The sequence below is a fragment of the Dactylosporangium sucinum genome (assembly GCF_014647515.1).
In the GTDB taxonomy this organism is placed as follows: domain Bacteria; phylum Actinomycetota; class Actinomycetes; order Mycobacteriales; family Micromonosporaceae; genus Dactylosporangium; species Dactylosporangium sucinum.
This window is the reverse complement of sequence record NZ_BMPI01000003.1, coordinates 1-55,171: the sequence shown is the minus strand read 5'-3', so window position 1 is coordinate 55,171 and position 55,171 is coordinate 1. Positions and strand designations below refer to the sequence as shown.

At 74.1% G+C, this 55,171-nt stretch carries 57 protein-coding genes and 1 pseudogene; 32 read left to right on the top strand and 26 right to left on the bottom strand.

The genetic code is table 11. The features are described from left to right. Nucleotide 1: 1 nt before the first annotated feature. From pucD to alc, 4 genes are read left to right on the top strand one after another with little or no spacing between them, the layout of a single operon-like run. Nucleotides 2-2,260, top strand: coding sequence for a xanthine dehydrogenase subunit D (gene pucD, locus IEZ31_RS02870; RefSeq protein ID WP_190248121.1), 2,259 nt, complete (start codon nt 2-4; stop codon nt 2,258-2,260). Then, the gene (locus tag IEZ31_RS02865; RefSeq protein WP_190248120.1) at nt 2,260-3,420 is read left to right on the top strand and encodes a DUF6986 family protein; all 1,161 of its coding nucleotides are present in this window, start codon (nt 2,260-2,262) and stop codon (nt 3,418-3,420) included. Before pucD ends, IEZ31_RS02865 begins: the two co-directional genes overlap by 1 nt. Next, nucleotides 3,417-4,712: an allantoinase AllB gene (gene allB / locus IEZ31_RS02860; RefSeq protein ID WP_190248119.1), complete on the top strand. Its 1,296-nt coding sequence runs from the start codon at nt 3,417-3,419 to the stop codon at nt 4,710-4,712. The genes IEZ31_RS02865 and allB overlap by 4 nt, the downstream gene beginning before the upstream one ends. After that, a complete protein-coding gene (gene alc, locus IEZ31_RS02855) occupies nt 4,699-5,643 on the top strand; it encodes an allantoicase (RefSeq protein ID WP_229834028.1) in 945 nt (314 codons plus the stop codon). Before allB ends, alc begins: the two co-directional genes overlap by 14 nt. A gap of 131 nt (nt 5,644-5,774) precedes the next feature. Here the strand turns inward: alc and IEZ31_RS02850 are convergent, their stop codons facing one another. Next, on the bottom strand, nt 5,775-6,152 hold the full coding sequence (locus IEZ31_RS02850; RefSeq protein ID WP_190248117.1) for a MarR family winged helix-turn-helix transcriptional regulator: 378 nt from the start codon (nt 6,150-6,152) through the stop codon (nt 5,775-5,777). Between the two features lie 102 nt (nt 6,153-6,254). Between IEZ31_RS02850 and IEZ31_RS02845 the strand changes: the two genes are divergently transcribed. The 3 genes from IEZ31_RS02845 to IEZ31_RS02835 all read left to right on the top strand — a co-directional run bounded on the left by IEZ31_RS02845 (nt 6,255) and on the right by IEZ31_RS02835 (nt 9,251). Continuing rightward, nucleotides 6,255-7,670, top strand: a complete 1,416-nt coding sequence (locus tag IEZ31_RS02845) for an MFS transporter (protein ID WP_229834026.1) — start codon at nt 6,255-6,257, stop codon at nt 7,668-7,670. Between the two features lie 121 nt (nt 7,671-7,791). Then, the gene (locus IEZ31_RS02840) at nt 7,792-8,211 is read left to right on the top strand and encodes a DUF6326 family protein (protein ID WP_190248115.1); all 420 of its coding nucleotides are present in this window, start codon (nt 7,792-7,794) and stop codon (nt 8,209-8,211) included. A 38-nt stretch (nt 8,212-8,249) separates the two neighbouring features. Next, nucleotides 8,250-9,251 (top strand): LLM class flavin-dependent oxidoreductase, encoded by a 1,002-nt coding sequence (locus IEZ31_RS02835; protein WP_190248114.1) that lies wholly within the window; start codon nt 8,250-8,252, stop codon nt 9,249-9,251. On the opposite strand, the gene IEZ31_RS02830 is transcribed toward IEZ31_RS02835, so the two are convergent. Beyond that, a complete protein-coding gene (locus IEZ31_RS02830) occupies nt 9,246-9,665 on the bottom strand; it encodes an SRPBCC family protein (RefSeq protein ID WP_190248113.1) in 420 nt (139 codons plus the stop codon). The genes IEZ31_RS02835 and IEZ31_RS02830 overlap by 6 nt on opposite strands. A 154-nt stretch (nt 9,666-9,819) precedes the next feature. Between IEZ31_RS02830 and IEZ31_RS02825 the strand changes: the two genes are divergently transcribed. Next, nucleotides 9,820-10,329 (top strand): GNAT family N-acetyltransferase, encoded by a 510-nt coding sequence (locus IEZ31_RS02825; protein ID WP_229834024.1) that lies wholly within the window; start codon nt 9,820-9,822, stop codon nt 10,327-10,329. 156 nt (nt 10,330-10,485) lie between these two features. On the opposite strand, the gene IEZ31_RS02820 is transcribed toward IEZ31_RS02825, so the two are convergent. From IEZ31_RS02820 to IEZ31_RS02805, 4 genes are read right to left on the bottom strand one after another with little or no spacing between them, the layout of a single operon-like run. Beyond that, nucleotides 10,486-12,084 carry a methyl-accepting chemotaxis protein gene (locus IEZ31_RS02820; RefSeq protein ID WP_190248111.1) on the bottom strand — a complete coding sequence of 533 codons (1,599 nt, stop codon included), beginning with the start codon at nt 12,082-12,084 and terminating at the stop codon, nt 10,486-10,488. Between the two features lie 46 nt (nt 12,085-12,130). Then, nucleotides 12,131-12,646 carry a gluconokinase gene (locus IEZ31_RS02815; protein WP_190248110.1) on the bottom strand — a complete coding sequence of 172 codons (516 nt, stop codon included), beginning with the start codon at nt 12,644-12,646 and terminating at the stop codon, nt 12,131-12,133. A 60-nt stretch (nt 12,647-12,706) separates the two neighbouring features. Beyond that, a complete protein-coding gene (locus IEZ31_RS02810; protein ID WP_190248109.1) occupies nt 12,707-13,501 on the bottom strand; it encodes an SDR family NAD(P)-dependent oxidoreductase in 795 nt (264 codons plus the stop codon). Nucleotides 13,502-13,560: 59 nt separating this feature from the next. Beyond that, on the bottom strand, nt 13,561-13,923 hold the full coding sequence (locus IEZ31_RS02805) for a hypothetical protein (RefSeq protein WP_190248108.1): 363 nt from the start codon (nt 13,921-13,923) through the stop codon (nt 13,561-13,563). A 145-nt stretch (nt 13,924-14,068) separates the two neighbouring features. Between IEZ31_RS02805 and IEZ31_RS02800 the strand changes: the two genes are divergently transcribed. From IEZ31_RS02800 to IEZ31_RS02790, 3 genes are all read left to right on the top strand, one after another. Then, nucleotides 14,069-15,064 carry a GNAT family N-acetyltransferase gene (locus IEZ31_RS02800; protein ID WP_308429341.1) on the top strand — a complete coding sequence of 332 codons (996 nt, stop codon included), beginning with the start codon at nt 14,069-14,071 and terminating at the stop codon, nt 15,062-15,064. A gap of 103 nt (nt 15,065-15,167) precedes the next feature. After that, entirely contained in the window at nt 15,168-15,983 is an 816-nt protein-coding gene (locus IEZ31_RS02795) for a GDSL-type esterase/lipase family protein (RefSeq protein ID WP_190248106.1), read from the top strand. 24 nt (nt 15,984-16,007) lie between these two features. Further along, nucleotides 16,008-17,129, top strand: coding sequence for an amidase family protein (locus tag IEZ31_RS02790; RefSeq protein WP_190248105.1), 1,122 nt, complete (start codon nt 16,008-16,010; stop codon nt 17,127-17,129). Between the two features lie 31 nt (nt 17,130-17,160). Here IEZ31_RS02790 and IEZ31_RS02785 read toward each other — a convergent pair whose 3' ends face one another. Continuing rightward, the gene (locus IEZ31_RS02785; RefSeq protein ID WP_190248104.1) at nt 17,161-18,024 is read right to left on the bottom strand and encodes a LysR family transcriptional regulator; all 864 of its coding nucleotides are present in this window, start codon (nt 18,022-18,024) and stop codon (nt 17,161-17,163) included. 74 nt (nt 18,025-18,098) lie between these two features. On the opposite strand from IEZ31_RS02785, the gene IEZ31_RS02780 reads away from it, so the two are divergent. Next, nucleotides 18,099-18,824, top strand: coding sequence for a CTP synthase C-terminal region-related (seleno)protein (locus IEZ31_RS02780; RefSeq protein ID WP_190248103.1), 726 nt, complete (start codon nt 18,099-18,101; stop codon nt 18,822-18,824). A gap of 108 nt (nt 18,825-18,932) precedes the next feature. Here the strand turns inward: IEZ31_RS02780 and IEZ31_RS02775 are convergent, their stop codons facing one another. After that, the gene (locus IEZ31_RS02775) at nt 18,933-19,466 is read right to left on the bottom strand and encodes a hypothetical protein (RefSeq protein ID WP_190248102.1); all 534 of its coding nucleotides are present in this window, start codon (nt 19,464-19,466) and stop codon (nt 18,933-18,935) included. Between the two features lie 49 nt (nt 19,467-19,515). Here IEZ31_RS02775 and IEZ31_RS02770 point away from each other — a divergent pair, with 49 nt between their 5' ends. The 4 genes from IEZ31_RS02770 (at nt 19,516) to IEZ31_RS02755 (ending at nt 22,651) form a co-directional block, all read left to right on the top strand. Continuing rightward, complete coding sequence (locus IEZ31_RS02770; protein WP_190248101.1) at nt 19,516-20,202, top strand: response regulator transcription factor; 687 nt, start codon at nt 19,516-19,518, stop codon at nt 20,200-20,202. Beyond that, nucleotides 20,199-21,443: a sensor histidine kinase gene (locus IEZ31_RS02765; RefSeq protein WP_190248100.1), complete on the top strand. Its 1,245-nt coding sequence runs from the start codon at nt 20,199-20,201 to the stop codon at nt 21,441-21,443. The genes IEZ31_RS02770 and IEZ31_RS02765 overlap by 4 nt, the downstream gene beginning before the upstream one ends. A 102-nt stretch (nt 21,444-21,545) precedes the next feature. Beyond that, a complete protein-coding gene (locus tag IEZ31_RS02760; protein ID WP_190248099.1) occupies nt 21,546-21,896 on the top strand; it encodes a hypothetical protein in 351 nt (116 codons plus the stop codon). A gap of 44 nt (nt 21,897-21,940) precedes the next feature. Further along, nucleotides 21,941-22,651, top strand: a complete 711-nt coding sequence (locus IEZ31_RS02755) for a class I SAM-dependent methyltransferase (protein ID WP_229834023.1) — start codon at nt 21,941-21,943, stop codon at nt 22,649-22,651. Between the two features lie 10 nt (nt 22,652-22,661). Here the strand turns inward: IEZ31_RS02755 and IEZ31_RS02750 are convergent, their stop codons facing one another. The 5 genes from IEZ31_RS02750 to IEZ31_RS02730 are packed head-to-tail and all read right to left on the bottom strand — an operon-like array spanning nt 22,662 to nt 26,307. Then, complete coding sequence (locus IEZ31_RS02750; RefSeq protein ID WP_190248098.1) at nt 22,662-23,411, bottom strand: GNAT family N-acetyltransferase; 750 nt, start codon at nt 23,409-23,411, stop codon at nt 22,662-22,664. Between the two features lie 48 nt (nt 23,412-23,459). Then, a complete protein-coding gene (locus IEZ31_RS02745) occupies nt 23,460-24,113 on the bottom strand; it encodes a response regulator transcription factor (RefSeq protein WP_190248097.1) in 654 nt (217 codons plus the stop codon). Continuing rightward, a complete protein-coding gene (locus IEZ31_RS02740) occupies nt 24,110-25,195 on the bottom strand; it encodes a sensor histidine kinase (RefSeq protein WP_190248096.1) in 1,086 nt (361 codons plus the stop codon). Before IEZ31_RS02740 ends, IEZ31_RS02745 begins: the two co-directional genes overlap by 4 nt. 12 nt (nt 25,196-25,207) lie before the next feature. Beyond that, nucleotides 25,208-25,915, bottom strand: coding sequence for a methyltransferase domain-containing protein (locus tag IEZ31_RS02735; protein WP_190248348.1), 708 nt, complete (start codon nt 25,913-25,915; stop codon nt 25,208-25,210). 56 nt (nt 25,916-25,971) lie between these two features. After that, a complete protein-coding gene (locus IEZ31_RS02730; RefSeq protein ID WP_229834021.1) occupies nt 25,972-26,307 on the bottom strand; it encodes a DUF952 domain-containing protein in 336 nt (111 codons plus the stop codon). 160 nt (nt 26,308-26,467) lie between these two features. On the opposite strand from IEZ31_RS02730, the gene IEZ31_RS02725 reads away from it, so the two are divergent. Next, nucleotides 26,468-26,833 (top strand): hypothetical protein, encoded by a 366-nt coding sequence (locus IEZ31_RS02725; RefSeq protein ID WP_190248095.1) that lies wholly within the window; start codon nt 26,468-26,470, stop codon nt 26,831-26,833. A 113-nt stretch (nt 26,834-26,946) separates the two neighbouring features. Here the strand turns inward: IEZ31_RS02725 and IEZ31_RS02720 are convergent, their stop codons facing one another. Beyond that, on the bottom strand, nt 26,947-27,204 hold the full coding sequence (locus IEZ31_RS02720) for a hypothetical protein (protein ID WP_190248094.1): 258 nt from the start codon (nt 27,202-27,204) through the stop codon (nt 26,947-26,949). Nucleotides 27,205-27,214: 10 nt separating this feature from the next. Further along, complete coding sequence (locus tag IEZ31_RS02715; RefSeq protein WP_190248093.1) at nt 27,215-28,984, bottom strand: thiamine pyrophosphate-dependent enzyme; 1,770 nt, start codon at nt 28,982-28,984, stop codon at nt 27,215-27,217. Nucleotides 28,985-29,049: 65 nt separating this feature from the next. Between IEZ31_RS02715 and IEZ31_RS02710 the strand changes: the two genes are divergently transcribed. Further along, entirely contained in the window at nt 29,050-30,234 is a 1,185-nt protein-coding gene (locus IEZ31_RS02710) for a DUF1444 domain-containing protein (protein ID WP_190248092.1), read from the top strand. On the opposite strand, the gene IEZ31_RS02705 is transcribed toward IEZ31_RS02710, so the two are convergent. Further along, on the bottom strand, nt 30,220-31,008 hold the full coding sequence (locus IEZ31_RS02705; RefSeq protein WP_190248091.1) for an SDR family NAD(P)-dependent oxidoreductase: 789 nt from the start codon (nt 31,006-31,008) through the stop codon (nt 30,220-30,222). The two genes, IEZ31_RS02710 and IEZ31_RS02705, sit on opposite strands and share 15 nt — an antisense overlap. 21 nt (nt 31,009-31,029) lie before the next feature. Further along, nucleotides 31,030-32,043 (bottom strand): FKBP-type peptidyl-prolyl cis-trans isomerase, encoded by a 1,014-nt coding sequence (locus IEZ31_RS56020; protein WP_229834018.1) that lies wholly within the window; start codon nt 32,041-32,043, stop codon nt 31,030-31,032. A 139-nt stretch (nt 32,044-32,182) separates the two neighbouring features. Here IEZ31_RS56020 and aceB point away from each other — a divergent pair, with 139 nt between their 5' ends. Genes aceB through IEZ31_RS02680 form a run of 4 tightly spaced genes read left to right on the top strand, consistent with a single transcriptional unit; the run spans nt 32,183 to nt 37,630 of the window. After that, entirely contained in the window at nt 32,183-33,742 is a 1,560-nt protein-coding gene (aceB, locus tag IEZ31_RS02695) for a malate synthase A (RefSeq protein ID WP_190248090.1), read from the top strand. Beyond that, on the top strand, nt 33,739-35,196 hold the full coding sequence (locus IEZ31_RS02690) for an FAD-linked oxidase C-terminal domain-containing protein (RefSeq protein ID WP_190248089.1): 1,458 nt from the start codon (nt 33,739-33,741) through the stop codon (nt 35,194-35,196). The genes aceB and IEZ31_RS02690 overlap by 4 nt, the downstream gene beginning before the upstream one ends. Nucleotides 35,197-35,198: 2 nt before the next feature. Beyond that, nucleotides 35,199-36,392, top strand: coding sequence for an FAD-binding oxidoreductase (locus tag IEZ31_RS02685; protein WP_190248088.1), 1,194 nt, complete (start codon nt 35,199-35,201; stop codon nt 36,390-36,392). Further along, a complete protein-coding gene (locus tag IEZ31_RS02680) occupies nt 36,392-37,630 on the top strand; it encodes a (Fe-S)-binding protein (protein ID WP_190248087.1) in 1,239 nt (412 codons plus the stop codon). The genes IEZ31_RS02685 and IEZ31_RS02680 overlap by 1 nt, the downstream gene beginning before the upstream one ends. Nucleotides 37,631-37,953: 323 nt before the next feature. Here IEZ31_RS02680 and IEZ31_RS02675 read toward each other — a convergent pair whose 3' ends face one another. Next, nucleotides 37,954-38,592: a TM2 domain-containing protein gene (locus IEZ31_RS02675; protein WP_190248086.1), complete on the bottom strand. Its 639-nt coding sequence runs from the start codon at nt 38,590-38,592 to the stop codon at nt 37,954-37,956. Between the two features lie 113 nt (nt 38,593-38,705). Here IEZ31_RS02675 and IEZ31_RS02670 point away from each other — a divergent pair, with 113 nt between their 5' ends. Beyond that, on the top strand, nt 38,706-39,347 hold the full coding sequence (locus IEZ31_RS02670) for a GntR family transcriptional regulator (protein ID WP_190248085.1): 642 nt from the start codon (nt 38,706-38,708) through the stop codon (nt 39,345-39,347). A 7-nt stretch (nt 39,348-39,354) separates the two neighbouring features. Here the strand turns inward: IEZ31_RS02670 and IEZ31_RS02665 are convergent, their stop codons facing one another. Further along, nucleotides 39,355-39,750 (bottom strand): DUF2267 domain-containing protein, encoded by a 396-nt coding sequence (locus IEZ31_RS02665; RefSeq protein ID WP_190248084.1) that lies wholly within the window; start codon nt 39,748-39,750, stop codon nt 39,355-39,357. 161 nt (nt 39,751-39,911) lie between these two features. On the opposite strand from IEZ31_RS02665, the gene IEZ31_RS02660 reads away from it, so the two are divergent. From IEZ31_RS02660 to IEZ31_RS02640, 5 genes are read left to right on the top strand one after another with little or no spacing between them, the layout of a single operon-like run. Continuing rightward, a complete protein-coding gene (locus tag IEZ31_RS02660) occupies nt 39,912-40,478 on the top strand; it encodes an Hsp20/alpha crystallin family protein (RefSeq protein ID WP_190248083.1) in 567 nt (188 codons plus the stop codon). Nucleotides 40,479-40,515: 37 nt separating this feature from the next. Beyond that, nucleotides 40,516-42,363: a molecular chaperone DnaK gene (dnaK, locus tag IEZ31_RS02655; RefSeq protein ID WP_190248082.1), complete on the top strand. Its 1,848-nt coding sequence runs from the start codon at nt 40,516-40,518 to the stop codon at nt 42,361-42,363. Nucleotides 42,364-42,416: 53 nt separating this feature from the next. Next, nucleotides 42,417-43,268 (top strand): DnaJ C-terminal domain-containing protein, encoded by an 852-nt coding sequence (locus tag IEZ31_RS02650; RefSeq protein WP_190248081.1) that lies wholly within the window; start codon nt 42,417-42,419, stop codon nt 43,266-43,268. After that, nucleotides 43,265-43,549: a chaperone modulator CbpM gene (locus IEZ31_RS02645; protein WP_190248080.1), complete on the top strand. Its 285-nt coding sequence runs from the start codon at nt 43,265-43,267 to the stop codon at nt 43,547-43,549. Before IEZ31_RS02650 ends, IEZ31_RS02645 begins: the two co-directional genes overlap by 4 nt. Nucleotides 43,550-43,592: 43 nt before the next feature. After that, a complete protein-coding gene (locus IEZ31_RS02640; protein WP_190248079.1) occupies nt 43,593-44,168 on the top strand; it encodes an HdeD family acid-resistance protein in 576 nt (191 codons plus the stop codon). A 42-nt stretch (nt 44,169-44,210) separates the two neighbouring features. Here the strand turns inward: IEZ31_RS02640 and IEZ31_RS02635 are convergent, their stop codons facing one another. The 5 genes from IEZ31_RS02635 to atzF are packed head-to-tail and all read right to left on the bottom strand — an operon-like array spanning nt 44,211 to nt 49,303. Beyond that, nucleotides 44,211-44,588, bottom strand: a complete 378-nt coding sequence (locus IEZ31_RS02635) for an AtzH-like domain-containing protein (protein WP_190248078.1) — start codon at nt 44,586-44,588, stop codon at nt 44,211-44,213. 6 nt (nt 44,589-44,594) lie between these two features. Then, nucleotides 44,595-46,199 carry a SulP family inorganic anion transporter gene (locus IEZ31_RS02630; RefSeq protein ID WP_190248077.1) on the bottom strand — a complete coding sequence of 535 codons (1,605 nt, stop codon included), beginning with the start codon at nt 46,197-46,199 and terminating at the stop codon, nt 44,595-44,597. Nucleotides 46,200-46,203: 4 nt separating this feature from the next. Beyond that, on the bottom strand, nt 46,204-46,884 hold the full coding sequence (locus IEZ31_RS02625) for a cysteine hydrolase family protein (protein ID WP_190248076.1): 681 nt from the start codon (nt 46,882-46,884) through the stop codon (nt 46,204-46,206). Nucleotides 46,885-46,895: 11 nt separating this feature from the next. Beyond that, nucleotides 46,896-47,591, bottom strand: coding sequence for a biuret amidohydrolase (gene biuH / locus IEZ31_RS02620; RefSeq protein ID WP_190248075.1), 696 nt, complete (start codon nt 47,589-47,591; stop codon nt 46,896-46,898). After that, nucleotides 47,588-49,303 (bottom strand): allophanate hydrolase, encoded by a 1,716-nt coding sequence (atzF, locus tag IEZ31_RS02615; RefSeq protein ID WP_190248074.1) that lies wholly within the window; start codon nt 49,301-49,303, stop codon nt 47,588-47,590. Before atzF ends, biuH begins: the two co-directional genes overlap by 4 nt. 89 nt (nt 49,304-49,392) lie before the next feature. On the opposite strand from atzF, the gene IEZ31_RS02610 reads away from it, so the two are divergent. After that, entirely contained in the window at nt 49,393-50,817 is a 1,425-nt protein-coding gene (locus IEZ31_RS02610) for an LLM class flavin-dependent oxidoreductase (RefSeq protein ID WP_229834016.1), read from the top strand. 20 nt (nt 50,818-50,837) lie between these two features. Further along, nucleotides 50,838-52,148: a MurL-like N-terminal domain-containing gene (locus IEZ31_RS02605; protein ID WP_229834156.1), complete on the top strand. Its 1,311-nt coding sequence runs from the start codon at nt 50,838-50,840 to the stop codon at nt 52,146-52,148. A gap of 33 nt (nt 52,149-52,181) precedes the next feature. On the opposite strand, the gene IEZ31_RS02600 is transcribed toward IEZ31_RS02605, so the two are convergent. Further along, a complete protein-coding gene (locus IEZ31_RS02600) occupies nt 52,182-52,790 on the bottom strand; it encodes a hypothetical protein (protein ID WP_190248073.1) in 609 nt (202 codons plus the stop codon). Nucleotides 52,791-52,873: 83 nt separating this feature from the next. Between IEZ31_RS02600 and IEZ31_RS02595 the strand changes: the two genes are divergently transcribed. Continuing rightward, complete coding sequence (locus IEZ31_RS02595; RefSeq protein ID WP_190248072.1) at nt 52,874-53,533, top strand: thioredoxin-like domain-containing protein; 660 nt, start codon at nt 52,874-52,876, stop codon at nt 53,531-53,533. Next, on the top strand, nt 53,497-54,447 hold the full coding sequence (locus IEZ31_RS02590; RefSeq protein ID WP_190248071.1) for a septum formation family protein: 951 nt from the start codon (nt 53,497-53,499) through the stop codon (nt 54,445-54,447). Before IEZ31_RS02595 ends, IEZ31_RS02590 begins: the two co-directional genes overlap by 37 nt. A 394-nt stretch (nt 54,448-54,841) precedes the next feature. Here the strand turns inward: IEZ31_RS02590 and IEZ31_RS02585 are convergent. Then, a pseudogene (locus IEZ31_RS02585) lies at nt 54,842-55,171 on the bottom strand (SWIM zinc finger family protein); the annotation flags it as partial.

Sequence of the window (55,171 nt, the reverse complement as noted above, 5' to 3'; positions counted from 1 at the left end):
GATGGGCACTACGGCGACCGAGCAAGGGAGCAGGGCCGGGATCGGGGCCTCGCCGGTGCGGCCGGACGGCACGCTCAAGGTCACCGGGGAGTTCGCGTTCTCGTCGGACCTGTGGGCCGACCGGATGCTGTGGGGTGCGACCCTGCGCAGCCCGCACCCGCGGGCCCGGATCGTGCGCGTCGACCTCACCGGGGCGGTTGCGACCACCGGGGTCCACGCCGTGCTCACCGCCGACGACGTTCCGGGGCACAAGCGGTACGGCCTGGAACACCGCGACCAGCCCGTGCTCGCGATGGGCCAGGTGCGCTACGCCGGGGAGCCGGTGGCGATCGTCGCCGCCGACCACCCGGAGACGGCGCGGCGGGCCGCGGCCCGGATCGTGGTCGAGTACGAGGTGCTGCCGCCCGTCGTCGACGGCGAGATAGCGCTCGACCCCGCCACCGACCGGGTGCACGAGGCGGGCAACCTGCTGCGGCACGTGCCGATCCGCAAGGGCGACCCGGATGCGACCGCACCCGTCGTGGTCACCGGCGAGTACGAGGTCGGCATGCAGGACCAGGCCTTCCTCGGGCCGGAGTCCGGCCTCGCGATCCCGGCCGAGGACGGCGGCGTCGACCTGTTCGTCGCCACCCAGTGGCTGCACGGCGACCTCGGGCAGGTCGCCGACTGTCTCGGGCTGCCGCCGGACAAGGTGCGGCTCAGCCTGGCCGGCGTCGGCGGCGCGTTCGGCGGGCGCGAGGACGTGTCGATGCAGGTCCACGCCTGCATGCTCGCCCTGCACACCGGGCGGCCGGTGAAGATGGTGTACTCCCGGGAGGAGTCCTTCTTCGGGCACGTGCACCGGCACCCGGCGAAGCTGGCCTACGAGCACGGCGCCGACGAGGACGGCAAGCTGGTCTACGTGAAGGCCCGCATCGTGCTCGACGGCGGCGCCTACGCGTCCACGTCGATGGCGGTCGTCGCCAACGCGACCACGCTCGGCGTCGGGCCGTACCGGGTGCCCAACGTGACGATGGACGGCTACGCCGTCTACACGAACAACCCGCCCTGCGGTGCGATGCGCGGCTTCGGCGCGGTGCAGGCCTGCTTCGCCTACGAGTCGCAGATGGACAAGCTGGCCGAGCGGCTCGGCCTCGACCCGGTCGAGCTGCGGGTGCGCAACGCCCTCGAACCCGGCGACACCATGCCGACCGGGCAGGTCGTCGAGGGCCCGGCGCCGGTCGCCGAGCTGCTGCGCCGGGTCCGGGCCGAGCCGCTGCCGGCCGGGGCGAGCGGCGACCCGCGCGAGCTGCCGGGCGGCGTGGCCAACACGACCCACGGCGAGGGCGTGCGGCGGGGCGTCGGCTACGGCATCGGCATCAAGAACGTCGGCTTCTCCGAGGGCTTCGACGACTACTCGACGGCGCGCGTGCGGCTGGAGGTGGTCGGCGGCGAGCCGGCCGTCGTCGTGCACACCGCCGCCGCCGAGGTCGGGCAGGGGCTGGTCACCGTGCAGGCCCAGATCGCCCGCACCGAGCTGGGCGTCGAGCAGGTCACGGTGGCGACGGCCGACACCTCGGTCGGCAGCGCCGGGTCGTCGTCGGCGTCGCGGCAGACGTACGTGACCGGCGGCGCCGTCCGGGCGGCGTGCGCGGCCGTGCGCGACGAGGTGCTGCGGCGCGTCGGCCGCACCGACGCATCCCTCGAGGGCGGAAAGGTCGTCGCCGCCGAGGGGGTGGTCGCCGACCTCGCCGACGTGCTCGCGGACGAGCCGATCGAGCGGACCGTCGAGTGGCGGCACCGGCCGACGTTCCCGATCGACCCGGCGACCGGGCAGGGCGACGCCCACGTGCAGTACGCGTTCGCGGCCCACCGGGCGGTCGTCGACGTCGACGTGGAGCTGGGCCTGGTGCGCGTCGTCGAGATCGCCACCGCGCAGGACGTCGGCCGGGCGCTGCACCCGCAGTCGGTGCGCGGCCAGATCGCCGGCGGCACCGCGCAGGGCCTCGGCCTGGCCGTCATGGAGGAGATCCAGGTCGTCGGCGGGAAGATCCGCAACCCGTCGTTCACCGACTACCTCATCCCGACCATCCTCGACGTGCCGCCGATGCGCATCGACGTGCTGGAGCTGGGCGATCCTTCGGCCCCGTACGGGCTGCGCGGGGTCGGCGAGCCGCCGACGATCTCGTCGACGCCGGCGGTCGTCGCCGCGATCCGCGCCGCGACCGGCCTGCCGCTCAAGCGCGTGCCGGTGCGGCCCGAGCACCTCACGGGGACCTGATGGCGCTGTCGGAGCGGGACCTCGACGAGCTGCGAGCCGCCGCCGAGCACCTCGACCGGTTGCTGCTGCCCGGCCAGGTCGACGAGGTGGTGGCGCGCCGGCCGGTGCACACCGCCTACGTGCCCGCCGACCGGTTCGACGCGGGGACGGTCGCGGCGTGGGGCGCGGCCGCCCGCGACGCCGTGCGCGACCACGGCCCGCCGGCCGGTTTCCCGGCGTCCACTGTGGACATGGTGCTGGCCAAGCTGGCGGCCGAGCCGATCGAGGACCTGCGGGTCGACTTCGAGGACGGCTACGGCTACCGGGACACCGAGGACCAGGACGCGCTGGCGGCCGGGGCCGCCCTGCGCGCGGGCGCGCCGCCGTTCTCCGGGCTGCGCTGCAAGAGCCTCGAACCGTCCACCGTGGACCGGGCCGCCCGCACCGTCGACGCGTTCCTGACCGGCCTCGGCCCGCCGCCGCCCGGGTTCGTCGTCACGTTCCCGAAGGCGACCTCGGCGGCGCACGCCGACGTCGCGGTGCTGCTGTGCCGGCAGCTGGAGCACGCGCACGGGCTGGCCGACGGCACGCTGCGATTCGAGCTGCAGGTCGAGACCCCGCAGGCGGTGCTCGGCGCCGACGGCCGCTCGCCGCTGCCCGAGATGATCGTGCGCTCGCACGGCCGGCTCGCCGGCTTCCACTACGGCACCTACGACTACAGCACCGCGCTCGGGATCGCCCCCGGCCAGCAGTCGCTGGAGCACCCGGTCGCCGACCACGCCAAGGCGGTCATGCAGGTCGCGGTCGCCGGCACCGGCGTGCACGTCAGCGACGGCTCCAGCAACGTGCTGCCGGTCGGCTCGCCGCAGGAGGTGCACGCGGCCTGGGACCTGCACGCCCGGCTGGTGCGCCGCAGCCTGGAGCGCGGTCTCCACCAGGGCTGGGACCTGCACCCCGCGCAGCTCGTCACCCGGTTCGCCGCGACCTTCCAGTTCTACCTCGACGGCCTGCCGCCGGCCCGCCGCCGCCTCGACGACTACCTGGCCCGCCGCGCGTCGGGCGTCCTCGACGAGCCGGCCACCGCCCGGGCGATCGCCCGCTTCCTGCTCCGCGGGCTGCACTGCGGCGCGCTGCGGCGCGACGACCTGGGCCATCCGATCGAGGACCTGGAGGCCTTGTGAGCTTCACGCTGCGGTCGAAGCAGGTGCACCTCCCGCAAGGCCCGCGCCCGGCCACCCTCACCGTCGACGGCGAGCGCATCGCGGCGATCGGGCCGTACGACGCGCCCTGCGACACCGACCTCGCCGACCTGGCGCTGCTGCCCGGGCTCGTCGACACCCACGTGCACGTCAACGAGCCCGGCCGCACCGAGTGGGAGGGCTTCGCCACCGCCACCCGCGCGGCCGCGGCCGGCGGCGTGACGACGATCGTCGACATGCCGCTGAACTCGCTGCCGCCCACCACGTCGGTCGCCGCGCTGCGCGAGAAGCAGGCCGCGGCCGCCGGCCAGTGCTTCGTCGACGTCGGGTTCTGGGGCGGCGCCGTCCCCGGCAACGCGGGCGACCTGCCGGCGCTGCACGAGGCCGGGGTGTTCGGGTTCAAGAGCTTCCTCGTCGACTCCGGCGTGCCCGAGTTCCCGCCGCTCGACGCGGCCGGTCTCGGACTGGCTTTCGCGGCCGTCGACGCGCTGTTCGTCGTCCACGCCGAGGACCCCGCGGCGCTGCGGCCGGCGCCGCCGTCGCGCGCCTACGCCGACTTCCTGGCCTCCCGGCCGCCGGCGGCCGAGGTGTCGGCCGTCGGCACCGCGCTGTCGGCCGCGGCGACCGCCGGCGCCCGGGTGCACATCCTGCACCTGTCGGCCGCCGACGCGCTGCGGCTGCTGCGGCAGGCGCGGGAGGACGGTGTGCGGGCCAGCGCCGAGACGTGCCCGCACTACCTGACGCTCGACGGGCTCGCCGTCCCCGACGGGGCGACCGAGTTCAAGTGCTGCCCGCCGATCCGCGACCCCGGCAACCAGGACGGGCTGTGGGCGGGGCTGGCCGACGGGACGATCTCGATCGTGGTGTCCGACCACTCGCCGAGCACGCCCGCGCTGAAGCGGCGGGACTCCGGCGACTTCGCCGCGGCGTGGGGCGGGATCGCGTCGCTGCAGCTGGGGCTGCCGGTGATGTGGACCGCGGCCCGCGAGCGCGGCTTCACCCTCGCCGACGTCGTGCGCTGGATGTCGACCGGCCCGGCGGACCTGGTGGGGCTGCGCACCAAGGGGCGGCTGGTCGTCGGCGCCGACGCGGATCTCGTGGCCTTCGATCCCACGGGCTCGTTCGTCGTCGATCCGTCCCGGCTGTACCACCGGCATCCCGTCACGCCCTATGCCGCCACGCCGCTCTCGGGCGTGGTGCACCGCACCTGGCTGCGGGGCGCTCCGGTGGGGGATGATCCACGAGGGAGGTTCCTGCGCCGTGACGTTCACTGAGCTGCCCGACCTGGCCTCGCGACTGCTCGGCGGTGGCGTGGTCGACGCCAACGACGAGTTCTTCGCCGCCCGCGACAACCTGGTGAACCCCGACCCGTCGACGTTCGAGACCTGGACGTACGGCCCCAAGGGGAAGGTCTACGACGGCTGGGAGACCCGCCGCCGGCGCGAGCCCGGCCACGACTGGGCGGTCGTCCGGCTGGGCGCGCCGGGCGTGGTCCACGGCGTGGTCGTCGACACCGCGCACTTCACGGGCAACTTCCCGCCGTACGTCTCGGTCGACGGCTGCGCGGTGGCGGGCTACCCGTCGCCCGCGGAGCTGGCGCTCGCGGAATGGGTGCCGCTCGTCCCCCGCTCGCCGGTGCGCGGCGACACGCAGAACCCGTTCGAGGTCACGCCCGGCCCGCGCGTCACCCACGTGCGGCTCAACATCTACCCCGACGGCGGCGTGGCCCGCCTGCGCGTGCACGGCACGGTCGTGCCCGACCCGGCGCTGCTGCACGGCATGACGGTCGACCTGGCCGCGCTGGAGCTCGGCGGGCTGGTCGTGGACTGCAGCAACCGGTTCTACGGCTCCCCCAACAACCTCATCCTGCCCGGCCAGGCCCGGATCATGGGCGAGGGCTGGGAGACGGCCCGCCGCCGCGACGACGGCAACGACTGGGTGCTGGTCCGCCTCGCCGCCGCCGGGCGGGTCCGGCTGGCCGAGCTGGACACCACCCACTTCAAGGGCAACGCGCCCGGCTGGGCCCGGCTGCGCGGCACGACGGACCAGGCCGACTGGTTCGACCTGCTGCCGCGCACCCGCCTGCAGCCCGACACCCGGCACCGGTTCCGGGTCGACGCCACCCGCGCGGCCACCCACGTGCGCCTCGACGTGTACCCCGACGGCGGTATGGCCCGCCTCCGGCTGTGGGGCGAGACCGGGTGACCCGCGCGGCTCCCAGGTCGAGTTGACCTTGGTGGGTTTCGGTCGCCCCGGCGACGGTGATCCACCAAGGTCAACTCGCCGAACCGGGCCGAACCGGGCTGAACCGGGCCGAACCGGGCGGGCCCGAGTCGCTATGCCGGCTGCAGGTGCTCGGCCAGGATCGCCAGGTGGGTGGCGCGGGCCGCGGTGTGGCGGGCCAGGCCCGGCTCGGTGATCTTCACGAAGACGCCGCGGCGGTCGGCCTCGCACAGGGCGCGCTCGACCAGGCCGGCCTTCTCCAGGCGGGCGACGGCGCGGGACAGGGCGCTCTGGCTGAGGTACATGTCGGCGGCCAGGTCCTGCATGCGGCGCTTCTCACACTCCTGCGCGATGAGACGATCGAGGATCTCGAACTCGCTCAGGGTCAGGCCGTGCCGGTCCTGCAGGGCGCGCTCCAGGTGGCCGGCCACCTCGTTGTAGCTGGTCAGCAGGGAACGCCAGCGTTCGACCAGCACCCCCTCCGACGTCATGCGCCGCATCCTACTCCTCGCCGGGTGAAAATGCGCGAGCATTAAATGCTTGAGCATCTTGTGCGTGGACATTGGATGCGCGTGCATCTAGTGTCGCCAACCGTGACTACGACACTCACGGGGGTTCGTGCGGAAGCCGCGGCCCCACCGGTCAACCCCACCCGGCTGTGGGGCGTGCTCGCCGTGCTGTGCGCGGTGCTCTTCCTCGACGCGCTCGACGTCTCGATGGTCGGCGTGGCACTGCCCTCCATCGGCGCCGAGCTCGGGCTGTCGACGACCTCCCTGCAGTGGATCGTCAACGGGTACGTGCTCGGGTACGGCGGCCTGCTGCTCCTCGGCGGGCGCACCGCGGACCTGCTCGGGCGGCGGCGGGTCTTCCTCGTCGCGCTCGGGGTGTTCGCGGTGGCGTCGCTCGTCGGCGGGCTGGTCGACGACGGGACGCTGCTCATCGCCACGCGGTTCGTGAAGGGGCTCGCCGCGGCCTTCACGGCGCCGACCGCCCTGTCCATCCTCACCACGACGTTTCCGGAGGGGCCGGCGCGCAACCGGGCGCTGTCGGTGTTCTCGGTGTTCGGCGCGAGCGGGTACTCCTCCGGGCTCATCCTCGGCGGCCTGCTCACCAGCGTCGGCTGGCGCTGGACGTTCCTCATCCCGGTGCCGATCGCGATCGGCGCGCTCGTGGCCGGCGCGCTGCTCATCCCGCGGGACCGCCCGGCCGCGGAGGGCGGGCACGACCTGGCCGGCGCGGTGACCCTCGTCGGCGGCATGCTCCTGGCCGTCTACACCGTGGTGTCCGCGCCCGCGCGCGGCTGGCTGGACCCGGTGACGATCGGCTCGGCCGTGGTCGCGGCGCTGCTCCTGGCCGGCTTCGTGCTCGTGGAGCTGACGGTGCCGCACCCGCTGATCCGCCTCGGCATCCTGCGGGTGGGCGCGATCGTGCGGGCCAACGTGAGCATGGTGGCGCTCTTCGGGTCCTACCTGAGCTTCCAGTTCATGATGACGCTGTACCTCCAGGACGTGCTGCACTGGTCCCCGCTGCGGATGGCACTGGCGCTGCTGCCGGCGGGCCTGCTGGTGGCGTTCGCGTCGCCGTTCGTCGGACGGCTGGTCACGCGGTACGGGACGGGGCCGCTGATCGTCTCGTCGATGCTGTCGATGAGCCTCGGCTACGGCTGGTTCCTGCTCACGGCGGGCGACCGCCCTGCCTACCTGCTGTCGACCCTGCCGACGATGCTGCTGCTGGGTGGCGGCTTCGCGTTCGGCTTCAGCGCGATCATGGCCCAGGCCACGGACGGGATCGCGGACAGCGAGCAGGGCCTGGCCAGCGGGCTGGTGCAGACGTCGGGGCAGGTCGGGGCGGCGCTCGTCCTGGCCCTCGTGACGGCGCTGGTGTCGGGGGTGGCGGCCTCGTTCGCGCACTACCGGCCGGGGATCGACCTGGTGGCCGTGGTGGCGGTGGTCGGGCTGGTGCTGAGCCTGGCGCCGGTGTTCGCCCGGTCACGCGGGCGGCACGCGTAGGTCATCGCGAAGGCGGCGGTCGTCCCCGGGCGGCCGCCGCCGGCGTTTCCCTCTCGCGACCAGGCCGGTTCCCTCCGCGGAGGGTGGGCCCGCGGACGCGCGATCCCTACCGTCGGAAGCCGTGACCAGACTCTCCGCGCTGTGGACCTTCGCCGTCCTCAACTACCTCTACTGCGACGTGCTCGGGCACATGGATGCCGACGTGCTCAACGGCCTGCTCGACCGCGAGGTCGACGGGATGCGGATCACGCCCGGGTTCCTGTTCGGCGCCGGCGTGCTCATGGAGATCCCGATCGCCATGGTGCTGCTGTCGCTGCTGCTGCCGTTCCGCGCGAACCGGATCGCCAACCTCGTCGCCGGCGCCGTCATGACGCTCGTGCAGGCCGCGACGCTCTTCGTCGGGACGCCGACGGCGTACTACGTCTTCTACAGCGTGTTCGAGATCGCCGCCACGGCGTCGATCGTGTGGCTCGCCTGGCGCTGGGCTGCTCCACCGGCTCCGGCGCGTTCGCCCGCACATCACCCGTCCGCCGCAGCGTAGGGGAATAGCCGCCGGGTCCGCGGTGTTGACCATGGTTTGTGACCGAGCTTCCGCTTTCCGTCCTCGACGTCGCGCCCGTGGCCGCGAACGGCTCCGCCGGCGAGGCGCTGCGATTCACCACCGAGCTGGCGCGGCGCACGGAGGCGCTGGGATACCGGCGCTTCTGGGTCGCCGAGCACCACAACATGCCGGCCATCGCCAGCTCCTCACCCGCGGTGCTGCTCGCGCACCTCGCCGCCGCCACCACGACGATCCGGGTCGGCTCCGGCGGCGTGATGCTGCCCAACCACGCGCCGTTGGTGGTCGCCGAGCAGTTCGGCACCCTGGAGGCGCTCCACCCGGGCCGCATCGACCTGGGCATCGGCCGCGCGCCCGGCACCGACCAGTACACGGCGCTCGCCCTGCGCCGCACGATGGAGGGCCTGTCGGCGGAGAACTTCCCCGAGGAGCTGCAGTCGCTCATCGGGTACTTCACGGGCGGCGAACGCATCCTGGCGTCCCCGGGCCACGGGGAACGGCCGGAGGTGTGGCTGCTCGGGTCCAGCGGGTTCAGCGCGCAGCTCGCCGGGCTGATGGGCCTGCCGTTCGCGTTCGCGCACCACTTCAGCTCGCAGAACACGCTGCCCGCCCTGGAGCTGTACCGGCGCACGTTCCGCCCGTCGGAGGTGCTCGACCGGCCGTACGCGATGGTGGCCGTCAGCGCGACCGTCGCCGAGACCGACGAGGAGGCCGAGTTCCTGGCCGGGCCGGCCTCGCTGTCGTTCCTGCGGCTGCGCTCGGGCCGCCCGGAGGCGCTCGCCACGCCGGAGGAGGCGGCCGCCTACCCGTACACGCCGCGGGAGCGCGAGTTCGTCCTGGAGCGGCGGGCCGGGCAGGCCCTGGGCTCGCCCGCGACGGCCCGCCGCCAGCTCACGGAGCTGCTGGAACAGACGCAGGCGGACGAGTTCATGCTGACCTGCATGGTGTACGACCTGAAGGCGCGCATCCGCTCGTTCGAGCTCGTCCGGCAGGAGATCGCGCCGCACCTGCGGACCTCATGAGGAGAACCGGCGGGCCAGTTCGGCGGCCCGCCGCAGCTGCACCGAGCGGGCCTGGCCGCTGACGAACCGGCGCAGCAGCGCCGGCGACGTGACGGTGACCGTCTCGGTGACCTCGGTGCCGTCGCCGTCCGGCGCCAGGTCGACGACCGCCCGCAGCCGGACCCGGCCGGGGCTGACGACCTCGCTGGTCACCTGCCGCTCGGCGAGCGTCATGGTGACCCGGATGCGGTTGCGGTAGAGCCCGAAGCGCTCGACCGCCGTGTACCGCACCGTGTCGCCGTCCCGTTCGATGTCGCGGACCTCGACGACCAGCGGGGACAGGCCGACGTACGACTCGGGGTCGGCGAGGTGGGCGTGGACCGCGTCCGGGTCGGCGGCGACGGCGAACATGTGCGTGAAGACATCGACGGCCATGGCGACACACGGTAGCGTGGCGCGATCGCGGGCGGTCGTCCCGACCGGCGCCCGACGGCCGTCCATGCGATCGCGGGCGGTCGCCGGATGGCTTTCCCCGCGTTCATCGGCGAGGATGGCGGGCGATCTTGTCCGGCGAGCGAGGTGGGGCGTGGTGACGAAGACCTGGGTGCGGCTGCGGCCGGTGGTCGAGGGCGATCTGGCGATGTTCCGCCGGTTCGTCACCGAGCCGGGGCTGGCGGGGGCGGCGTGGACCGGCTATCACGACCCGTCGGGGCCGGCGCGGCGGTTCGCCGACGACGGGTACCTCGGCGCCGACGACGGCCGGCTGATGGTCGAGGCCGACGAGACCGCGGCCGGCTTCGTGAGCTGGGAGGCGGTCGGGGCGGGGCTGTCGCGGTACTGGAGCATCGGCATCGTCCTGCTGCCGGAGTGGCGCGGCCGCGGGGTCGGCTGGCGGGCCCAGACGCTGCTGTGCGACCACCTGTTCGCGACGAGCCCGGCGCCGCGCATCGAGGCGCGGACCCAGCCGGAGAACATCGCCGAGCAGAAGGCCCTGGAGAAGGTCGGCTTCCTCAGCGAGGGCATCCTGCGCTCGGCGGACTTCCGCGACGGGACGTGGCGCGACGTGCTCGTATACGGAAAGCTGCGCGGCGACCGCTGAATGCATTTCCGGACCCGGTCGAAGCAATTCGGTCCGGCCGGAAAAGCGGCGCAATACTTCCGGAATTCACCCCCCGAGCGTTCCGGGAGCGGCGCAATTCGGGTGCGTCCCGGTCCACCGTTCGGAGAATTGTCCCGCGGCGATTCCGGAAATAGGTCAGACGAGCTGGAACCGGGACACCACGCCGCGCAGTTCGGCCGACATCCGGGCGAGATCCTCGGCCGCGGCCCGGGCCTGCGTGACGCCGGCCGAGGTCAGCCGGGCCGCCTCGGCGAGCGACCCGACGGTGCCGGCGATCCGGTCGGCGCCGCCCGCCGCCTCGGCGACGTTGCGGGTCATCTCGGCCGTCGTCGCGCTCTGCTCCTCGACGGCCGCGGCGATCGTGGTCGAGTGCTGGCTGGTCTCGGTGATGACGTCGGCGATCCGGGTGACGGCGGTCGCGGCCGCGGCGGCGGCGCCCTGGATCGCGTCGATGCGGGCCGAGATGTCGCCGGTCGCCCGGGCCGTCTCCTGGGCCAGGTCCTTGACCTCGCCGGCCACGACCGCGAAGCCCTTGCCGGCCGCGCCGGCCCGGGCCGCCTCGATCGTCGCGTTCAGGGCGAGCAGGTTGGTCTGCTCGGCGATCGCGGTGATCGTCCGCAGGACGGTGCCGATCTCCGCGCTCGACCGGCCGAGCTCGGCGATCGTCTCGCCGGCCGTCCGGGCGCCGCTCACCCCGGCCCCGGCGACCCGGGCGGCCTCGGCGGCGCTGCGCGCGATCTCGGCGATCGCCGAGCCCATCTCCACCGTGCCGGCCGAGACCGTCCGGACGTTGCCGGAGACCTCGCCGGCGGCCGCCGACACGGTTGCCGCCTGGGCGCTGCCGCGCTCGGCGGTCGCCGCGATGTCGTTGCTCACCGCCGACAGCTCCTGGGCCGCCCCGGCGAGGGCGTGGCTGTTCTCCTCCACGGCCGCCATCGACGCCCGCAGCCGGCCGGTCGCTGTGTTCAGCTCGCCGGCCATCCGGCCCAGCTCGTCGCGGCTGGTGACGTCGGCGGTGCGGGTCAGGTCGCCGACGGCCAGGCCGGCCACGACGTGCGACACGCGGCGCACGGCCCGGACCAGCTGGCCGGCGACGAGCAGTGCGACGACCACGGCCAGCAGCAGGCCGGTGCCGAGCAGCGACCAGGTCCAGACCTGCGCCGAGCGGTACGCGTCGTGGGTCGCGCCCAGCCGGTGCTGCGCCACGGCCCGCTCGGCGGCGCCGATGCGCACCACGACGTCGACCGCCTCGGTGACGAGCGGGCCGGTGACCTCGTCGTGGATCCGGGCGAGCTCGGCGTCGTCGCCCCGGCGGCTGGCGGGCAGGAACTCGCCGTCGATCACCGTGCGGTACCGGTCGAAGAGTTGGCGCAGCTCGCCGGACATCTCCTCGGACGCACCGGCGTTCGCCTCGTAGATCGCCAGGCGGTCGTCGAACGAGTCGTAGCCGGCCTCGATGAGCTGCTCGTAGCGGGCCGTCGCGGCACTGCCGTCCGAGATGCCGTGGTTGAGGACGTTGACCCGGACGTCGAAGAGGGCGTACAGCACCTCGTTGATCCGCTGGAGGGGGACGAGGCCCTCGTGGTACAGCAGCTGGGCCTCCTGGTTCATCTCGCGCATGCGCACCGCCGACTGCGCGCCGGTGCCGAGCGCGACCGCGCCGAGCACGGCGACGACGAAGAGCACCTTGGTGCGGACCGCGCGGTTGCCGATCCAGCGGGACAGCCACCCCATGATTCCCATTGCACCGCGAATCCGGGCAATCCGGGGCAGGTTTGCGCTAGCCCGCGTCGGGGTGCGCCTTCAGGACCGCCTCGACGATCTCGTTGGGCGACGGCTCGACCGACACCGCGGTCACGGCCTCGTCCGGCTCGGGCCGCTCCAGGTCGGCAAACTGGCTGTCGAGCATGTCCACGCGCATGAAGTGGCCGTGGCGGGCGATGAGCCGGCGCGCGATCAGCTCGCGGGAGCCGTCCAGGAACACCACGCGCACCTGCGGGCGGCCGGCGCGCAACTGGTCGCGGTAGGAGCGCTTCAGCGCGGAACAGGTGACGACGCCCGGCTCGCCGGCCGCGGCGCGCTCGTCGATCCACCGGCCGATGGCGTCCAGCCAGGGGCGGCGGTCGGCGTCGGTGAGGGGCTGACCGGCCGACATCTTCGCGACGTTCGCGGGTGGATGGAAGTCGTCGGCCTCCGCGTAGACCCAGCCCAGCCGGCCCGCGAGCAGGGCGCCGACCGTGGTCTTCCCGGTCCCGGCGACCCCCATGACGACGAACACGGGCGGCGCTTCAGGCATGCGGTGACGGTACCCGCCGGGCCGGACGGCCACACATGGTGTCCCGCCGGCCCGGTGGGGCTACGCCACCGCGACGAGTGGCGGGAAGTGGCGGTCGATGATGCCCTTCGCCACCGTGAGCGGGTCGCCGATGTCGCCGACCCGGTGCCGCTCGACCAGGCGGGCGTGTCCGGGCAGCCCGTTGCCCCGGTCGCGCAGCGCCTGCTGCATCTGCGTCTCCATCGCACCGGGGTCGACCAGCTCGACCTCGCACGGACGGATCGCCGCCTCGCTGACGCAGCGCATGAACGCCTCGGCCCCGGCCTTGGTGGCGCAGTACGTCGCCCAGCCGGGGTACGCCCGGTGTGCCGCCGACGAGGCGACGTAGACGATGCGCAGCCGCGCCTCGCTGTTCCGGAAAGCCGCCAGGAACAGGTTGGTGAGCAGGATGGGGGCAACGAGGTTGAGGTTGACCGCGGCGAGCACCGCCTCCGGCGGCAGGCTGCCGGCGAGGGCGATCGGCTCGATCGTCGCGGCGTTGAGCAGGAGCACGATCTCGTCGGCCGGCCCGGGCTCGCCCGGCTCGTTGACGAAGGCGGTGAGGTCGGCCGCCGCCGGGAGGCCGCCGCCGGCCAGCCCGAGTCCGTCGGGGCTGACGTCGCCGGTCCCGGTGTCACCGAGATCGGTCGCCAGTAGCCGGATCGAGGCCGGTCGCTGCGCTGCGAGGGCCTGCTGATCGGCGGGGAACGTACGAGCGAGGCCGAGGACGCGAGCGCCGTCGGCCTGCAAAGTCTGGAACAGGGCTGCACCCAGCCCTCGGGAAGCGCCGGTCAGGATGACCGAGCGCACGCATGGGAAGTCCGCGGATGCGGACATGGACATCACTCCAACCGTCTCGATCTGCCCAACAACAACGACGGGGTGGGGGGAGCGATCTACGTGCGCCAGACCTGCAGTTCGGCCCGTTGTGGCGCCGGTGCCGCGCGGCCACCGGCGGGCCGGTCGTCGAGGAGGACGACCAGAAGGGTCGGCAACGTGAGGGACGTGCTGTGGGCGACGGCGGTGCCGTCGGCGTCGGGCGTCTCGACCTGCTCGCCCTCGGTGTGCAGCACCAGCGGGTGCTGCTCGTCGGGCCCGCCGGACCACGCCTCGTGGTTGGCGGCCTGGCCGAGCAGGTGATGGCCCGCGCCGGAATGACCGAACGAGGCGCCGATGGTGGCCCCGAACAGCAGGACCAGGATCAGGGCGAGGACGCCGACGACCCGGCCGCGCCGGTGCGCCTGCTCGAGTGCGTCCAACTCGTGCCCTCTCCCCCTGGAAGTGCCCACGGTCATCATGACAAAGCCGAACGCGAAGTGGAGTGTCGCGAATTTGCCAGAATCCGTAAAAGTCGATCGCCGTGATGCCCCATTCGACCGTCTTTTGTGAAGTAAGGTCGCGCGGGTGTTCGTGCGATCGGGAACCGGGACGGATCTGCCCTGGATCAGCAGCATCCTGACGGCATCCTACGGTGCCACCACGGTCGTGACGGGAGATCGGATCCGAAATGCCGCCGAACTCCCCGCGCTCGTCGCCGAAAACGACACCGGCCCGGTCGGTTTGCTCACATATGCGGCCGGTCCGGGGGGCCTGGAGGTCGTGACCATTGACACCCTCGTCCGCCGAATCGGTGCCGGAACGGCGTTGCTGGCCGCCGCTCGCGACCTGGCGGCGGCCGCGGGCCTGCGCCGCGTCTGGCTGATCACGACGAACGACAACCTGGACGCCCTGCGCTTCTACCAGCGCCGCGGCATGCGCATCGCGCACGTCCGCCCGGGCGCCGTGGACCGGGCCCGCCACCACAAACCGGCGATTCCGGTCACCGGCTCCTACGGCATCGCCCTGCACGACGAACTGGAGCTGGAGCTCCCGACGTCGCCGCCGGGGCCGTCCGTGCGGCCGGCCGGCCTGCCGGACGTCCCGGCGGTCCTGGCGATGCTGGACGGCGCGACGCGGTGGCTGGTGTCGCTGGGCCGGACCGGCCAGTGGGGCACGTCGCCGCACTCGGCCAACCCGCGCCGCCGCGCGCAGCTCACGTCCTGGGCCTGCACGGGCGGCCTGTGGCTGGCCGAGCTGGCCGGCCGTCCGGTGGGCGCGCTGGCGGTGGGCGCGGCCCCCGACTACGTCCCGGCGGCCGCGGACCCGGAACTCTACGTCAACCTCCTGGTCACCGACCGGGCCCACCGGGGCGCGGGCCTGGGGACGGCGCTGCTGGACCACGCGCTGCGGCTGGCGGTGGCCCGCGGGGTGGCGGCGCTGCGGGTGGACTGTTACGCCGGGGACGATCGCGCTCTGGTCGCCTGGTACGAACGCCAGGGATTCACGGCCACCGACCCGTTCACGGTGGCGCTGCCGGACGGGTCGTCCTGGCCCGGGCAGGTCCTCGCCCGGCGTTTTTAGGGGTGGCGGGCCCCGAATGAGGGGGGTCCCAGATTCACGGATGGCGATATCATGACCCATCGTGACGGGTTGGGTTCGGAGGGTGCGGCGAGAGCGGCTTTGGATGGGCGTGCTCGGGCTGCTCGCCGGGCTCGCGATCGCCTGTGACGGGGCCGCCGGGTCCGGACCGGATCCGGACCCCTCCCGCAGCGGCAGCGGGATCGCGGTCATGGCGGCCCTCGGCGACTCGATCACCGCCGGGTTCGCGTCGTGTCTCGCGCCCGTGCCGTGCCCCCGCAACTCCTGGTCGACCGGCGACGGCACCCGCGTGGACAGCCACTACCGGCGGCTGCGCAAGACCGACCCCGGGCTGCGGGGCCGCAACCACGCGGCCGGGAACGCGCGGGCCGACGCGCTCGCCGGGCAGGCGCGGGAGGCCGTGCGGGACGGGGCGCGGTACGTCACCGTGCTCATCGGGGCCAACGACGCCTGCCGCGGGCGGATCGAGGACATGACCCCCACCGAGACCTTCCGGCGGCAGATCGACGAGGGGCTCGCCGTCCTCAAGCCGACGGCGGCCCGCGTGCTCGTCGTCAGCCTGCCCGACATCTACCGGGTCTGGGAGATCGCCCACACCAGCCAGGTGGCCGTCAAGGCCTGGTCGCTCGGGGCCTGCCCGGCCCTGCTGGCCAACCCGACCTCGACGGCCCGGGCGGACGAGGACCGGCGGCGGGCGTTCGCGGACCGCGTCGACGAGTACAACGCGCAGCTCGCCGCGGCCTGCAAGGCCTACGGGCCGCGGTGCCGCAGCGACGGCGGGGCCGCGCACCGGGTCGCGTTCGGGGTCGACATGCTCGCCGCGCAGGACTTCTTCCACCCCAACGGCAGCGGCCAGAACGCGCTCGCAAAAGCCACGTTCGCCGGTGAGCCCACCTGGTGACCGCGGAGGACTACCCTCTTGCGCATGAGTGCGGACCCCACGGTGTGGCGCGTCAAGGGTATGCCGCTGGCCCCCGCGACCGGCCACGGCCCGCTCGACGGGCTGCGCATCGCGGTCAAGGATCTGTTCGCCGTCACCGGGTTCGCCGTCGGCGGCGGCAACCCGGCCTGGCTGGCCGAGGCGCTGCCGGCCCACGAGGACGCGCCGGCCGTCGCCCGCCTGCGCGCCGCCGGCGCCGTCGTGCAGGGCATCGCCCACACCGACGAGCTGGCGTATTCGCTCTCGGGCACCAACGTCCACTACGGCACCCCACCCAACCCGGCCGCGCCCGACCGGGTCACCGGCGGCTCGTCCAGCGGGCCCGCGTCGGCCGTCGCGACCGGGCACGCCGACGTCGGGCTGGGCACCGACACCGGCGGGTCGATCCGGGTGCCCGCCTCCTGCTGCGGGCTGTTCGGGCTGCGCCCGACCCACGGCGCCGTCCCCACCGAGGGTGTCCTGCCGCTCGCCCCGTCGTTCGACACCGTCGGCTGGATCACCGCCGACGCCGGCACGCTCGCCCGCGTCGGGGACGTGCTCCTGCCGGACGGTCCGGATCGCCTTCCTCGGCGGTTGGTCTGCCTTGGCGGCACCGAGGGGGAAGCCGGTCGCTATGGCCTCCCCGTCTCGGCGGTCACGCTGTCCACCTGGGACGATCCCGATCCGCTGCTGCTCGCCTTCCGCCAGGTGCAGGCGGCCGAGGCGTGGCGGGCGCACGGCAAGTGGATCGAGGCGCATCCCCGGGCGCTGGCCGCCGACGTCGAGGGCCGGTTCCGGTTCGGGGCGGGCGTCGACGCGGCGACCGAGGACGGGGCCCGGGCCCGGCTCGCGGCCTGGCGCGGCGAGCTGCTCGACCTGCTCGGCGACGACGCGTGGCTGGTGCTGCCGGCCGGCGGGCCGGGCCACCCGCGCGAGCTGAGCCTCGCCGACAAGGACGCCTGGCGCCGGGAGACGCTGCGCTGCGCGGTGCCGGCCAGCGCGTACGGACTGCCGAGCGTCTCGGTGCCCTCGGTCACCCGGGCGGCGGCGAGCCCGCCGGCCGGGATCGCCGTCGTCGCCCCGCCCGGCCAGGATCGCGCCCTGCTCCGGCTGGCCGGCGGTCGCTGAGCGCCCGCGCGCGGCGGGCGGCACCCCGCGGTCAGTGGCCCCAGGCCGCGACGAACGCGCGGGCGGCGGCCGTCAGCGAGCCGTGGACCAGCTCGGTGCGGTGCACCAGCCGCGGCTCGGCGACGCCGACCGCGGGCACTTCGGCAACCACCGACGCGGGGAGCAAAGCCAGGCCGGCGCCGGCCGCGACCAGGGCGAGCAGCGTCGCCCGGTCGCTGCCGCTGTACGTCAGGCCCGGGCGGAACCCCTCGGCGCGGGCCAGCGCGCGCAGCTGCGGCAGCGGGGTGGCGACCGCCGGCGCGTCCAGCCAGCGGGCGTCCGCCAGGTCGGCCAGCCGCACCGAGCGGCGCCCGGCGAGCGGGTGGCCGGCGGCGAGAGCGACCACGACCGGCTCCTCGGCCACGGTGCGGGTGGTGAGCGGGCCGGCGTCCGGCAGCGGCAGCGGGTCGCTCGGCGCGGTCACGCCGTCGAGCAGCCCCAGGTCGGCGGCGCCGGTCGCGACCGCCGCCGCCACCTCGTCGCGGGCAGCCACGCCGACGGTCAGCGCCACCCGCGGCATCGACCGGCCGGCCGCGGCGAGGGCGGGGGCGTCGAGGGCGGCGAGCGGGGTCACCTGCAGTGCCACCGATGCGGACGGCGGACCGGAGAGGCGCGCCACGTCGGCCCGAGCGGCGCCGAGCCGCAGCAGGATCGGGCCGGCGTGCTCGAGCAGCCGGGCCCCCGCGTCGGTCGGGCGGACCGGGCGGCGCAGCAGCAGGGTCGCGCCGAGGTCGTGCTCCAGGGCCGCGATCTGCTGCGACACGGCCGACTGCGTGTAGCCGAGCTCGCTCGCCGCGGCCGAGAACGACCCGAGGCGGGCCACCGCGACGAACGTCCGCAGCAGGTGAGGGTCCACGACATCAGTATTGCTGATCGGATCACCACGAATGTTCGTTGGACTGATGTACGCAGGCCGGGCAGGCTGCTGACATGACTCGAACCGCCCGCGTGGCGCTCGTCGGTGACCGCTCCCCGCACGTGCGCTCCCACACCCGCATCCCCGGCCTGATCGACGTGCTCCGCGAGCAGCACGGCCTGGCGCTCGACGCGTACTGGGTCGGCACCGACGAGGCCGAGGCCACCGACCTGGCCCGGTTCGACGGCATCTGGCTGCTGCCCGGCAGCCCGTACCGCAGCGAGGCCGGCGCCCTGCACGCCGTGCGCGTGGCCCGGGAGGAGGGCGTCGCGTTCCTCGGCACGTGCGGCGGCTTCCAGCACCTGCTGCTGGAGTTCGCCCGCGACGTCTGCGGCCTGCCCGACGCCGGCCACGCCGAGTCGGACCCGGACGGCGCCCGCCCGGTCATCGTCGCGCTGTCCTGCTCGCTCGTCGGCCACGAGGGCGCGGTGACCCTGGCGCCCGGCTCGCTCGCCGAGCGGACCTTCGGCGTGGAGCGCTCGGTCGAGCGGTACCACTGCGCGTACGGCCTCGACCACGCCTACCTGCCGCAGCTGTCCGCGCACGGGCTGCGCTTCACCGGCCACGACGACGCGGGCGAGGTGCGCGTCGCCGAGCTCGACGGCCACCCGTTCCTGGTCGGCACGCTGTTCCAGCCCGAGCTGGCGGGCGACGGCACCCGCTGCCACCCGGTGATCCGGGCGTTCGCCACGGCCGCGGTGACCCGCGCGTCGTCGGTCCAGCGGCTCGGCGTCGCGTAGCACGAGCCGCGCGCCGTGCCGCGGGTTGACGGCCACGAACCGCCCACCAGGCGCTCTGGTCCACTGTGGACCGCCAGCGGCGGCTCCGGCCGAGCCGGCCGGGCCGGGTCAGTCGTCGCCGGTCAGGGCCAGCGTGGGCTGGTCGCCGGCGCAGGTGATCAGCGCGCGGACGTCGCCGCCGCCGGAGCGGGCCTTGAAGCGCAGGGACGCGGCCGGGGCCGGGCCGGCGACCACGTGGTCGGCCTCCCAGCCCGGGCGCGGCGTCCAGGACACCAGGCGGGCCAGGCCGTTGCCGTCGCACACGGCGACGATCGTCCCGCCGTCGGTGGGCAACGCCTTCGGGGCGCCGCCCGACGGCGGAGCGGCCGGGGACGACGGGACGCCGCCCGACGGGACGCCGCCCGACGGGACGCCGCCCGACGAGGACGGCGCGGGCGTGGGGCCTTGCGTCGCGGCCGGCGAGCCGCCGTCCGGCGCCGACGGGGACAGCCGCGCCTGCACCTCGGCCTCGCTCATCGGCGGCGCGTCCGCCGGGCCGAAGATGCCGCGGCGCAGCGAGTTCACCGCGCCGATCGCCACCGCGGTCGTCAGTGCCGCCGTCACCAGCCAGGCCAGCCCCGCGAGGAGCCACCGTCGTCCCATGGCGCCTACTATCCACCGCGGTTCGCTAAGGGATGGTTAACCTCTCGATATGGCGAAGGTGCTGATCGTGGAGGACGACGGGACGATCCGCACCGGGATCGTCCGTGCGCTCACCGAGCGTGGCCACGTGGTGGCCGCCGCCGGCACGGCCATGGACGGGCTGAAGCTCGCGGTGGCGGAGGCGCCGGACGTGGTACTGCTGGATCTCGGCCTGCCGGACCTGGACGGCCGCGAGGTCCTCCGGATGCTCCGGGCCGTCAGCGCGGTGCCCATCATCGTCGTCACCGCGCGGCGCACCGAGGGCGAGATGGTCCGGGCCCTCGACGCCGGCGCCGACGACTACGTGGTGAAGCCGTACGGGGCCGACCAGATCGACGCCCGCATCCGCGCCGTGCTCCGCCGCGGCGGCGCGAGCGCCGAGCAGCCGGACCCGGCGATCGAGGTCGACGGCGTGCGCATCGACCCGCGCGGGCGCACCGCGACCCTGGACGGCGCGCCGCTCGACCTGACCCCGCGCGAGTTCGACCTGCTGCACTACCTCGCCGCCCGCCCCGGCGCGGTGGTCAGCAAGCGCGAGCTGCTCACCGAGGTCTGGCAGGTGCCGTACACGGCCGCCGACAAGACCGTCGACGTCCACCTCTCCTGGCTGCGCCGCAAGCTCGGCGAGACCGCGCAGGAGCCCCGCCGGCTGCACACCGTGCGCCGCGTCGGCGTGAAGTTCGGGCTCGCGCCGTGAGGTGGCGGCTGGCCCTGCTCGTCGCGGCGGCGATGACCGTCGTGCTGGTGGCCTTCCTGGTACCGCTGGCGCTCCTCCTGCGGGACGTCGCCGAGGACCGCGCCGTGACGACCGCCATCAACCAGGCGCAGTCCGTGGCCGCGATCGTCGCCACGGCCGACCCGCAGTCGCTGCGGCTCGCGGCCGAGCAGGCCGGCGTCACCGTGTACCTGCCCGACGGCAGCACGGTCGGTGCCGACGCGCCGGCCACCCCGGCCGTGCGGCTCGCGCCGCAGCACGGCAGCTTCACCGTCACGCACGACGGCGGGCGCGAGATCGTCGTCGCCGTGCAGGGCCTGCCCGGCGGCACCGCGGTCGTCCGCTCGTTCGTCCCCGAGCGGGACCTGCGCCGCGGCGTCACCCGGTCCTGGCTGATCCTCGCGCTGGTCGGCGTGGGCCTCCTGGTGCTCGGGCTGGCCGTGGCCGACCGGCTCGCGGTGATGGTGGTGCGCCCGATCCGCACCCTGGCCGCGGTCTCCGACGGGCTCGCCGCCGGCGACCTCGACCGGCGGGCGGCCGCCGCCGGGCCGCCCGAGGTGCGCGCCGTGGCCGCCGCGCTCAACCAGCTCGCCGGGCGGATCCGCGACCTGCTCCGGCAGGAGCGCGAGCGGGTCGCCGACCTGTCCCACCGGATGCGGACCCCGATGACCGCGCTGCGCCTCGACGCCGAGGGGCTGCGCGACCCGGCCGACGCCGAACGCATGCTCGGCCACGTCGCCGCGCTCGACCGGGCCGTCACCGCGGTCATCGAGGACGCCCGCCGCGAGCGGTCCGCACCGGCCTGCGACGCGGCGGCCGTGGTCGCCGAGCGGGTCGCGTTCTGGACGGTGCTCGCCGAGGACCAGGGCCGGCCGGTCGCGTTCAGCGCCGAACCGGGGCCGCTGCCGGTCGCGGTGCCCGCCGGGGACCTCGCGGCGACGGTGGACGCGTTGCTGGGCAACGTCTTCGCGCACACCGACGAGGGCGTCGGGTTCGCCGTGACGCTGCGGAGGTCGGGCCTCGGGGCGGTGCTCGTCGTCGACGACGAGGGCCCGGGGTTCCCGCCGGAGGCCGGTGGCCGCGGGGTGAGCGGCGCCGGATCCACCGGGCTCGGCCTGGACATCGCCCGCAGTACCGCCGAATCCGCCGGCGGATCCCTCACCGTCGGTCGATCGCCCGGCGGCGGCGCGCGGGTCACGGTGGCGTTGAGGCCTGTTGCATAGCTGGCCTTAACCGATTCTTAGGCTTGCGACAGGATCGCCCTAGCCGGCGCCCCGGCATCGTTCAGGTCGGAAGGTTGCTTTCGACCAGGAGGTGTACTGGCAATGCGCAAGATTGTCATCATGGGTGCGACGGTCGTGGCAGGGCTGGCGATCGGCGGGACGGCGCTGGCGGCGAGCGGCCCGGACCGGCGCGACGACAACCCGTCCCCGGCGGTGTCGGTGTCCACTTCGGACGGTCCTTCTCCGTCCGGGTCGCCGTCGCCGTCCGACTCGCCCTCCCCGTCCGGCTCGCCCTCGACGTCGGCGACGTTCGACGACCACGGCGGCGACCGCGGCGGGCACGGCGCCGACGACGGCCCGTCCCACGACGTGGGCGACGACCACGGCGGTCACGGCGGTCACGGCGGCGACGACAAGGGCGGCGACGACCACGGCGGCCGCGGCCGTCACTGAAAGTCGTCGTTGGCAGGGCAGAGGTGACCTGCGATCATGGTGCGGTGCCTCTGCTCGACGACGACACGCTCGCCGGTTCGGCGGTGGTGGCAAACTCGGCGATGAACCGCGAACGGCGCCTGGCCGGCGTCAACAGCTACGCCCGTGAGCTGGGCTTCGACCCCGCGGACGTGCTCACCGGCCTGCTGCGGGTCACCGGCGCCCCGGAGACGGTGGCGTGGCTGGACCTCTGCTGCGGCACCGGCCGCGCCGTCATCGAGGCGGCGGCGCGGCTGTCCGACGCCGGCCTGGCCGAGCGGGTGCTCATCGAGGGCCTGGACCTGGTCGACGCGTACGACCCCGCCCCGGCGGTCCCGTGGCTGCGGCTGACGACGGCGTCGGCCACGTCGTGGCAGCCGGCCCGGCGGTACGACCTGATCACCAGCGTCCACGGCCTGCACTACGTGGGCGACAAGCTGGCCGTCCTGCAGCGGGCCTCGTCCTGGCTCACTCCGGGCGGCCGCTTCGTCGCCGACCTGGACCTGGCGAGCATCCGCCTGACGGGTGGCGCGCCGGCCGGCCGCCGCCTGGCCTCGGACCTGCGCGAGGCGGGCTTCAGCTACGACGGCCGCCGCCGCCGGATCGGCCGCGACGACCGCGCCGAGGTGGAGCTCCCGTACGAGTACCTGGGCGCGGACCCGGACGCCGGCCCGAACTACACCGGCCAGCCGGCGGTGAACTCCCACTACACCCGCCGCCCGGCCCGCGCCGCGTAGCCTGCGTGCCTCAGCCGGTGAGGACGTACGGCGTGGTGGTGGCGAGCTGCGCGAAACCGAGCCGCTTGAGGATCGGGCGGCTGTCCGCGGAGGCGTCGAGCTGGAGGTACCGGTACCCGGCGGCGTGCGCCAGCGCGGCCCGGTAGGCGACGAGCGCCCGGAACACGCCACGCCCCCGCCACTCGGCGACGGTTCCCCCGCCCCAGATGGAGGCGAACTCCGTCCCGGGATGCAGCTCGACCCGCCCCGCGCAGATCGGCCGGTCCCCGTCCATCGCCACCACGGCGGACACGGTCTCCGGGCGCCGGAGGATCTCCGTCCCGATCCGGGCGTGGTCGCCGCCGAACACCTCGTCGTGCACCCGCACGAGCAGCTCGGCCGACGCCGCGTCGGTCACGGGCAGCAGCCGCACGCCGGCCGGCAGCACGACGTCCAGGGGCAGCCGCGCGATCTCGGCCACCAGCAGGCCCTCGACGGGGCCCGCCTCGAAGCCGGCCGCCGCCAGTCGCTCCGGCAGGTCGGCGGGGCGGTCGTGCGAGTAGTGCTTCCACTCCCAGGCCTGCTCGGCGAAGCGCGCGACCTGCGCCGCGATCACCGCGCCGGCATCCAGGCCGTCCAGGTCGGCCCACGCGATCCCGGTCCAGCCGTCGGGCGCCGACACGACCCGCACGATGCCGGGCTCGCGCTCCACGACCCCGTCCCCCTGCGGCTGCTGCCGCACCTGCCGATCGAACTCCGCGAGCACTGCCCTCTCATCCACGCTGACGCAACCTACTCCCCGGATGCACGCAAGGCCGCCGAATATTGCTCAGCTGCTCCCGGGCCGGACGAAACCGGACTCGTAGGCGGCGATCACGGCCTGGGTGCGGTCGCGGACGCCCAGCTTGGCCAGCAGCGTGGCCACGTGGGACTTCACCGTCTGGATGCCCAGGTACAGCTCCTGCGCGATCTCCGCGTTCGAGCGGCCGCGGGCCAGCAGGCGCAGCACCTCGCGCTCGCGGTCGGAGAGGTCGGGCAGTGCCGGGCCCGACGGGACCGCGAAGCGCTCGATCACCCCGCGGGTCGAGGACGGCAGCAGCAGCGACTCCCCCGTGCCGGCCACCCGGACCGCCTCGATGAGCTGGGCCGGTGGGGTCCGCTTCAGGACGAAGCCGGCCGCGCCCGCCCGCAGGGCGCGGTACACGTCCTCGTCGACCTCGAACGTCGTCAGGACGAGCACCCGCACCGCCGGGGCGGACGCCGTGATCCGGCGGGTGGCCTCGATGCCGTCCATGCCGCCCGGCATGCGGATGTCCATGAGGATCAGGTCCGGACGCTCGGCGCCGGCAGCGCCCCCGAACGCCGCCACCGCCGCCGCGCCGTCGGCCGCCTCCCCCACGACCGCCCAGCCGGGCTCGGCGGCCAGGACGGCCCGCAGGCCGAGCCGCACGAGCGGGTCGTCGTCGACGATCGCGATCCTCACCCGAGCACCGTACGGCGGGTGCCGCAGCCCAGGCACGCACAGGCCGCCGTCAGGCGGCACGCGGACGGGCCGTCGGGCAGGGCCGCGCCCAACGGGAGCACCGCGCGGACCGCGAAGGCGCCGTCCGGCGTGGACCCGGCGGTGGCCCGGCCGCCCAGCGACGCGACCCGGTCGCGGATCGACGCCAGGCCGGCCCCGCTGCCCGCGACCGGCGCGGGCGACGGCAGCGGGTTCGTCACCGAGAGCGCCACGACCCGGCCGTCCGCTGCGAGGTCCACGTCGACGTCCCGCCCCGGCGCGTGCTTGGCGGCGTTCGTCAGGGCCTCCTGCAGTACACGATGGATCCCGTGACCCACGACGGCCGGCAGCGGGCCGAGCCGGACCCGGCGGCGGACCCGCAGGCCGGCGGCCGCGGCCCCGTCGAGCAGCGTCTCGACGTCGGGGACGTCCTGCGGGCGCAGGCCGGCGATGATCCGGTCGAGCTCGCCGAGCGCGGAGCGGCCCTGCTCCTGGATGGTGTCGAGGGCGCGGCGGGCGAACGCCGGGTCGCGGTCGAACAGGTGCGCGCCGGCCCCGGCCTGGACCACGATCATCGACAGCAGGTGCCCGATGCTGTCGTGCAGCTCCTGGTCGAGGCGGACCTGCGCCTCGGCGCGCTCGGCCCGCTCCCGGAGCACCTCGGCGGGGCTCGGGCCGAGCAGGCGCACGGCGAGGCGCCGGTACCAGCCGACGAGCGGTGGATACAGCAGGACGGCCGGGCCGGTCACGCACCGGACCACGATCCAGGCGAGCACCCGCCAGCCGTGCGGGTCGCGGAACACCGCGCCGACCCACCGCCACCACGCGGTGCCGGGCGGCGCGAGCGGCGGCGGCGCGGGCACGTCGACCCCGAGCAGGGCGCGGGCCAGTCCGCGCTCGACCCGGCCGATGGGGCGCAGGAGGAACTGCCCGGCGAGGACGAAGAGCGCACCGACCGGGGCGAACTGGACCACGATGCCGACGGCGTAGAGCCCGCCGACGACCGCCAGCCACACGGCGGCGACGATCGGCCCGGCCAGGAGGTACGCTGCGGCCCGCTGCACGCCGCCATGGTGTCAGTCGAAGAAGCGGCTGAGCCAGACGTCGTCCGCGGCCGAGTCCGGCGACGGCAGCGGAACCAGGTCGGCGAAGACCGACTCGCCGTCGCAGGCCGCGTGCAGCGGGAACCACTGCGGGGCACCCGGCCGGGTGCAGATGCCCTTCACCGTCTGCACGTCGAGCAGGCGGCGCAGGGTGGGGTCGGCCACCGCGTCGGGGTGCTGCCAGTACGGGGCCATGAGGTGCAGGACGCCGTCGGCGCGCAGCACCCGGTGACAGTCGTCGATGAGCGGCAGGTAGTCGGGCAGGAACTCCAGGACGTGCACCGCGTAGAGGCGGTCGACGCTGGCGTCGGCCAGCGGCAGGCGGCGCAGGGCGTCGGCGACCAGCGGGGCGGCCTCGTCCGGCCGGCGCTCGGTGCCGGTCGTCGCCGTGCAGCGCGGGTCGGTCGAGCAGCGCACGTCGACCACGACCGGAGGCCGGCCGTCGACCCACAGCCGGTCCCAGACGGCGAGCACGCCGTCGAGGCGGCCCAGCAGCTCGCGCAGCAGGCGGGCCTGGGCCGGGTACCGGACCGCGCCGGAGACCAGGGCGACACCCCGGTCGAAGCGCACCTCGACCGAGAAGTCACGCACCCGCTCGTCGTGGGCGAGCACGTCGGCGGCGATCTCGCTGAGCGCGTGGTCGCGCAGCAACGCGCGGGACTGAGACGTCACCGTCCACAGCTACCCCGATTCAGGGGCCGGAAAGCTCTCCGGTCAGGCGGGGGTGCACCGATGCGTCATCCGCGCGGCACCACCTCGTCGACGGAGGCCGCGCCGGCGATGCGATGGACGGCGGCGACGGCCGCCCGGGGCAGCGGCGCGTAGAGGTGCGGGTAGGGCCCGCCGTGCGCCGAGACCTCCCAGCGCAGCCAGGCGCCGAGCAGCTGCGCGTCGACGGCGAGCACCACGAGCTCGGGCACGTCGGCGAAGTACCGCAGCGCGGTGCCGGCCACCTGGTCCCGCGACGACAGGTGCACGAACCCGTCGCGCAGGTCGATCGGCGAGCCGTCGAACCGTCCGGCCGCCTCGAAGGCGGCCCACTCGGCCGGCAGCAGGATCTTGTAGATCAGCACGCCGATCACTGTCCCACGGGTGAGGTCGTCGTTCACCCGGCCCGGGTGACCGATCGGCCTCGCCAAATCCCACGAATGCGACCTACCGTGCACGACCGGCCCGAGAAGTGCACGTCCGGTGACGGAATCCGGACGAACGGACGAGGAAGACGGTCGATTGATGAGGACGAAGGCATGGCAGTGCGTCGCCGGGGTGGCCCTGGCGATCGGCACGCTCAGCGCCGCCCAGGCGACCGGGGATCCGGGCCCGGCGCTGGCGGCGAGCGCGCTGTCGTCCCCAGTCGCCGCCGAGCAGCCGTCGTCGACGGCCCGCGACCTGCCGCCGCGCGACGACGAACAGACCGTGCGCCTGCTGACCGCCACGGGCCTGCTGGCGTTCGGCGGCATCGTGCTCGTCGGCGGCGTGGTGGGCCTGGGCGGCATGCGCATCCCGGGCGGCGTGGCGATGACCGTCGGCCGCACCCGCCACTGGGCCCGCTCGGTCCGCTCGGGCCGCCCGGTCGGCGCCCACCGCGCCCGCCGCTGACCGCCCCGCCTCCCTCCGCGTCGATCTTGCAGTTGTGGTGCCTGACAAACCGGGGCATTCACGGAGTGTCCTGGCACCACAGGTGCAAGATCGACGCGGAGGGAGGGGCGGGGCTACTCGAACAGCGAGCCGCGGCCGCCGCCCTCGCGGCGGCGGGCCCGGCGGCGCAGCTCGACCACGACCATGTCGACCAGCGCCGTCGCGGCCAGCGCGAACAGCACGATCGCCAGCCAGGCGATCCCGGCCGACCAGGCCAGGATCGCCAGGACCGCGCTGGTCACGAACCCGAACGCGGCCAGCACGAGCCGGAGGTTCAGGGCACTGTAGGGGTGCCCGACCGTGCCGCGCGCGCTGCGCCGTTGGGACCGCATGCGATGCCTCTCAGCTCTTCAGCCGGGTGATCCGGTCCTTGAGGATCGTGGTGGCGATGCTGGCCTTGTGCGGCTGGCCGCGCAGGAACGCCTCGGCGAAGTGGACCGCCTGCTGGTACGTCACCTTGGCCGGCATCGGTGGCTCGTCGGCGTCGATCGCCACGTCGAGGAGGGCCGGGCCGTCGAAGGCGAGGGCCTCCTGCAGCGCGCCCGGCAGCTGCGACGAGTGGGAGATCCGCGCGCCGAAGCCGCCGCAGCCGCGGGCCCAGGCCGAGTAGTCCGGGGACGGGTCGCCGAAGCGCACGCCGTACTCCGGGAAGCCGAGCACCATCTGCTCCCACACGATCATGCCGAGCGCGTTGTTGTTGTTCACGACGACCTTGATCGGCAGCCGGTAGCGGACGGCGGTGTGGAACTCCGCCATCAGCATCGCGAAGCCGCCGTCGCCGACGAAGGCGATGCACTGGCGCCCGGGGTACTCGTGCTGCAACGCGATCGCGTAGGGCAGCCCCGGCGCCATCGAGGCCAGCGTGCCGGACAGGTAGAACTCGCGGCGCCCGGTCGCGTGCCAGTGCCGCGCGGCCCAGGTCGCGACGGTCCCCGAGTCGCAGCACATGATCGCGTCGGGGGCGGCCGCCCGGTCCAGCGCCCGGGCCAGGTACTGCGGCGCGATCGGGTCGCGCTCCGGGTCCTCCAGCGCCGTCATGCGCTGCCGCCAGTCGCGCATCTTCTCCTGGTACCGCTGGAGAAAACGCCGATCCTCGCGCCGCTTGAGCCGGGGCAGCAGCGACTCCAGGGTGGCCCCGGCGTCGCCCACCAGCGGCACGTCGGTCGGTATGCGCGTGCCGACCCGGCTGGCCTCGACGTCGATCTGGATGACGTGCGCCTGTCCGGGTTTGGGAAGGAACTTCGTGTACGGGAAGTTCGTCCCGACCATGAGCAGGGTGTCGCACTCGTCCATCAGGTCCTCGCTCGGCGCCGTCCCCAGCAGCCCGAGCCCGCCCGTGGTGAACGGCGAGTCGTCGGGGATCGCGGCCTTGCCCATGAGCGACTTCACGATCGGCGCGCCGAGCACATCGGCGGTCAGCTCCACGATGGCGCCGGCGCGCGCCGCGCCGGCCCCGGCCAGGATGGCCACCCGCTCGCCCGCGTTGAGCAGGTCGGCGGCGGCCTGCAGGTCGTCGTCGGCCGGGCGGACCGGCGGGTGCACCCACACGGGCGCGGTCGCCGGCTCGCGGGCCGGCCCCACCTCCTCGTAGGGGTTGTCGCCGACCGTCGCGACCTGCACGTCGTTGGGGACGGTGAGGTGGGCGACGCCGCGGCGGGCCAGCGCGGTGCGCACCGCGATGTCGACGAGCGCGGGGACCTGGGCCGGGTTGACGATCGGCTCGTTGTACTCGGCCACGTCCTCGTACAGCCGGTCCAGGTGGACCTCCTGCTGATAGCCGGTGCCGAAGACGCTCGACTCCTGCATGCCGGTGATCGCCAGGACCGGCGCGTGGTCCAGCTTGGCGTCGTAGAGGCCGTTGGCCAGGTGGATGCCGCCGGGGCCGGAGGTCGCCAGGCACACGCCGAGCCGGCCGGTCGCCTTGGCGTGGGCGCACGCCATGAACGCGGCGGACTCCTCGTGGTGCACCAGCACGAACCGGACCCGGTCGGCGTTGCGCCGCAGCCCCTCCATCAAGCCGTTCACGCCGTCGCCGGGGAGCCCGAACACGGTGTCGACCCCCCAGTCGGCCAGCCTCGCGATGATCGCCTCGCCGACGGTCTGCTTCGTCATACCTCACCGCTTTGCCGAGGACGACGGGTCCAAACCTCGGCGGCCGATCCGGTACCGTGCGGCAGATGGGGCTGCTGGACAAGTTGCTGGGGTCGCCGCGCGAGCGGTTCGCCCGCCAGGTGCTCACGGCGGTGCGGGACGCCGGCGTGGCCGAGGCCCGCTACCTGCCCGAGCAGTTCGCCATCCAGCTGCGGCGGGACTCGAAGACGGCGGCGCCCTCGCTGGCCTACCTCGGGAACCTGTTCCGCGAGTGCGCCGGCGCCGGCCGCGAGGAGCGGCGGCAGCGGATCGCGGCGTTCCTGGCGGCGGTGGTGTTCAACCCGGGCGCCCCGGACACCTGGGCGGACGTCGCCCACCTGCTGCGGCCACTGCTGCGCTCGGAGTCCTTCGGCCTGGGCGCTCCCGGCGGGGCGCCGCGGCCGCTGCGCCGCCCGGCGCTGCCGTTCATCGCCGAGTTCGTGGTCGTCGACCAGCCGACCTCGATCATGTACGTCACCGGGGCGCAGCTGTCCGCGTGGGGCGTCACCGAGCGGGCCGTCTACGACCGGGCCCGGGCGAACCTGGCCGAGCTGGCCGAGCGCACCACCCGCCCGGAGACCGACGACCAGCCGTCGATCGTGCGGATGGTGGAGTCCGGCGACGCCTACTGGGCGTCGCACCTGCTCGTCGACGGCTGGCTGGCCGGGCAGGAGCGCCTGCTCGGCGGGCGCCCGGTCGCGTTCGTGCCGGACACCACCGGCGTGGTGCTGGCCGCCGACTCCGACGGGATCGGCAAGCTCTTCGAGATCATCGAGGAGGAGTACCGCGAGGCCGCCCGCCCGATCTCGACGATGGCCTACACCGTGGACGCGACCGGTGCGGTGGTGCCCTACTCCGTGCCGGCGGACGACCCGCGGCACCCGGCGGTGCACCGCTCCGAGGTGGTCCTGGCCGCGAACGAGTACGCGGCGCAGGCGGCCCACCTGGAGTCGGAGGCGTTCGTCGCGAAGCTCATGGTGGCCGAGCGCCAGGGCCGCATGTTCTCGGTGGCGAGCTGGGCCGAGGGCGTCGACACGCTGCTCCCCCGGGCCGACTACGTGGCCTTCCCCGCGCAGGACGCCGACACCTTCCTGGTCGCGTGGGACGACGTGACCCGCGAGGTCGACCTGGAGCCGGAGCCGGGCGTGCGCCCGGAGCGGTTCCGGCTGCGCTCGTGGCCGCATCCGGGGGTCGTGGAGCGGCTGCGCCGCCTCGCCTCAGAACCCGGCTAGGGCCGCCCTGAGGCGGTCGCGCACCCGGGGGTCGTAGGCGTCGGGGTGGGCCTGCGCCGGCTCGGTGCCGTTGAAGAAGCCGCCGGTGCCGTGCTCCTCCATGATGAGCCGCAGCGTCGCCGCGCCGCCCTGCTCGACGGTCGAGTGCGGCGGCTGCCCGGCCTCGCGGACCATCGCGGTGTCCATGAACGTGGCCGGGTGCAGGCAGTTGACCGAGACGCCGGTGCGCTGCCGCTCCTCGTGCTCGGCCAGCTCGAAGGTCCACACGGCGAGCGCGAGCTTGGACCGCCGGTAGGCGGTGATCCCGTCGTAGCGCTGCGCCATCTGCAGGTCGTCGAAGTCGATCGGCGCCTGGCCGAGCGAGCCGAGGTTGACCACCTTGGAGTGCGCGTTGACCCGCAGGGTCGGCAGCAGCGCGCGGGTCAGGTGGACCGGGGCGAGCAGGTTGACCGCCCAGCGCAGCTCATACCCGTCGGCGGAGAGCTCCCGCGGCGCGCCCGGCTCGCCGAACCCGACGCCGGCGTTGTTGACCAGCACGGTGAGGTCCTCGCGCCCGGCGACCGCCCGGGCCAGCCGGTCGACCTCGGCCAGGTCGGCCAGGTCGGCCACGAAGCCCTCGGCCCGGCCGCCGGCCGCGTGGACCTCGGCGACCCCGCGGTCGACCCCGGCCTTGTCGCGGCCGTGCAGCAGGACGGTCAGGCCGGCGGCGCCGAGCCTCGGCGCCAGCCAGCGGCCGAGGCCGCCGGTGGCGCCGGTGAGCAGGACAGCGTGCACCCGTCAGACGCTACCCGCGGGTCAGCCGCCCAGGCCGCCGAGGCCGGTCTGGTCGGCGTCCTTGGCGTCGAGCACGTCGATCACGAAGCGGAGCGTGCCGGCGGGGGCGCCCTCGGGCGGGTTGGCGCCGTAGGCGTCCTTGGCCGGGATGTCGAGCTGGACCCGGCTGCCGACCTTCACGCCGACCAGGCCCTCGTCCCAGCCGGTGAGGACCTCCTGCTGCTTGCCGGACTGCTTCATGCCGACAGCGGTGTCGAAGGTCTTCTTCTTCGACCAGGACGAGTCGAACATCTTGCCGTCGACGTACGTCACGCCGACGTAGTTGACGGTCACCGTCTGGCCCGCCTTGACGGCCTTGCACGGGCCCTCGATGAGGACCGTCTTCTCGGTGTTCTTGACGTCGCCGGTGCCCTTCTCGACCGTCGGCTCGGTGGCGAGCCGCTTGTCGAAGCCGCCGAGCAGCGGCGGGTAGCTGACCTGGGCCGCCGGCTTGCACTTGGTCTTGCGCTCCTCGGCCCGGTCGCCGAAGTACCAGACGCCGGCGAACGCGCCGCCGACGGCCAGCACGACGATGACGGTGCCGGCGATGCCCTGGAAGACCCGGCGGCGCCGGGCGACCTTCTGGGCGGCCTTGCGGGCGGCGGCGCGCTTGTCGGCCTTGGTCAGCGGCGGTGGCGCGCCCTTGCCCTTCTTGACCTCGGCCTTCTTGTCCTTGGACGCCTCGGCGGCCGGCTCGTCGGCAGGCTCGTCGTCGGCGTCGTCGCCGTTGTCGGCCACCGCGTCCGGATCGGCCGCTTTGTCACCCTTGTCGGTCTTGTCCGGATCGCCCGATGCGTCCGACGTCTCGTCAGCGGTCTCGTCCGGCGTCTCGGCCGGCTCCGTGGACGAAACTTCCTTCGCCGTCCCGCCGAGGTCCGCGGTTTCCGTCTCCTCGACGGGGGACTCCTCCGGCGTCGCCTGCTCCGGCGCCGCGGCCTTCGCCGGGGTGACCTTGGTCGACCTCGCAGTGCGGCGGCTCCTGCCCCGATCGCTCACAGTTCGACGACTCCCCTGCTGGACGGCCCGACGTTTCGATGGACCTGAGTATGGACCCGATGACGGTTCGGCAGAGCTTCCCATACCACACGCCATGTGGCACGCCCCGGGGGCCCGGAGATTGGCCTAAGGTCAGGGTATGGGCAACGCTACGGGCGTCGAGATTACCGGACCGCTCACCGAACGCTTCGCCGAGATCCTCACCGAAGAGGCTCAGAGTTTCCTGGCAGATCTGCACCGGGAGTTCAACGGCCGCCGGCTGGAGCTGCTGGAGGCCCGCAAGGAGCGCCAGGAAGCCCTGTCCGCCGGGGGCACGCTGGGCTTCCTGCCCGAGACGCGCGAGATCCGGGAGGCCGACTGGCAGGTGGCCGAGCCGGCGCCCGGGCTGGTCGACCGGCGGGTCGAGATCACCGGGCCGACCGACGCGAAGATGACGATCAACGCGCTCAACTCGGGCGCGAAGGTCTGGCTGGCCGACCACGAGGACGCCAACACCCCGCTCTGGGAGAACGTCGTCGAGGGCCAGCTCAACCTGCGCGACGCCGTCGCCGGGAGGCTGGCGTTCACCTCGCCGGAGGGCAAGCGGTACGAGCTGACCGACGGCCCCCGGCCGACGATCGTGGTGCGCCCGCGCGGCTGGCACCTGCCCGAGAAGCACATCCTGGTCGACGGGCAGCGGACGTCGGGCTCGCTGGTCGACTTCGCGCTGTACTTCTTCCACAACCACCTGGCCACCCGGCCGTACTTCTACCTGCCCAAGATGGAGTCCCACCTCGAGGCCCGCCTGTGGAACGAGGTGTTCACCCACGCCGAGGAGCGCTTCGGCCGGCCGCTCGGCACCATCCGGGCCACGGTGCTCATCGAGACGTTCCCGGCCGCGTTCGAGATGGAGGAGATCCTCTACGAGCTGCGCGAGCACTCGGCCGGGCTCAACGCCGGCCGCTGGGACTACATGTTCAGCGTCATCAAGAAGTTCCGCACGAGGGGCAAGGACTTCCTGCTGCCCGACCGCAACTCGGTGACGATGACCGTGCCGTTCATGCGCGCCTACACCGAGCTGCTGGTGAGCACCTGCCACAAGCGCGGCGCCCACGCGATCGGCGGCATGGCCGCGTTCATCCCGAGCCGCCGCGACCCGGAGGTCAACCGGGTCGCGCTGGAGAAGGTGTCGGCCGACAAGACCCGCGAGGCCGGCGACGGCTTCGACGGCTCCTGGGTGGCCCACCCCGACCTGGTGCCGGTCTGCCGGGAGATCTTCGACGGCGTCCTCGGCGACCGGGAGAACCAGCTCGACCGGCGGCGCGACGACGTGCGGGTGACCGCCGCCGACCTGCTCGCCGTCGGCGACACCCCGGGGCAGCAGACCGAGGCCGGGCTGCGCAGCGCGGTGAGCGTCGGCGTGCAGTACCTCGACGCCTGGCTCAAGGGCACCGGCGCCGTGGCGATCAACAACCTGATGGAGGACGCGGCGACGGCGGAGATCTCCCGCTCGCAGGTGTGGCAGTGGCTGCACAACGACGTGAAACTCGCCGACACCGGCGAGACGGTGACCCGTGAGCTGGTCGAGCGGGTCGCCGGCGAGGAGCTCGCGAAGCTGGGCGGCGACCTGGCCGCCGCCCGCGCGCTGTTCATGGAGGTGGCCGTGGCGGACGAGTTCGTTGACTTCCTGACCTTGCCGGCGTACGAACGGATGCCATGAGCCTCGATGCGCTGGCGGTCGCCCTGCGCGCCCGGCTCCGGCCGGACCAGGTGCTCACCGACCGCCAGCAGCTGCGGACCTACGAATGCGACGGGCTGGCCCACTACCGGGTGATCCCCGGGATCGTGGTGCTCCCCCGCACCGCGGAGGAGTGCGCGTTCACGGTCCGGGCCTGCGCCGCGGCGGGCGTGCCGTTCGTCGCCCGCGGCTCCGGCACCGGCCTGTCCGGCGGCGCGCTGCCGCACGCCGAGGGCGCGCTGATCGTGACCTCGCAGCTGCGCTCGATCATCGAGGTCGCGCCGCACGACGAGCGGGCCGTGGTCGAGCCGGGCGTGATCAACCTGGAGGTGAGCCGGGCCGCCGGGCCGCACGGCTACTACTACGCGCCCGACCCCTCCAGCCAGCAGATCTGCTCGATAGGCGGGAACGTCGCGGAGAACTCGGGCGGGGCGCACTGCCTGAAGTACGGCTTCACCACCAACCACGTCACGGGCGCGCAGATCGTCACGCCCGACGGCGAGCTGGTGCGGCTCGGCGGACGGGCCCCGGACGCACCGGGCTACGACCTCCTGGGCGCGTTCGTCGGCTCCGAGGGCACCCTCGGCATCGCGACGGAGGTGACGGTACGGCTGGTGCGCCTGCCGGAGACCGTGCGCACCCTGCTCGCGGCGTTCCGCGGCACCGACGAGGCCGGCGCGGCCACGTCGGCCATCATCGCCGCCGGCGTGGTGCCCGCCGCGGTCGAGATGATGGACGCCCTGGCGATCGAGGCGGCGGAGGCGGCCGTCCACTGCGGCTATCCGGAGGGGGCCGGCGCCGTGCTCATCGTCGAGCTCGACGGGCCCGCCGCCGAGGTGGCGGCGCAGTTCGAGGCGGTCGAGGAGTTCTGCCGCGCGAGCGGCGCCTTCGAGATCCGCATCGCCGCCGACGACGCCGAGCGGGCGCTGTTCTGGAAGGGCCGCAAGTCGGCGTTCGCGGCCGTCGGCCGGATCAGCCCGGACTACATCGTGCAGGACGGGGTCATCCCGCGCACCGCGCTGCCGCAGGTGCTGACCCGCATCGGCGAGCTCGCCGCCGAGCACGGGGTCCGGGTGGCCAACGTGTTCCACGCCGGCGACGGCAACCTGCACCCGCTCGTGCTGTTCGACGAGGCGGTCGCCGGCCAGGCCGAGCGGGCCGAGACGGTGTCCGGGGCGATCCTCGACATCTGCGTCGAGCACGGCGGCTCGATCACCGGCGAGCACGGCGTCGGTGTGGACAAGGCCAAGCACCTGCCGCGGATGTACTCCGAGGACGACCTCGACACGATGCAGCTGGTGCGGTGCGCGTTCGACCCGCGGGGGCTGGCGAACCCGGGCAAGGTGTTCCCCACCCCGCGGCTGTGCGGCGAGGTCCCCGGACGGCGCAAGGGACCGCACCCGCTCCAGGAGGCCGGCGTCGCGGAGGTGTTCTGAGCATGACAGCAGTAGCGGGGGCCGGCGGGGAGATCGCCGGGGTGGCGGCCGCCGCGGTGGCGACGCCGTCGTCGGTGGCCGAGGTCTCAGACGTGGTGCGGGGTGCCGCGGCCGACGGGCTCGCCCTCGTCGTGCGCGGCGGCGGCACGCGCCAGGACTGGGCGCTGCCCCCGCAGCGGCTCGACCTGATCCTGGAGACCTGCGGGCTGACCGGCCTCGTCGAGCACGCCGCCGGCGACCTGGTCGCGGTGGTCCGGGCCGGCACGCCCCTGCGCCAGGTCCAGGAGGCGCTGCGCCCGGCCGGCCAGCAGCTGGCGCTCGACGAGCCGCTGCCCGGCGCGACCGTCGGCGGCACGGTGGCGGTGAACGCGTCGGGGCCGCGGCGGATGCTGTACGGCACCGTCCGCGACCTGCTCATCGGGGTCACCGTGGTCCGCGCCGACGGGGTGGTCGCCAAGGCCGGCGGCAAGGTCGTCAAGAACGTCGCCGGCTACGACCTCGGCAAGCTGGTCGCCGGCTCGTACGGCACGCTCGGCGTGATCACCGAGTGCGCCTTCCGGCTGCATCCGCTCCCCGCCGCCCGCCGCTTCGTGTCGGTGCCCGTCGAGGGGCCGGACGAGGCCGGGCGGGCCCTGTCGGCCGTCCTCGGCGCGCAGGTGGTGCCGAGCGCGCTGGAGGTCGACACCGCCCCGATGACGGTGACCGCGCTGGTGGAGGGCGTGCCGGCCGGGGTCGCCCAGCGCGCGGCCGACCTCGCGAAGCTGCTCGGCGACGAGGCGACGGCCGACGAGGCGCCGCCGCCGGGCTGGGGGCGGTACCCCTGGGCGCCCGGCGACGTCGGCATCAAGCTCACGTCGGCGCTGTCCCGGGTGTCGTACCTGCTGACCGCGGCCGGCGTCACCGCCCAGCTGCACGACGTGCCGCTGCACGTGCGCGGCTCGGCCGGCACCGGCGTCCTCTACGCCGGCCTGCCCGGCGGCACCGACCCGGGCATCGTCGCCGGCGTGGTGAGCGACCTGCGCGCGGCCACCCGCGCCGGCGCCGGCCACTGCGTGGTGCTGACCGCGCCCCCGGCCGTCCGCTCCCGCGTCGACGTGTGGGGCCACGTCGACGGCCTCGACCTCATGCGCCGGGTCAAGGAGCAGTTCGACCCGGACGGCACGCTCGCACCCGGCCGCTTCGTGGGGGGCATCTGATGACCGACCGCTCCCGTGACGAGCTGATCAGCGACTGCGTCCACTGCGGTTTCTGCCTGCCGACCTGCCCGACGTACGTGCTGTGGGGCGAGGAGATGGACTCCCCGCGCGGCCGCATCCAGCTCATGCTCCAGGAGTCCCAGGGCGAGCCGCTCACCCCGACGATGGCCGGCCACTTCGACGCCTGCCTGGGCTGCATGGCGTGCGTGACGGCCTGCCCGTCCGGCGTGCAGTACGACACGCTCATCGAGCAGACCCGCGTCCGGGTCGAGGAGGCGGTCCCCCGTCGCGGGGCCGACCGCTGGCTGCGCGAGGCGATCTTCGCCCTCTTCCCGTACCGCTCCCGGCTCGCGCTGGCGAAGGCGCCGCTGCGCGTGTACCAGGCGCTGGGCCGACCCTTCCGCGGCCTGATGCCGCCCGCCCTGTCGACCCTGACCGACCTGGCTCCGCCGGTGCGCCGCAGCGTGCCGCTCCCGTCGCTGATCCCCGCCGTCGGCCGCCGCCGCGCGGTCGTGGGCCTGCTGACGGGCTGCGTCCAGCACGCGTTCTTCCCCGGGGTGAACGCCGCGACCGCCCGCGTGCTCGCGGCGGAGGGCTGTGACGTGGTGGTACCGCCGGACCAGGGCTGCTGCGGCGCGCTGAGCGTCCACAGTGGACGCCGGGAGGAGGCCCAGCGCTTCGCCCGCGCCCTGGTCGACACGTTCACCGCGACCGGCATCGACTACCTGGTGGTGAACGCGGCCGGCTGCGGCTCCTCCCTGAAGGAGCTCGGCGAGCTGCTGCCCGACGACCCCCGCGCATCGGCGCTGTCGCTGCGGGTCCGGGACCTGTCGGAGGTGCTGGTCGAGCTGGGCCCGGCCGCCCCGCGCCACCCGCTTCGGCTGCGGATCGCCTACCACGACGCGTGCCACCTGGGCCACGCCCAGGGCGTGCGCGCCCAGCCGCGCCGGCTGCTCGCCGAGATCCCGGACCTGGTCCTGCACGAGATCCCGGAGGCGGAGCTCTGCTGCGGCTCGGCGGGCATCTGGAACATCCTGAACCCCGGCCCGGCGGCGGAGCTGGCGACCCGCAAGGCGACGAACGTCCTGTCGACGGGCGCCGAGGTCCTGGTGACGGCGAACCCGGGCTGCCTGATGCAGATCGCCGCGGGCCTGGCCCGGGCCGGCGCCGAGCTCCGCCTGGCCCACACGGCCGAGGTCCTGGACGCCTCGATCCGCGGCGTCAACCTCCGTCGCTGACCCGCCGACACCCGAGCGGTCAGGCAACCGGGGGTGTCAGGGCGCGGACGTGCGGGGCCCGGTCGGGTTCGTGACGCTGGTGAGCCGTCCCGCGGGGCCGGGCGTGCAGCAGGGTATGACGACGAAGCTGGTGGACTGCCCCGAGTGCGGGTCGCCCGCGACCTCGCGCTCGCAGGGGCGGGCCGCCGGCACCGACGGGCCGATCGAATACGTGCACCTTCGGTGCGTGGTCGGGCATCGGTTCTTCGGGCCGGTGGACATCCTGGTGCCCGCGCCGGCGCCCCAGCCCGTGGCGCCCGGCCACGCTCGCGAGGCGGGTGGGATCAGTTGGGGCGCAGCGGGCGGCCCTGGCCGTCGACCGGGCGACCGGCGAGCATCATGATGCCGTCGATCACGAACCACAGCCACAGGCCGCCGGTCACCATCCACGGGATGAAGCCGAGCAGGACGGCCCAGAGGAAGAAGCCGCAGACGAAGGCGCTCCAGCCGATGACCACGCTCAGGACCAGCTGGGTCACGCCGAGGGCGATGTTGCCGGCGTAGAGCCGGCCGATGCCGCCGAGGACGAACAGGGCGCCGGGCAGCAGCTGGAGCAGGCCGGCGACCATCTTGCTCTTGTCCGAGTAGGGCTGGCCGGTCACCGGGTCGTAGGCCGGCACGCCGACGGCGACGGGCACCCCGTAGGCCGGCTGCCCGTAGGCGGCCTGGCCATAGGGGTCATACCCACCCGAGGTCGGGACGCCGGAGACCGGGAGCTGATACGTCGGCGAATACGGCGGGCCGGACCCGGGCGGGCCCGAGGCGGGCGGCGCCGACATCGGCGGCTGTGCCGCGGGCAGGGCCGGCTGCCCATACGGCTGCTGCGGCGGTTGCTGCCCGTAGGGCGACGGCTGCCCGTAGGGACTCGGCTGGCCATACGGGTTGGCTGCGTATGGGTCGGGTCCATACGGTGGCTGCGTCATGTCCAGCAGGCTACCGCCCCCATGCGACACTTTCTGCCCCCGGTCGGACAGACCCGTCCACCGGTCGATCGCCGACGACCGGCCCCAGGTACCACGTCTGCCACACTGGTCCGATGAGGTCCGAGTCCGAGCAGCTGCCCAGCGCGAGCCTGGTCGAGCTGGCGGTGTCCCGGCTGAGCCGGGAGATCCTCGGCGGCGGCGCCGACCCGGGCGAGCGGCTGGTCGAGGAGCAGCTCACGCGCAGGTTCGGGATCAGCCGGGCCCCGCTGCGGGAGGCGATGCGGCTGCTGGCGCAGCAGGGGCTCGTCGAGCACGTCCCGCGGCGCGGTGTGCGGGTGGCGACGCTCTCGGACGTGGACATCCAGGAGCTCTACGCGGTGCGCGACGTGCTGGAGCGGCACGCGGTGACGACCACGCCGCCCGACGCCGACCTGTCCGGGGTGGCGGCGGCGATGAAGGCGATGCAGGAGTCCGATGCCCGGGGCGACCGGTTCGACATGGCGACGGCCCATCGGGAGTTGCACGTCGCGGTGGTCGCGCTGGCCGGCAACCGGCAGCTCGTCGCCGTCTACGAGTCGGTGCTGGTGAAGATCCAGCTGTACATGGCGCTCAACCTGCGGCGCGAGGCGGAGGTGGCGCCGGCGCACGACGGCGTGCACCGGCACGAGCGTCTCTTCGAGGCCGTGGCGCGCCGCGACCCGCCGGCGGTGCTGGCCGCCCTGGACGAGCACGGCGCGCGCTCGTACATCCAATGAATCAAGGTCAGACCGGCAGCAGCGCCCCGGCCGGCTCGGTCAGGGCCAGGATGTCGCTGGTGAGCGGCTGGTAGATCCGCCGCAGGAGGGCCGGGTCGCACGCGCTCGCCACCGTGGCGAACACGGCGCGCGCCACCCGGGCGGCATCGTCCGGCGACACCTCGGCGCGCGCGGCCACGTCGGCCAGGAAGTCCAGGTGGACCTCCTGGTCGTACAGGTGCTGGAAGGACCAGAGCGGCTCGGCGAGCGTCGGTGGCAGCTCCGCGGCCAGGTGGTGGACCCACCCGTCGGGCAGCCGGTTGGCCAGCGCGTGCAGTACTCCGCGCACCGCCTGGCGGGCCTCCCGGTCGTCGGCGAGCCCGGCCTTCTCACGTACCTCCGCGATGAACACGTCTTCGTACATGCACCGAACGCTGCCGCCCGCACAGGTGAACGGCCATCACTCAGAAGGGACGGGCGTCGGGACCCCGGATCCGCTCATCCGGAACGGGTGGGACCGTGTCACCCCGGGGGCTTCCAGCATGGCGGGGTACACCGGCCGTCTCATCGTTGGGAGATGCCCCGATGACACTCCTGGTCAGCCGCCCCCACCGGCAGCCCCTCGCGTCCATGTTCCCGGTGGCCGGCGTCAGCGTGCCCGCGGACGTCGAGGAGACCGATGACGCGTTCCTCATCGATCTCGACCTGCCGGGCGCGAGCGCCGACGACCTGAGCATCGAGCTGCGGGACAACGAGATCCGGATCGCCGGACGGTTCCGCGAGCGGCAGCGCACCGGCCTGCTGCGGCACCAGTCCCGCAAGTCGGGCGAGTTCGAGTACCTCGTGGCCCTCCCCGGCGAGATCGACGCGGACGGCGTCGAGGCCGACCTCGACAGCGGCGTGCTGGCGATCCGGGCGCCGAAGACGCGCGGCAACCGGGCCCGGCGGATCGAGGTGCAGTCCCGCAAGGCGATCCCCCGCGAACCGATCCCCCGCGAACCCCGGCAGGACCCGCCGGCCACCCAGACCCCGGCCGCGCAGGCCAAGCAGATGAAGGAGGGGCAGTCGCGCCCCGGCCCGGCCAGCCAGCGGGCCACCGGCACCACGGGCACCGGCAGCACGGGCCAGGTCGGCCGCAGCTCGATGACCTGATCACAGATCTGAACCCGCACGGACGAGAGGACGGGACATGCCAAGGGCTGTCGGCATCGACCTCGGCACGACGAACTCGGTGATCGCCGCGTTCGAAGGGGGCCACCCGACGGTGGTCCCCAACGCGGAGGGATCGCGGACCACCCCGTCGGTGGTCGCGTACACGGAGACCGGCGAGCGGCTCGTCGGCCAGCTCGGCCGCCGCCAGGCGGTGCTCAACCCGAAGGGCACCATCTACTCCGCGAAGCGGTTCATCGGCCGGCGGTTCGGCGAGGTCGAGGAGGAGAACCGCACGGTCACCTACAACGTCGTCGAGGGCCCCGACGGGATGGTGCGGTTCGAGGTACGCGGGAAGCACCTGTCGCCCGAGGAGGTCTCGGCGCAGATCCTGCGCAAGCTCGCCGACGACGCGTCGAAGTACCTCGGCGAGAAGGTGACCGAGGCGGTGATCACGGTCCCGGCGTACTTCAACGACGCCCAGCGGCAGGCGACCAAGGACGCCGGCCGGATCGCCGGGCTGGAGGTCCTGCGGATCATCAACGAGCCGACCGCGGCGGCGCTGGCCTACGGGCTGGACAAGAAGGGCCACGAGACGGTCCTCGTGTTCGACCTCGGCGGCGGCACGTTCGACGTGAGCATCCTCGACGTCGGCGACGGTGTGGTGGAGGTCCGCGCCACCGCCGGCGACACCCACCTCGGCGGCGACAACTTCGACCACCGGCTCGTCGACTTCCTGGCCGACGAGTTCAAGCGCGAGCAGGGCATCGACCTGCGCAGCGACCCGCAGGCCCTGCAGCGGCTCACCGAGGCCGCCGAGCGGGCCAAGATCGAGCTGTCGTCGGTCAGTCAGACCCAGGTCAACCTGCCGTTCATCACGGCCGACGCGAACGGGCCGAAGCACCTCACGGCGACGGTGACGCGGGCCCAGTTCGAGGAGCTGACGCACGACCTGCTGGAGCGGACCAACGGCCCGGTCCGGCAGGCGATGTCCGACGCCGGGGTCAAGGACGCCGACCTCGACGAGGTCATCCTGGTCGGCGGGGCGACCCGCATGCCGGCGGTGCAGGCCCTCGTCCGGCGGCTGACCGGGGGCAAGGAACCGAACATGACCGTCAACCCCGACGAGGTGGTCGCGCTCGGCGCGGCGATCCAGGCGGGGGTGCTCAAGGGCGACGTGCAGGACGTGGTCCTGCTCGACGTCACGCCGCTGTCGCTCGGCGTGGAGACGCTCGGCGGCCTCATGACGAAGGTCATCGAGCGGAACACGACGATCCCGACCCGCCGCAGCGAGGTGTTCTCGACGGCCGAGGACAACCAGCCCGCCGTGGACGTGGTGGTGCTGCAGGGCGAGCGGGAGAAGGCCGCGGACAACCGGGTGCTCGGCCGCATGCGGCTGGAGAACATCCGGCCGGCGCCGCGGGGGACGCCGCAGATCGAGGTCACGTACGACATCGACGCGAACGGCATCCTCAACGTCTCGGCGAAGGACAAGGACACCAACGCCGAGCAGAAGATCACCATCACCGAGAGCGGCACGCTCGAGTCGAGCGAGGTCGACCGGCTGGTCCGGGAGGCCGAGCAGTACCGCAACCAGGACGCCGAGGCGCGCCGCGCGATCGACGCCCGCAACGAGCTCGACAGCGCCGCCTACCAGGTCGAACGGCGCCTGGGCGAGCTCGGCGACCGGGTCCAGGAGCACCAGCGGGCGCGCGCCCAGATGCTCGTGGAGGAGGCCCGGCAGGCGCTGAAGGAGCAGGCGCCGCTGGAACGGGTGCGGCAGCTCACCGAGGACCTGCGCCAGCAGATGTACGCGCTGAGCTCCGCTCCCGCCGAACCCACCTCTGCCGCTGAGGACGTCATTGACGCCGACTTCAGCACCGGTTGACATCCGCCCGGGGCGCACCAGCGCCCCGGGCGTCAGCCTCAGGAGGTCCGTCCATGCCGGTTGACATCCGCGACCACTACGCGGTGCTCGGCGTGCCGCGATCCGCCGGCCCGGCCGAGATCCAGCGCGCCTACCGCACCCTCGCCCGCCGCCACCACCCGGACGTGAACCGCGAGCCGGGGGCGGAGGACCGGTTCAAGGAGATCACCGAGGCGTACCACGTGCTGTCCGACCCGGCGCACCGGCGCCGGTACGACCGGGAGACCCGGCCGGCGCCACCGTCCACGGTGGACCTCGACGTCGACAACCTGGTCGGCAGCCTGTTCGGCGGCGGGCTCAACGGCTTCGGCGGGAGCCCCGGCGTCGACACCGAGGCCGAGCTGACGATCAGCGTCGAGCAGGCGTACCTCGGCGGGCGGCGGCGGATCACGCTGCCCGGGCCGGCGGGACGGCCGCGCCAGTACGGCGTGGACATCCCGCCCGGCGTCGTCGACGGGCAGCGCATCCGGCTGGCCGGACAGGGTGCCACCGGGTCACGGGGCGGCCCGCCCGGGGACCTGTACCTCGTGGCGCGGCTCGCGCCGCACCCGCGGTTCAAGGTGGAGGGGCGCGACGTGATGGTGGACCTGCCGGTGAGCCCGTGGGAGGCCGCGCTCGGGGCGGCCGTCCCGGTCGGCACGCCCGCCGGCGACGTCCCGGTCGACGTGCCGCCCGGCTCGTCGTCGGGCCGGCGGCTGCGGCTGCGCGGGAAGGGCCTGCCGCACCCGCGGGGCGTGCCCGGCGACCTGTTCGCCGAGGTACGCATCGTGGCACCGGCGAGGCTCACGAGACACGAACGGCGGCTGTTCGAGGAGCTGGCCGCGGCGTCGACGTTCGACCCGCGCGGGACGAGGGACGCGCCATGACGACGTACGCGCTGGTACGCCCCACGTACCTCACCCTCGACAGCTTCGCGACCGCGGCCGGCCTGCACCCCGAGCTCGTCGACCGGCTGGTCACGCTCGGCCTCATCGAGCCCGTCGTCGACGTCCGGGGCCGCCGCTGGTTCCCGGCCCGGGAGCTGGCCACGGTCGCCCGCATCCGGCGCCTGCACGACGAGCTCCCACTGAACTACGCCGCCGTCGGCGTGGTGCTCGACCTGCTCGACCGCATCGACGAGCTGGAGGACCGTCTGCGGCGAGCGTGAAGCCGATTCCTGCCCCCTTCAGGAACCTTTGAGGAGGACTTCGATGCTCAAGAGAGAAGCGTGGCTGCTGGGCATCCGCGGGGTGCTCGCCATCGTGTTCGGCATCCTCGCGGTGATCTGGCCCGGCGTCACGGTGATCGCCCTGGCCCTGTTGTTCGCCATCTTCGCCATCGTCACCGGCATCGAGCAGATCGTGCATGCGATCCGCCCGGCGCCCGGCCCGTCGAACCCGGTGACCGGCTTCGCCGACGGCGGCGGCCCGCGGGCCGCGCGGGCGGTGGCCGGCGTGGTGGGCCTGGTGATCGGCATCATGGCGCTCGTGTGGCCGGGCGTCACGGCCGTCGTCCTGGCGATCATGGTCGGCGTCTGGGCGGTGCTGACCGGCCTGGCCGACCTGTGGCTGGCGACGCGCCAGCACGGGGGCTGGTCGCTGGCCCTCATCGGCGCCCTGGCGATCGTCGCCGGCCTGTTCATCATGGTCCGCCCGGCGGCGGGCGCGCTGGCCATCGCGTGGGCGATCGGGCTGTACGCCATCGTGAGCGGCATCCTGCTGCTCGTCGCCGCCTACCAGCTGGCCCACCAGGGTTCGGGCCGCGGCCACATGGCGGCCGCCCACTGAGTGCCGAGCCGAGGAGGGCGCCCCTGCCGGAGGGCGCCCTCGTCAGCACTCGTGGGAGACGTGGGCGTGGACGATGCGCCAGCCCTCGGGCAGGCGGACCCACGTCTGGGACTGGCGTCCCGGTCGCTGTTCCCCGCCCGGGTAGTCGAACAGCGTCGTCACCGTGGCCAGGTCCGTGCCGAACGTGGTGACGACCGTGTCGAACAGGCGCCGGCCCGGGGGCAGCGGGGGCTGCGACGCCCGCCAGGCGGCCAGCGCCGCCGCCCCCGTCTGCCGGTCCGCGATGCCGAAGCGGCTCACCAGCGGTGACGACCAGAAGGCCTCGGTCAGGGCCCGCACGTCACCGGCCGTCAGGGCCTTCTCGTAGTCGACGAAGCACTGCGTGACCTCCGCGACGACGTCCGGACGGTTGAGCTCCACCGGGCGTCACGCCGCCGGAGCGGGTGCCGGTGCGGGTGCCGGTGCCATGCCCTCCAGGCGGTCCAGCTCCAGTTCGTCCGCGTCCTTCGGGCGGGGCTCGGGGCGGGTCAGGGCGAACAGGCCGCAGACCACCGCGATGAAGACGTACCCCAGGGCCACCGGGCCGTTGGCGTTCCAGTCCACCTTCTCGCCGTGGATGAGGCCCACGAAGGACAGCAGCGCGCCGGCCGCCCCGAAGATCGCCGCGTGCACGAAGCGTTTGTCGATGATGAACGCCACGATCGAGCCGAGGACCAGGCCGGCCAGGATCGCGCCCTGGCCGAGGACGAGCAGGCCGTGGTACACGACGCCGTTGCCCTCCAGGGCCGCGTCGCCCACCTTCGCCGCCGTCGTGCCGGCCGCGGCGAGTGAGTTGTCGATCTGGCTCGTCGCCCACTGCGCGATATTGGGCACCAGGGCGGCGATGACCGCGGCCGCGTGGGCCTTCGGGCTGAACTGGAACGCCTGGGCGCCGATGAGCAGGCCGATGTACAGCAGGATCGGCACGATCGCCGGCAGCGGGAACACCGCCCCGAGCAGCCCGAACATGCCCAGGAAGCAGAGCAGCGCGATGACCACGCCGGTGGCCATGGAGTACCCGCTGCCGCCGCCGGCCTTCTTCCATCCGGGGTGGCCGACGTAGACGGCCGGCGGGAACGGCGAGCCGAGGGCCGCACCGATGATCGCCCCGGCGCCGTCGGCCAGCAGGACCGAGCGCAGGTTGTAGTTGTCGCCGGCCGCCGCCGCGCTCTCCACGTTGGACATGCCCTCGGTGAAGTTGTAGACGCCGAGCGGGATCGCGGTCGCGAGCAGCGGCGCCACGTCGGACAGGCCGGAGAACAGCAGGTCGAGGTGGAGGCCGGGCAGGGCGAACCCGATCTCGCCGGCCGCGGCGCTCACCGCGTTGCCGTCCATCGCGCCGCCGATCCAGCCGATCGCGGTGCCGAGCAGCAGCGCGGCCAGGCCGATCGGGAAGTTGCCGGGCAGCTTGGTGTCGGTGAGCAGGCCGATGAGCAGCAGGGCGAACACGGGCAGGGCGACCCAGGCCAGGTTCCACATGCGGGCCGCGGGCAGCATCGAGATGAACGTGATCGAGATGCCGGCGAGCGTGCCCAGCAGGGCGGCGCGCGGCGCGTACCGCCGGATCCAGGGGCCGACGAAGGCGCCGATCAGCACGATGACGCCGATGATGAAGGCCCACGCCAGGCCGGCCTTCCAGGCGAGCGTGGCGTCGTTCGTCCTGAGGTACACCGGGAGCATGATCACGAAGATCACGATGAACATGTGCGGAACGCTCGGCCCGTACGGCAGCGCCGTCACGTCGGTGCGGTTCTCCCGGCGGGCCAGGCGGCGGGCCAGGTAGGTGTAGTAGACGTTGCCCGCGACGAGGGCGATGCCCAGCGCCGGCAGGATCGCGTGGAACACGTCCCGCTCGCTCAGCTTGACCACGAAGAGGCACAGGGACGTCAGCGTCAGCACGTTGACGAGGACGTTGACGCCGAAGCCGAAGAACGCGTTGGTGTCGCCCCGGACCCACCACGGGACCTTCAGGGCGTTGGTCGAAGTAGCCATGTCGTCACGTCCTCTGGAGCGAAGCCTGGAGAGCTGCGATGAATGTGGTGGACGACGCGACCCAGCCGAAGATGCCGCCCTGCGCGGCGATCATCCTGAGGCCGGTCTCCTGGAACTCCGGGAAGTACGACCCGACGCAGTCCGACAGCACGAGGCACTCGTAGCCGCGGTCGTTGGCCTCCCGGACGGTGGTGTGGACGCAGACCTCGGTCGTGACGCCGGTGACGACGAGGCTCACGACACCGAGCGAGGAGAGCAGCTCGCCCAGGCCGGTGGCGTAGAACGCGCCCTTGCCGGGCTTGTCGACCACCGGCTCGCCGGGCAGGGGCGCCAGCTCGTCGATGATGTCGTGCCCGCGCTCGCCGCGGATCAGGATCCGCCCCATCGGCCCGGGCGCGCCGATGCGCATGCTGGGGTCGCCGCGGTTGAGCTTCGCGGGCGGGCAGTCGGACAGGTCGGGCAGGTGCCCCTCGCGGGTGTGGATGACCGGCAGGCCGGCCGCGCGGCAGGCCGCGAGCAGGGCCGCGGTCGGCGCGATCGTCCGGCGCAGCTGCCCGACGTCGTTGCCGAGCGTCTCGCCGAAGCCGCCGGGTTCGAGGAAGTCGCGCTGCATGTCGATGACGAGCAGCGCCGTGGTCGCGGGGTCGAAGGTGTAGGGGCCGGGAAGCGCGTCGAGAGTGGCCACAGTGGACGCTCCTAGGAAGCCGTCGCGGCGATCACGTCGGTGGACGTGGCGACGCAGCCGAAGACCCCGCCCTGCATGGTGACCATGTGCAGGGCGGCGGCGTGGTTGGACGGGTCGGTGGCGCCGGTGCAGTCCGAGAGGATCAGGCACTCGTACCCGCGGTCGTTCGCCTCGCGCATCGTGGTGTGCACGCAGACATCGGTGGTGATACCGGTGAGGATCAGGTGGGTGATGCCGCGGGCGCGCAGCACCAGGTCGAGGTTGGTGGCGTAGAAGGCGCCCTTGCCAGGCTTGTCGACGACCGGCTCGCCGTCGGCGGGCGCGACCTCGGGGACGATCTCCCAGCCCGGCTCGCCCTTGACCAGGATCCGCCCGCACGGGCCGGCCGAGCCGATCTCGGCACCGATCTGCGCCGAGCGCCAGCGCTTGTTCGGCGGCAGGTCGGACAGGCCGGGGTCGTGGCCCTCGCGGGTGTGGACCACCAGCATGCCGAGGCCACGGACGTGGTCGAGCAGCTTGGCGGTGGCCGGCAGGCCCGCCCGGGTGAGTTCGATGTCGTAGCCCATGCTGTCGACGTAGCCGCCCGGCCCGCAGAAGTCGGTCTGCCAGTCGATGCAGAGCAGCGCCGTCCGGTCCACCGGGACGGAGCCGTCGTAGGGCCAGGCGTACGGCCTCGCGCCGACGACCGGGCCGATCGTTGCAGTCATCGCGCCTCCAAAGCACGAAATGCCCGCCAGCCGCCGCTGGCGCTGATGTCCTGGCCGTCCGCCGTCGCGTAGGCCTCGCACAGGAACCCGGGAACCCGCCCGCCGCCGGCGAGCGACACGTGCCCGAGCGAGAGCGGCGGCGGGACGCTGCCGAGCAGCGCGCCGACCGCCGCGGCCGGCACGCTCCACACCTCGACCTCGATCGCCGACCCGCCCTCGGCGACGCGCACCAGGCCGGGCAGACCGTCCAGGGAGTAGAGCCGGTAGTGCGGCGCGGTCCGGGTGGCCCGCACGAACCGGCCGCCGAGCGCGACCAGCTCGCCGTTGCGGGCCTCGCCGCGCAGGTGGTGGCCGACGACGGCGAGCTCCGTGAGCGCCGGGTCGGCCGGCACCGGCGCCCCGGCCAGGGCCAGCAGGGTGGCCTCCGTGAACGCCGGGCCGACCAGCGACAGGCTGGCCGGGCGGCCGGCCGGGGTGTGCCCGTTCGGGATGGTCACCACGGCCAGGTCGAGCAGGTTGGCGAACTGCGTGAACCGCCCTAGGACCGCGTTGCGCCGCAGCGGCTCGGCGGCGATCTCGTCGAGCGTGTACGTCGTGGGGATCGTCGGCAGCGCCAGCACGTCGATGCGCTCGAACAGCCGCGCGGTCGCCGCCCGCAGCTCCTGCAGCCGGTGCCGGGCCCGGAACGCCTCGGCCGCGCTGTAGCGCCGGCCGCCCTCGATGATCCCGCGGGTCAGCGGCAGCACGTCGGCCCCGTGGTCGCGCAGGAAGTCCTCCAGGTCGGCCAGGCGCTCGGCGACCCACGGGCCGTCGTACAGCAGCCCGCCCGCCTCCAGCAGCGGCCCGGCGTCGACCGGGTCGGCGCTCGCGGTGCGCCGCGCCAGGGTCAGGCAGCCCTCGACGTAGCGCTCGGCCTGCCCGCGGTCGCCCTCGAAGTCCAGGGCCTCCGGGCGGGCGACGCCGAGGCGCACGGCTTCCGGCGGTACCACCGGGGAACATCCGGCACGGGACCACGGATCCCCGCTCGCTGGGCCCCGCGCCACGGCGAGGACCGCGGCGGCGTCGGACGCGTCCACGGCGAAGATCGAGACGCAGTCGAGCGAGCGGCAGGCCGGCACCACGCCGGCGGTGCTGAGCAGGCCGCGGGTGGGCTTGAGGCCGACGATGCCGTTCAGCGCGGCGGGCACCCGGCCGGAGCCGGCGGTGTCGGTGCCGAGCGCGAAGGCGACCAGGCCGGCCGCGACCGCGACCGCCGAGCCGGAGCTCGACCCGCCGGCGATGAGGCCGCCGCCGTAGACGCTCTCGACGGCGCCGTACGGCGAGCGGGAGCCCGTCAGGCCGGTCGCGAACTGGTCGAGGTTGGTCTTGCCGACGAGCAGCGCGCCGGCCGCGAGCAGCCGGTCGACCACCGGCGCCGAGCGGGCCGGGGTGTGGGCGAACGCCGGGCAGGCGGCCGTCGTGGGCAGGCCGGCGACGTCGATGTTGTCCTTGACCGCGAAGGGGATGCCGTACAGCGGCAGCTCCCGCGGATCCCGCCGGCCCAGCTCGGCGGCGCGGGCCCGCAGCGCCTCCTCCGGCACGCGGCTGATCCACACGGCCGGCGGTGCGGGGGCCGCCGCGACCCGGCCGGCGACGTCGTCCGGGGTCAGCTCACCACGCAGGTAGGCCGCGCGGAGGCCGGCGATGCTGGCGGCGGTGGCCGTGGCTGTCATGCTGTCGATTGTCGACAGTTTGATTACGCGGATCGGCGCGTCTTGTAACGCATTGATGTCGTGGAGCTCTCCTCTGGCAGACTCGGCTCGTGCTGACCCTTCCGGAGCCGTGCGTGGTGGTGCTGGTCGGCCCCGGCGCGTCCGGGAAGTCGACCTGGGCCGCCGCCCACTTCGCCGCCGACCGGATCGTGAGCAGCGACCGGCTGCGCGCGCTGGTCGGCGCCGGCGAGGACGACATCAGCGCCAGCGCCGACGCGTTCGCGCTGCTCGACACGGTCGTCGAGCAGCGGGTCCGGCGCCGGCTCACGACCGTGATCGACACGCTGGGGCTGGACGCCGACCGGCGGGCGCGCTGGCGTGAGCTGGCCGCGGCGCACGGGGTGCCGTGCGTGGCGGTCGCCTTCGACACGCCGGCGCAGGAGTGCCGCGCCCGCAACCGGGCCCGCGCGACGAAGCGGATCCCGGCGGCCGCGCTGACGGCCCAGCTGCGCTCGTGGGCCTCCGCCAGGGCGGTGCTCGATGCGGAGGGATTCGCGGCGGTACATCGGGAGACCGCCGTCCGCGTCGTGCCCGCGGCGTTCGTGGACTCCCCCGCCGCGGCGCGGCGGCAGGCCGACGACCCCACCCGGCTGCGCTTCGGGCTGCACCTCGGCGAGTTCACCGGCGTCAACGTCCGCGCGACCGCCGCGGCGGCCGAGGAGGCCGGGTTCGACGCGATCTACGTCATGGACCACTTCCGGCAGATCCCGCAGATCGGCCGCGCCTGGGACGACTTCCTGGAGAGCTGGACGACGCTCGCGTACCTGGCCGCCTGCACGTCCCGGGTCCGGCTGGGCACGCTGGTCACCGGCGTGACGTACCGCAACGTCGCCCACCTCGGCAAGATCGTGGCGACGCTCGACGTGCTCAGCGGCGGGCGGGCCGTCTGCGGGCTCGGCCTGGCCTGGTTCAAGGAGGAGCACGTCGCCTACGGCTGGCCGTTCCCGAGCGTCGCCGAGCGGTACGCGCTGCTGGAGGACGCCCTCCGGGTGCTACCGCTGCTGTGGGGCAAGGGCAGCCCCCGCTTCGAGGGCAGGGCGATCACCGTGCCGGAGGCGCTGTGCTACCCGCGGCCGGTGCAGGAGCACGTGCCGATCATCGTCGGCGGCAACGGCGAGCGGCGCACGCTGCGCCTGGCCGCCTCGCACGGCGATGCGGCCAACGTCATGGGCGACCTGGCCACGGTCCGGCGCAAGGCCGCGGTGCTGCGCGGCTACAACCCGTCGACCGCGCTGACCCACCTGACCACGGCGCTCGTCGCCGTCGATGACCGCCACCTCGACGAGCTGGTCGAGCGGCTCCGCGGCCGGCGCAGCCGCTCCGCCTACATGACCGCGGTGAACGCCGGCACGGTGGCCGACCAGATCGGGCGGTTCCGGCAGCTCGCCGAGGCCGGGGTGAGCGAGGTGATGGTCCGGCTGCCCGACCCGGCGTGTGTCGAGCCGATGACGAAGGTGCTGGCCGCGTTCCGGTGACGGATACCATGGGCGCCGTGATTGATGCCGACGCGCTGCGCTTCCCCGGCCGGGAGTTCGACCCCACGACCGGTGTCGCGCGCTTCCACTATGCGCTCGGTGACCTGGTGCTCACGGAAACGGTCGACTTCGGGCCGCCGAGCGTGCTCCACCCCGCGCTCGACCGGGTGCTCGACCTGCTCTACGTGGCCGCCTCGACGTCGTACTACAAGATCGCCGCGCCGAAGCGCGTGGAGCTGGGCACGCCGCTCGCCGAGGGCGCGCTGCCCTGGGTGCACGCGCTGTTCCACGAGGGGCTCGGCGAGTTCGCATACCGCAACGACCTCCCCTACGTGCTCGACCTCGCGATCGAGCCGGTGCTGCCGCACGCCGGTGTTCCTGAGCGCAGCACGCCGGCCGGGCCGCCGCTCACCGCGGTCGGCGGCGGCAAGGACTCGATCGTCAGCATGGAGGCGCTGCAGCACGGCGGGCTCGACCCCGTGCTCTTCGCGGTCAACCCCAACGCGATCATCCGCTCCGTGATGGCCGTCTCCCCGCAGCCGGTGCGCGCCGTCAAGCGGACCCTCGACCCGCGGATGCGCGAGCTCAACGCCGCGGGGGCGTACAACGGCCACATCCCGGTCACCGCGATCAACTCGCTGATCGCGGTCGCCACCTCGCTCATGCACGGCCTGGGCCCGGTCGTGATGTCGAACGAGAGCTCCGCCTCGGTGCCCAACCTGAGCTGGCTCGGCCGCGACATCAACCACCAGTGGTCCAAGGGCCTGCCGGCCGAGGCCCACCTGCGCGACGCGCTGCTCGCCCACGCCGGGCTCCAGGACGCGTACTTCTCGCTCCTGCGCGGCCTGTCCGAGCTGCACATCGCCGCGCTGTTCGCGAAGTTCACCACCTACGACGCGGTGGTGACCAGCTGCAACCAGGCGTTCAAGCAGCGCGACGCCAGCGACCGGTGGTGCGGCCACTGCCCGAAGTGCCGGTTCGTGTTCCTGGCCCTCGCCCCGTTCACCGGCCGCGAGCGCCTGGTCGGGATCTTCGGCACCGACATCTTCACGGACCTCTCCCAGCTCGAGGGGTATCGCGAGCTGATGGGCCTCACCGCGCACAAGCCCTTCGAGTGCGTCGGGGAGATCGAGGAGTCGCTGGTCGCGCTGCGCCTGCTCGCCGAGCACCCGGACTGGCGGGACGCGCCGATCGTGCGCGAGCTGGTGGCCGAGGTGACGGCATCGGGTGGCGGCCTGCCCGGCGACGCGGAGGTCGACGCGGCGTTCCGGGGTGACGCGCCGACGCTGGCGCCGCCGCGCTACCTGGAGGCGCTGCGCGCCCTGGGCTAAGGCCTGTTGCACGACTGGGGCCGGGCTGCGGCCTTAGCCGCGGTTGCCGGAGATCAGCTCCTTGACGGCCGCGACGATCTTCGGGATCTCCGCGCGCTCCAGCTGGGTCCAGCTGTCGCCGTAGGCGGCGTCGCGCACCAGCGTGGCCACGCCCTCCGAGACGCGGCAGCGGGCCACCGCGCGGGCGATCATCTGCACCGGGTAGCCGCCCGCGGGATGGGCGAGCAGGCCGGTGGTCCAGCCGCGGGTCTCCGGGATCTCCTGCATCTCGGTCCAGGCGAACTTCCCGACCACCCACAGCGCGCCGACCTCGACCTCGTGGATCTCCTCCCGGCGGCGGCCGAGCCGGGACGGCACGAAGCGGGAGCGGTGCTCGACGATCGGCAGCGGCGCGACGCCGGCCGCGTAGAGGTCCAGGGCGGCCTGCCCGGACGACAGCCACCGCCGGTCGCGGTCGGCCTGCGTGTCGTCCGTGGGGCGGGGGCGCCGGCGGCGGCCCAGGCAGGGCAGGCACAGCGCCGCGTGCCCCTCGCCGGTGACCTCGTTGTGCGCCTGGTGCGACATGCAGAAGGCGCGGCCGCACTCGCGGCAGCGCCCGATCGCCAGCACGCCGCAGTCGTCGATCGCACACTCGGCCGGCATGGCCCGACCCTAACATCGACGGTCGTGCGGCTAGGTCCCGGGCAATTGCGTCGCATGTTTGACATTCCGGTAGGGTCTGGCGCATGACGGGCCAGTATCCGCCGCCGCAGTACCAGGCGCCGCCGGCCGCGCCCGGTGGCGGGGGTGACCGGCGGGTGGTGATCGCGGTCGTGTCCGTGGTCGGGGTGCTGGCGCTCATGTGCGTGGCCGGGATCGCCGGGGCGTTCTGGCTCCTGCGCGACAACGGCTCGATCCTGCCGGGATCGGGGTCCGACGACATCCCCGGCGTCGTCGACTACCGCACGGAGCACCCGGAGTGGCTGTCCCAGGAGCACCGGCCCCCGGACGAGAAGATCGACTATCCGATGACCCCACCGGCCGGCGGCCCGCACCGCCAGGTGTGGCAGCAGTGCAAGGGCGACGTGTATGCCGAGCCGATCGACAGCGGCAACGCCGTGCACAGCCTGGAGCACGGGGCGGTCTGGGTCACCTACAAGCCGGGGCTGGGCGCGTCCGAGATCGAGAAGCTCGCCTCCCGGGTGCGCGGCAACGACTACCTGCTCATGAGCCCGTTCCCGGGCCAGCCGTCGGCGGTGTCGCTGCAGGCGTGGGGCTACCAGCTGCGGGTGTCCTCGGCCGACGACGACCGCATCGACGACTTCATCCGCAAGTATCGGCAGACGGCCAGCATGGAGCCCGGTGCGGCGTGCAGCACGGGCTCGACGGCAACCGGAAACGGCTGAGCGCCGTGCGCGCCCTCCCGCTGCTGACGGTGACGGTGCTCGTGCTGGCCGGGTGCGGCACGCCGACCGGCACCGACGGCGACCTGGTGAACGGGTGGTCTGCCCAGCCCAAGGCGTCGTACGCACCGCCCGCCGTCGGCACCTGCGTGACCGGCGGCGGGATCATCGCGTTCGAGCCGTCGCTGGCCCCGGTCACGATCGTCGACTGCGCGCAGGAACACACCGCCGAGGTCATCCTGGTCGGCGCGTTCACCGGCCCGGTCGGCGAGGCCGCCGCCCCGCCGGTCTGGAACAGCGACCCGAGCCGGGCCGCCTTCGCCGAGTGCAGCAACGCCGCGACCGCCTTCGTGGGCGCCGACTGGCACACCGGGCGGCTGTTCCCCTGGTTCTCCACGCCGCGGGAGGCGGCCTGGCGGGGCGGGGCCCGGCAGTGGGTGTGCGGGCTGGCCGAGGCGGAGGACGACCTGTTCGCACCCAAGGCGCGCACCGGCAGCCTGAAGGACGGCCTGAAGGATCCGAAGCCGCTGGCCCTCACCTGCGTACGGCTGGACGGCGACGATGTGTCGCCGGAGGGCTTCTACCGCACGGTCGAGGCCGTCACACCGGTCGCCTGCACCGAGCCGCACGACACCGAGTTCGTCGGCACGTGGACCGCGACGGCGAGCAGCTACCCGGACGCGAAGCGCCTCAACGAGCTGGCCAGCGACGGCTGCTACGGCAAGATCGCCACGTTCCTGGGAATCACGCAGTTGCAGCTGTACGAGCGGGGCGACGTCTACACGTTCTGGACCGGCCTGACGGCGAGCCAGTGGAAGCTCGGCGACTGGATCGCGCACTGCTTCCTCAACGTCTCGTCGAAGACGAAGCTGCAGGCTTCCCTGAAGGGCCTGGGGATGAAGCCGCTACCGGCTTAGGGGCCACGCCCTGCTGCGGCGCTGCGCGTTCCCACCTGGCGCCGGTGCCATGATCGAGGGAAACATCTGGTCGTCGGGGGCAGCCATTTCGTTCCCTCGATCATGACGACGGACCGGAGGCTTGGCCTGCGCGGAGCGCGGCGTCGGGGGCGGCGGCCGCCGTGCCGGTGACCGCCGTGCCGGTGACCGCCGTGCCGGTGACCGCTTAGACGTTGGTCGATCTACCCTCACGAATCGCGATCGACATGAGGGTAGATTGACCAACGTCTACGCGATGAGTTGCCCGGCGGGTGGCGCGGGGCTGCGCGTGGGTGGCAACCGGCTCTCCCGGGGGCCCGCTTCGCGCGGCTCGTCTCCGCCGCCTCCCCGGACGCGGTGCTGACCGGCGTGTGGGTCAGCGGTACCAGTCGCGCAGGACGCGTTGCAGGTCGGCGCCGCCGAGGGCGGGTGGCGGGGTCGGGAGCTGGCGCAGGAGCAGGTCACGGTCGGTGGTCAGGGCCGGCTCGGGCTCGGTGACCGGGACCGGCGGCAGCCAGAAGCGCTCCGGCTCCACGTCCGGCTCGGGAAGCCCGTCGAGCGCCCGCGCGGTGCCGGCCGGTTCCGCGGCCTGCGCCTCCGCGGCCGCCACGTCCACCGCGGCGACGCCAGCACCCGCAGCACCAGCCGCCGCACCCGCACCCGCACCCGCCACCCCCGCAGCAGCCAAGCCCCCAGCCGCCACGCC

What these genes read in the sequence shown, in the direction of transcription:
- pucD (WP_190248121.1), top strand. Translation starts at nt 2, where the DNA reads ATGGGCACTACGGCGACCGAGCAAGGGAGCAGGGCCGGGATCGGGGCC.
- IEZ31_RS02865 (WP_190248120.1), top strand. Translation starts at nt 2,260, where the DNA reads ATGGCGCTGTCGGAGCGGGACCTCGACGAGCTGCGAGCCGCCGCCGAG.
- IEZ31_RS02850 (WP_190248117.1), bottom strand. Translation starts at nt 6,152, where the DNA reads ATGACGTCGGAGGGGGTGCTGGTCGAACGCTGGCGTTCCCTGCTGACC.
- IEZ31_RS02830 (WP_190248113.1), bottom strand. Translation starts at nt 9,665, where the DNA reads ATGGCCGTCGATGTCTTCACGCACATGTTCGCCGTCGCCGCCGACCCG.
- IEZ31_RS02820 (WP_190248111.1), bottom strand. Translation starts at nt 12,084, where the DNA reads ATGGGGTGGCTGTCCCGCTGGATCGGCAACCGCGCGGTCCGCACCAAG.
- IEZ31_RS02815 (WP_190248110.1), bottom strand. Translation starts at nt 12,646, where the DNA reads ATGCCTGAAGCGCCGCCCGTGTTCGTCGTCATGGGGGTCGCCGGGACC.
- IEZ31_RS02810 (WP_190248109.1), bottom strand. Translation starts at nt 13,501, where the DNA reads ATGTCCGCATCCGCGGACTTCCCATGCGTGCGCTCGGTCATCCTGACC.
- IEZ31_RS02795 (WP_190248106.1), top strand. Translation starts at nt 15,168, where the DNA reads ATGGGCGTGCTCGGGCTGCTCGCCGGGCTCGCGATCGCCTGTGACGGG.
- IEZ31_RS02790 (WP_190248105.1), top strand. Translation starts at nt 16,008, where the DNA reads ATGAGTGCGGACCCCACGGTGTGGCGCGTCAAGGGTATGCCGCTGGCC.
- IEZ31_RS02780 (WP_190248103.1), top strand. Translation starts at nt 18,099, where the DNA reads ATGACTCGAACCGCCCGCGTGGCGCTCGTCGGTGACCGCTCCCCGCAC.
- IEZ31_RS02775 (WP_190248102.1), bottom strand. Translation starts at nt 19,466, where the DNA reads ATGGGACGACGGTGGCTCCTCGCGGGGCTGGCCTGGCTGGTGACGGCG.
- IEZ31_RS02770 (WP_190248101.1), top strand. Translation starts at nt 19,516, where the DNA reads ATGGCGAAGGTGCTGATCGTGGAGGACGACGGGACGATCCGCACCGGG.
- IEZ31_RS02760 (WP_190248099.1), top strand. Translation starts at nt 21,546, where the DNA reads ATGCGCAAGATTGTCATCATGGGTGCGACGGTCGTGGCAGGGCTGGCG.
- IEZ31_RS02725 (WP_190248095.1), top strand. Translation starts at nt 26,468, where the DNA reads ATGAGGACGAAGGCATGGCAGTGCGTCGCCGGGGTGGCCCTGGCGATC.
- IEZ31_RS02720 (WP_190248094.1), bottom strand. Translation starts at nt 27,204, where the DNA reads ATGCGGTCCCAACGGCGCAGCGCGCGCGGCACGGTCGGGCACCCCTAC.
- IEZ31_RS02715 (WP_190248093.1), bottom strand. Translation starts at nt 28,984, where the DNA reads ATGACGAAGCAGACCGTCGGCGAGGCGATCATCGCGAGGCTGGCCGAC.
- IEZ31_RS02710 (WP_190248092.1), top strand. Translation starts at nt 29,050, where the DNA reads ATGGGGCTGCTGGACAAGTTGCTGGGGTCGCCGCGCGAGCGGTTCGCC.
- aceB (WP_190248090.1), top strand. Translation starts at nt 32,183, where the DNA reads ATGGGCAACGCTACGGGCGTCGAGATTACCGGACCGCTCACCGAACGC.
- IEZ31_RS02690 (WP_190248089.1), top strand. Translation starts at nt 33,739, where the DNA reads ATGAGCCTCGATGCGCTGGCGGTCGCCCTGCGCGCCCGGCTCCGGCCG.
- IEZ31_RS02685 (WP_190248088.1), top strand. Translation starts at nt 35,199, where the DNA reads ATGACAGCAGTAGCGGGGGCCGGCGGGGAGATCGCCGGGGTGGCGGCC.
- IEZ31_RS02680 (WP_190248087.1), top strand. Translation starts at nt 36,392, where the DNA reads ATGACCGACCGCTCCCGTGACGAGCTGATCAGCGACTGCGTCCACTGC.
- IEZ31_RS02675 (WP_190248086.1), bottom strand. Translation starts at nt 38,592, where the DNA reads ATGACGCAGCCACCGTATGGACCCGACCCATACGCAGCCAACCCGTAT.
- IEZ31_RS02670 (WP_190248085.1), top strand. Translation starts at nt 38,706, where the DNA reads ATGAGGTCCGAGTCCGAGCAGCTGCCCAGCGCGAGCCTGGTCGAGCTG.
- IEZ31_RS02665 (WP_190248084.1), bottom strand. Translation starts at nt 39,750, where the DNA reads ATGTACGAAGACGTGTTCATCGCGGAGGTACGTGAGAAGGCCGGGCTC.
- IEZ31_RS02660 (WP_190248083.1), top strand. Translation starts at nt 39,912, where the DNA reads ATGACACTCCTGGTCAGCCGCCCCCACCGGCAGCCCCTCGCGTCCATG.
- dnaK (WP_190248082.1), top strand. Translation starts at nt 40,516, where the DNA reads ATGCCAAGGGCTGTCGGCATCGACCTCGGCACGACGAACTCGGTGATC.
- IEZ31_RS02650 (WP_190248081.1), top strand. Translation starts at nt 42,417, where the DNA reads ATGCCGGTTGACATCCGCGACCACTACGCGGTGCTCGGCGTGCCGCGA.
- IEZ31_RS02645 (WP_190248080.1), top strand. Translation starts at nt 43,265, where the DNA reads ATGACGACGTACGCGCTGGTACGCCCCACGTACCTCACCCTCGACAGC.
- IEZ31_RS02640 (WP_190248079.1), top strand. Translation starts at nt 43,593, where the DNA reads ATGCTCAAGAGAGAAGCGTGGCTGCTGGGCATCCGCGGGGTGCTCGCC.
- IEZ31_RS02630 (WP_190248077.1), bottom strand. Translation starts at nt 46,199, where the DNA reads ATGGCTACTTCGACCAACGCCCTGAAGGTCCCGTGGTGGGTCCGGGGC.
- biuH (WP_190248075.1), bottom strand. Translation starts at nt 47,591, where the DNA reads ATGACTGCAACGATCGGCCCGGTCGTCGGCGCGAGGCCGTACGCCTGG.
- atzF (WP_190248074.1), bottom strand. Translation starts at nt 49,303, where the DNA reads ATGACAGCCACGGCCACCGCCGCCAGCATCGCCGGCCTCCGCGCGGCC.
- IEZ31_RS02600 (WP_190248073.1), bottom strand. Translation starts at nt 52,790, where the DNA reads ATGCCGGCCGAGTGTGCGATCGACGACTGCGGCGTGCTGGCGATCGGG.
- IEZ31_RS02595 (WP_190248072.1), top strand. Translation starts at nt 52,874, where the DNA reads ATGACGGGCCAGTATCCGCCGCCGCAGTACCAGGCGCCGCCGGCCGCG.